We start from the raw sequence: 55,730 nt of genomic DNA on the forward strand, positions 1-55,730 counted from the left end.
CTATGACAAGACGATCGAGCTGGGCGGCCAGTATCGCGACGAATCGACCGCGAAGATCATGGGCGACATGGGCCGGATGCTGGCGCAGACGCTGACCGTCAGCGGGCTGCACAACATCCCCCGCCAGGGGCCGGCGCTGATCGTCGCCAACCACCCCACCGGCATCGCCGACGGGATCATCCTCTACCACGTGCTCGCCGGGATCAGGCCCGATCTCTACGTCTATGCCAATGGCGACATCCTGCGGGTCATGCCGCAGATGTCGGATTTCATCGTGCCGGTGGAATGGCGCAAGGAAAAGCGCAGCCACTCCAAGACCAAGCTGACGATGGATCTCACGCGTCAGGCCGTGGCGGAGGAACGTCTTGGCGTGATCTTCCCCGCCGGGCGGCTGGCCAAGCGCAAGGGCCTGCGCCTGTATGAGCGGCCCTGGATGCCTTCGGCGGCGATGCTGGCGCGCAAGTTCAAGCTGCCGGTGATCCCGGTGAACATCCGCGCCCGCAACTCGGTGCTGTTCTACCTCTTCGACCTGATGCACCCGACGCTGCGCGACATCACCCTGTTCCACGAGATGCTGAACAAGGCGCGCCAGCCCTTCGTCGTGACCGTGGGCGAAGAGATCAGCCCCGCCGCCCTTCCGGCCACCTCGGAAGAGGGGATCGAGATGCTGCGCCGTGCGACCCTGGCGCTCGGGGGCGAGGATGCGCCCACCGTCAGCCTCGTGCGGTCCACCCGCAAGCTGCTGCCCTTCTCCTGAGCGGGCGTCCTGTCCTGAGCGGGCGCCTTAGCGGCGCCCGCAGGCAAATTCAGTCCAGCGCCACCTTGTAGCTGTCGCCGAAGTCGGCGTCGCTGCCCGCGTAGCTCATGGTCGAGATGGTGACGTGGATCTCCGGCACGACATCGGCCGCGGCGAGGGCCAGATGGGCGGGCCGCTCCTGCGGACGGAGGGAGGCTTCGGGCGCGACATCTGCGCGACGATCCAGCCGGCAGTAATCCTGCTCGCGCGTCCAGGCCGAGACGGCCTCGCGCACGGAGCCGCGGGTCAGTGGGCCCCATTGCTGCGCCGCGCCCTGCCAGCGCCCCTCGTAGACTGCGACGGCATCGTCGCGCGGCACCGCCAGTTCGAGAATGCGCGCGGTGCAGGAGAGGTTGGCCAGCGGATCCTTGAGGCCGGCGCCCTGCCCCGCCCGGCAGCCGACGGCGCGGGCGGTATCGGGCAGGATCTGCATCAGGCCGTAATAGAGACCATTGCCGCCCACGACCTCGGGCTGATGCCGGCTTTCGTACCAGGAAACCGCGGAAACCAGACCGGCCCAGAAGGCGCGCCGCATTTCCGCCGTGTTGCGGCTGTAGGCGGGGCACCAGGTCTCGATATCCTGCGGCACGACGTCGTCCAGACGGGGTGCATTGGTCTCGAGCGCCGACATCAGGGTGCGGGTCCAGACCGCGCCCTCGGGCTCGTCCTCCCAGCGGGTGCTGGGGATGTAGAAATCGCGGGCCTGCGGACGCAGGGCGGCATGGACCCTGACGCTGCCATCCGGCGCCGCAACGGCGCGGGACCCTTCGACATTGGCTTGCGCCGGACCGAACGTGCAGGCGGCGGCAAGAGCGGCGGCCGCGATGCCGCGCGCAGCGGCGCCGGGGCGCCGGAATTTGAAACTGATCACTGAAAAACCTCTGTTACGAAAGCCGCCCCGAAAACACCCGGGGCGGCGGTAATGGCCGGTCAACCGCGCGTGGTGGCCTCCGGCTTGCAATAATCCTGTTGCGACACCCACTCGGCCATGCCGTTGCGGGCGGCGGAGCTGTGGAACGGGCCCCAGTCGGCGGCGAGGCCGCGGCGGCCCGAGGCGACGACGCCGTCGCGCAGGACCGTACGGGCGGCGATGCGCACCGCGCAGGACAGGTTGGCCGCGCCGTCCTTCAGCGCCTGCCCGGTGCTGGCGTTGCAGCCGTAGCCCCGCGCCGTGGCGGGCGAGATCTGCACCAGCCCGAACCACTGGCCGCCGCCGCCGACGGCTTCGGGGTTCCAGGTGCTCTCGTAACGCGCCAGGGCCGAGAACATGCCCGCCCAGAAGGCGGCCCGCTCATCGGCCGCGGCGGTGGTGTAACCGGGGCACCAGGCCGCGATGTCGCCGGGCACAAGGTTGACCAGCGGTGCGCCCACGCCGTCCAGCGCGGCAAGCGTCGTTTCGGTCCATTGATCGGCTTCGGGGCGATGGTCCCAGGCCATGACAGGCAGCGCCTGCACCACCGGCGCGGGCTCCGGCGCCGGCGTCTGAGCGCAGGCGGCAAGAACGGCGATCACCGGCAGGACCGCGAGCCGGGAAAGGCGGCGGACGGGTCCGAAGCTGAAGGAGCGAAACTGCATCGATCTGCGGGTCTTTTTTTCTGTGGCAACAACGTCACGCTCTGTCGCCGATCCCACGTAAACGAGTCGAGTCCGCGGGCGCGAGGACCCCGACTTCGGCGAAACCTCGCGCAAAATGCCCCACCGTCGCCCGAAAGGCGCCTATCGCGCGCCGCTTGATCGCGCCTGCCCAAGCGCCTAGGAAGCAGATCGTGCAGCAAGACGAGGAGATGGCGCCGATGCTGGATCTCAGCTACGAGGCCCCCGCCCCCAAGGTCATCCAGGGCGCCACAGGCGATTGGGAGCTTGTCATCGGCCTCGAGGTGCATGCCCAGGTCGCCAGCAAGGCCAAGGTCTTTTCCGGCGCCTCGACCCAGTTCGGCGCCGAGCCCAACAGCAACGTTTCCTTCGTCGATGCGGGCATGCCGGGGATGCTGCCGGTGATCAACGAGGGCTGCGTGGCGCAGACCGTGCGCACCGGGCTGGGGCTGAAGGCGGCGATCAACCTGCACAGCGCCTTCGACCGCAAGAACTACTTCTACCCGGACCAGCCCGCCGGCTACCAGATCAGCCAGCTCTACCACCCCCTCGTCGGCGAGGGCGAGGTGCTGGTCGAGCTTGGGAACGGCACGGCCCGCCGCGTCCGGATCGAGCGCATCCACCTCGAGCAGGATGCCGGCAAATCGATCCACGACATGGATCCCACCATGTCCTTCGTGGACCTCAACCGCGCCGGCGTCGCCCTGATGGAGATCGTCAGCCGGCCCGATATCCGCAGCCCCGAGGAGGCGGCGGCCTATATCCTCAAGCTGCGGCAGATCATGCGCTACCTCGGCACCTGCGACGGCGACATGCAGAACGGCAACCTGCGCGCCGACGTCAACGTCAGCGTCTGCCGGCCCGGCGATTACGAGAAATACGCCGAGAGCGGCGATTTCTCGCATCTCGGCACGCGCTGCGAGATCAAGAACATGAACTCGACCCGCTTCATCCAGGCGGCGATCGAGGTCGAGGCGCGGCGCCAGATCGCCATCCTCGAGGATGGCGGCCAGATCGTGCAGGAGACCCGCGGCTTCGACCCCGACAAAGGCGAGACGCGCAGCCAGCGCTCCAAGGAGGAGGCGCACGACTACCGCTACTTCCCCGATCCCGACCTGCTGCCTCTCGAGATCGAGCAGGCCTGGGTCGATGACATCGCCTCTGCCCTGCCCGAACTGCCGGATGCCAAGAAGGCCCGCCTGATGGAGGCCTTCGGCCTGTCGGACTACGACGCTGGTGTGCTGACCGCCGAAGTCGAGAATGCCGCCTATTTCGAGCAGGTGGTCTCGGGCGGCACGAAGCGCGACGGCAAGACCGCCGCGAACTGGGTCATCAACGAGCTCTTCGGACGGCTCAAGCGCGACGGCGACAAGGCGATCACCGAAAGCCCGGTCTCGCCGGACCAGCTGGGCGGCATCGTCGAGCTGATCGGCAAGGGCGACATCTCGGGCAAGATCGCGAAGGACCTGTTCGAGATTGTCTATACCGAGGGCGGCGATCCGGCGCAGATCGTGGAAGAGCGCGGGATGCGGCAGGTCACCGATACCGGCGCCATCGAGACCGCGGTGGACGAGGTGATCGCCGCCAACCCGGCGCAGGTCGAGAAGGCCAAGCAGAACCCCAAGCTGGCCGGCTGGTTCGTCGGCCAGGTGATGAAGGCGACGGGCGGCAAGGCGAACCCGGCGGCGGTCAACCAGATCGTCTCGGCCAAGCTGGGCCTCTGACCGGACCTTTGGCGCGCGCCCGGTGCCGGCAGAGTGCTGCCGCCCGGTCGCGCGAACCCTTGGCCCCGCGCGCCGCAACCGTTAGGCTCCGCCGGCACGAGATCAGCCGGAGCTTCCCATGCCCTACGAGTACAAGGTCGTCCCCGCCCCCAGCCGCGGGCTGAAGGGGGGCGGCAAGGGAGAGGACCGCTTCGCCCATGCGCTGGCCAGCGCGATGAACGAGCAGAGCGCCCTGGGCTGGGAATACCTGCGCGCCGAGGCCCTGCCCGCCGAGGAACGGCGCGGGCTCCTGCGGCGCGCCTCGGTCGAGACGCGCTACCTGCTGGTCTTCCGCCGCGCGCGCGATGCCGCCGCCCAGGCCCGCGGGCCCGAGCTGGCGCCGGTTGCGCCCGCCGCGCTGGACGCGCCGCGTCAGGAGCCGCCCGCGCCGCAGGCCGAGACCACCTCGCCCTCCGTGCGGCCGCCCTCCGCCGCCCTCGCGGCCGCGCAGCGCCAGGCCGCCGCGGCCCGCCGCAGCGAGCCGGCCACCGCGCATCCGGCCCCCAAGGTCGACCCCGAGGGCAGCGCCGTGCCGGCCGAGGCCCCCGCCGCGCGGCGCGATGACTAGCGTGCGGCGCGGGCCGGCTGGAAATTCTCGGCACGCCCCTTCCGATTTACGCTCATCGGTTTAGAGTACCGCGTCCGACTCGAAAGGAGAGGCAGAGCGCATGGCAAAATCCGACCCCTTCGGCTTCGACATCTCGGTCTCGGCCTCGAAGAAGAAGAACCCGCGCGGCCGCCGAGGCATGTCCGGCGCCTCCGAAACCTCGACCCGCATCTGCGACCATCCGGGCTGCCAGGAGGCGGGCAAGTACCGCGCCCCGAAAAGCCCCGATGTGCTCGATGACTTCTGGTGGTTCTGCAAGGACCACGTGCGCGAGTATAACCTGAAGTGGAACTTCTTCGACGGCACGACCGAGGCCGAGTTCAGCGACAAGGTCAATCAGGACCGCGTCTGGGAACGCCCGACGAAGCCTTTCACCAGCGAAGAGCAGCGCGCCTGGGCCCGGCTGGGCGTCGACGATCCGCACCAGGTCCTGGGCGGAAATGCGACGCGCAACCCCGGCCGCCGCAATGGCGGTGGGCGCCGCCTGCCCCCGACCGAGCGTCGCGCCGTCGAGATCCTCGAGCTGAAGGACACCGCCACCAAGACCGAGGTGCGCAAGGCCTACAAGGCGCTGATCAAGGTGCTGCACCCGGACATGAACGGCGGCGACCGCAGCCACGAGGAGCAGTTGGCCGAGGTCGTCTGGGCCTGGGACCAGCTCAAGACCAGCCGCAACTTCAAGGACGAGGGCTAGCGCCTTCGCCGCCCTGCCCGCCGGCCCTCTCGCCGATCCGGCGCGCTGGCCCTCTCTGGCCGGGGAGCGGGCGCTGGCCGCCCGCCTCGGGCAGGAGCGCGATCTGGCGCTCTGGCTGGCGGAGCAGGTCGCGCGGACGGAGGATCTCTCATTCGCGCGCCTCTTCTCCGATCACATCGATCTGCCGGGTATCGGGGTGCAGGACTACCTGCACCGCCACCTCCGCACCCCCTCGGGCAGCCTGATCGGCGGCATCCGGTTCTTCGGGCAGGACATCCGCCGCCCCTTCGTCGAGGTCGTGGCGCATGATTTCGACAACCTCGACACCCTGCGGGACGCGGTGCGCTTGGCCTGGGCGGGCTTCGCGCCGCATGCCCTGCAGCTTCGGGACCTGCCGGGGCTGATCCGCGCGCCGGACGCGCGCCTCGATCAGACGATCCACGCCGCGCGCCATGACGCGATGACGCCCGCCGACGGGCGCGTATGGCTTCGGCCCTTCGCCGACTCTGAGCCGGCCGAGGCGCTGCTGCGCCAGCGGTTTCGGCGCCTCGCCCAGGACGACCCCGCACTCGCCGCCGATATCCAGCCTGCCGCGCCGCGGGAGCTGCGGGTCTGGCACGCAGAGGGGATGCTGCGCGCCATCGTGCCGCGGGGGCGGCAGGAGCCCGCAGGGCTGATCGCGATCCGGCCGGATCGCTGCCGCTGGATTACTGGCGACGTGGTGCAGGAAGAGGCTGTCGCGGCACATCATGCGGGCCGTGGCTATGCCGCCGCGGCGCAGGCCGCATGGGCGGCAGAGGTCGCGCCCGACAGGAGCCGGCTGATGATCGGCACCATCGACGGGCGCAACGCGGCCTCGCGCATCAGCGCGCGGCGCGCCGGGCGCGAGGCGGTGCTGGAGGAGGTCTTCCTCCCCCTCGACCGGGGCCGGCGCGCTTAGCCCGCTTCTTCGGGCAGCGTGCCGCTTGCCAGAACCGCGCCCGTCGGCGCGCCGGTGGGCGAGCCGCCCGCGGGCTCGTCCGAGATGGCGAGCGTCGCGCCGGGCATCAGCGGCAGCAGGTCCGGCTCGAAGGGCAGCACGATTTCCGGCTGAACCTCGCTGATGACGGCGAGCGAGATCGGCTCTCCGCTCTCGGGGATCAGCCAAAGCTGGTGCGCGCGGCCCGCAGGCGGCCCCTCTGCGTCGATGGCGAGATCGAGCGCCGAGGCGGCGGCATCGATCCGGGCCTCGATCAGCACGGTGCCGTCGGCCGAGGCGATCTCGGTGCGCAGGCCCGGCAGCGCCTCGCGCTGCGGCGTGAGCAGCCCGGCCTCGGAGACCAGAAGCGCCACGAGCGCGGCCGCCAGCGCGCCGCCGAGAGCGGTCCCGACCCCGAGCCGCCGCCAGAGCGGGCGCGCGCCACCGCCGAAAAGCCGCTGCTGGATCCGGCGGCGAAGGCGCCGCGGCGCCTCCACCGGGGGGACCGCGGCGGCGACGCCGGCCATCCGCTCCGTCCAGTCGCGGTGCAGCGCCCGAAAGCCGCTGTCGGTCTGGAGGCGCCGATCCGCTTCGGCAGCCTCTTCCGCACCGAGCAGACCGAGCACATGCTCTGCCGCGAGAACGGAGTCGTGGTCCCTGTCTTCCGGTCCGGCCCCGCTCATCGGCTCATGCACTCCTTCAATCGCTGCAGGCTGCGCCGCAGCCATGTCCGCATCGTGTTCAGCGGAACCGCGTAGCGATCCGCAAGCTCGGCATAGGTGAAGCCGAACATATAGGCGCCCTGCACCGCCTCGGACCGCTCCGGCTCGAGCTCGCCCAGGCAGGCGCGCAGCAAGTCGCCGTCCGACCGGGCCAGGGTCAGGGCCTCGGGCCCCGGGCTGGCGTCGGGCTGCTCCATCGCCTCGGCGATGGGCGCCTGCCCGCTCCGCTCCGCCACGCGGCGGCGGCGCAGCAGATCGATCGCATGGTTGCGCGCGATGGTGATCAGCCAGGTCATCGGGCTGAGCCCCAGCACCTGATACCGGTCCGCGTTATGCCAGACCCGAACGTAGACTTCCTGCAGGGCGTCTTCCGCCTCTGCCCTGCTTCTCAAGATACGCAGGCAGATCCCGAACAGTTTCGCCTGGGTCCGCTCGTAAAGCTGACCGAAGGCCTTGCGGTCCTGCAGCGCCACCCGCGCGATGATGCGCTCAAGCTCGTCTCGATCGGTCATCCCGTCTCCGCTCAGGGGCCCGAGGGCAAGGCTCTTGCCCTGCCGTCAAGGGCGAAGGATGCTGCCCGCGGCAGCGAATTGCAACGGCACGAGGCATCGTGCGACCCCGGGTCAACCTGCGGCCTGCTTCAGGGCGCCGGTCCCGCCCCTCTCTTGAACCCGGATGGCATATGCTCCATTGCTGTGCCCGATATCCAGATCAGGCGCGGGAGGTCCGGCATGGCGGACGGCAGCATCGACATCGCGGCACGGCCGACGGAAGAGATCGACGTGCGCGAGGTCTTCGGCCTCGACACCGACATGCGCGTGAAGGGCTTTGCCGAGCGCACGGAGCGGGTGCCCGAGATCGACCCGACCTACAAGTTCGACCCCGACACCACCTTCGCGATCCTCGCGGGCTTCGCCTACAACAGGCGTGTGATGATCCAGGGCTACCACGGCACCGGCAAGTCCACCCATATCGAACAGGTCGCCGCGCGGCTGAACTGGCCCTGCGTGCGCGTGAACCTCGACAGCCACATCAGCCGGATCGACCTGATCGGCAAGGATGCGATCAAGCTGAAGGACGGCAAGCAGGTCACCGAATTCGCGGAAGGCATCCTGCCCTGGGCGCTGCGGCACCCCTGCGCCATCGTCTTCGACGAATACGATGCCGGCCGCGCCGACGTGATGTTCGTGATCCAGCGCGTGCTGGAGACGGACGGCAAGCTGACGCTGATGGACCAGAACCAGGTCCTGACGCCGCATCCGAACTTCCGCCTCTTCGCCACGGCCAACACCGTCGGCCTTGGCGACACGACGGGCCTCTATCACGGCGTCCAGCAGATCAACCAGGCGCAGATGGACCGCTGGTCCCTCGTGGCGACGCTGAACTACCTCAGCCACGACGCCGAGGCCGCGATCGTCCTGTCGAAGGCGCCGCATTACAACTCGGCCGAGGGGCGCAAGATCGTCAGCCAGATGGTCACCGTCGCCGACCTGACGCGCACCGCCTTCATGAACGGCGACCTGTCCACGGTGATGAGCCCGCGCACGGTCATCAACTGGGCCACCAATGCCGAGATCTTCCGCAACGTGGGCTATGCCTTCCGCCTGTCGTTCCTGAACAAGTGCGACGAGCTCGAGCGTCAGACGGTGGCAGAGTTCTACCAGCGCTGCTTCGACGAGGAGCTGCCCGAAAGCGCCGTCTCGGCGGCCCGCGGATGACGGTCGCGGCGGGCTGAGGATGCGGGGCGCGCTGATCCTGTCGCTTGCGCTGGCCCTGCCGCTTCCGGCAGCGGCGCAGGGGGCCATGGGCGCCTATTCCGCCGCCGATTGCGCCGCCTTCTGGAGCGCCTATGCCCGCCGCATGGGCGGCAGCGACATCGCCCGCCTCGCCGAAGGCTTCGGGCAGGCGGCGCAGCGGATCGAGGGGGCCGGCCCCACGCAGGCGCGGCGCGATGCGATGCTGGCCCTGATCCGGGCCTATATCGAAAACAACGACCGGCAGAGCCGCGACCTGTTCAACAGGCTCGCGCAGGCCTGCAGCAGCCTCGCCGCCGAGCTGCCCGAGACGCGCGGCATCCGGATGTGACGAAGGGCGCGCAGGGCGCGCCCTTCCCCGCCTCAGCCGCGCGCGGCTTTCAGCGCATTGGCCCACCAGACCAGATCGTCGAACATCGCGGTGGCCGAGGGGCGCAGCACCGCGTCGATCGCGCTCATCTCGGCATTCTCGCCCAGCGGGTGCACCTTCATGAATTCGCCGCCGCCGATGTGGGTGGCGAAGCGGATCGGCGCCATCTGCAGCTCGGAGGCGATGGTGCGCAGGTGCTCGACCGCGCGGGCGCCGCCGTTGCCGCCATAGGCCAGCGCCGTCATCGGCTTGCGGACCCAGGGGGTATAGGCTTGATCCAGCGCGTTCTTCAGCGCGCCGGTGATCGAGTGGTTGTACTCGGCCACCTGGAAGACGAAGCCGTCGTAGGGCTCCAGCGCCTCCTGCCAGCGCACGGCATTGGCGTCGCTGCTGGGCATCCACAGCTGCGAGGCGGGCTCGTTGAAGAAGGGCAGGTCGAAATCGCGGATATCCAGAATATCGAGCGTGAGGTCGTCGCGCTCTGCGGCGACGCCCTTCAGCCATGCGACGGGCTTCTCGGCGAAGCGGCTGTCGCGGGTGGAGCCGACGATAAGGGCGATGCGCGGGGTTTCGGCCATGATCTGTCCTTTCAGGAGGAATGACTGCGCTCTCTGCTTTGGCGATCCACCGGCGGCGCGCAAGCTGGGCCGGCCCTGCACCGGCGCACAGCCCCTGACCCCTGCCGCACGAAGCCGGCGCATCTTGCCGCGCCCCGGCCACAATGGTTAGGTGCCGCCCATGGCGCATTCCTCAGACAATCCTGCCGATCCCTTCAAGAAGGCCCTCGCCGAGGCGACCAAGGTCATCGCCGGCGACGGCGATCTGACGGTCAGCTATTCCGTCGACCCGCCGGGCCAAAGCGGCGAGGCGCTGCGCCTGCCGCAGGTCAGCCGCCGGATGACCGAGGAAGAGGTGCTGCTGGCCCGCGGCACCGCCGATTCGCTGGCGCTGCGTCACCGCTACCACGATGCCGCCATCGCGGCGCGCTACATGCCGCCCGGCGGCGTCGCGCGCGAGCTTTACGAGGCGATGGAGGGCGCGAGGGTCGAGGCCGTGGGCGCGCGCCACATGCCCGGCACCGCTAAGAACATCGACGCCCGCATCGGCCACGAGGCCGAGCGCAAGGGCTATGCCCAGATCCGCGACCGCGCCGATGCGCCGCTGTCCGTCGCCGCCGGCTACCTGATCCGCCACCTCGCCACCGGCCGCCCGCTGCCCGAAGGCGCGGGCAACGTCATGGAGCTGTGGCGCGACTTCATCGAGAGCCAGGCTGCGGACCGCCTCGGCGGCCTCGAAGAGGCGCTGGAGGATCAGCGCAGCTTCGCCCGCTTCGCCCGGGACCTGATCCGGGACCTCGGCTACGGCGACCAGCTGGGCGACGATCCGGACATGGAAGACCCCGAGGACGAGAGCCAGGCCGAGGAGGGCGACGAGGAGGAGCAGGAGCCCGACAGCACCGGCGAGGACGAGGATCAGGAGGCCGAGGACGAGGCCGCCCCCGACCGCAGCCAGGAGCAGCAGCAGGACGACAGCCAGGCCCAGGTCTCGATGGACGACGAGCCCGACAGCGAGATGTCCGAGGAAAGCGACAGCCCCGAGGGCGAGGCCCCGCAGGAGCCGCCGCAGCCGCAGCCGGTCTCGGAGGCCGATCCGAACTACAGTGTCTACGACGACACCCACGACGAGGAGATCGGCGCCGCCGATCTTGCCGAGCCGGCGGAGTTGGAGCGTCTGCGCGCCTACCTCGACCAGCAGCTCGAGCCGCTGAAGGCCGCCGTCGGGAGGCTGGCCAACAAGCTGCAGCGCCGTCTGCAGGCCAAGCAGAACCGCAGCTGGGAGTTTGATCTGGAAGAGGGCGTGCTCGACGCCGGGCGGCTGGCCCGCGTGGTGGCGAATCCCACGACGCCGCTCAGCTTCAAGGTCGAGAAGGACACCGAGTTCCGCGACACCGTCGTGACGCTGCTGCTCGACAACTCCGGCTCGATGCGGGGGCGGCCGATCTCGATCGCGGCGATCTGCGCCGACGTGCTCGCCCGCACGCTCGAACGCTGCGACGTCAAGGTCGAGATCCTCGGCTTCACCACCCGCGCCTGGAAGGGCGGGCAGAGCCGCGAGAACTGGCTGGCCGATGGCCGCCCCGCCGGCCCCGGCCGCCTGAACGACCTGCGCCACATCGTCTACAAATCCGCCGATGCGCCCTGGCGCCGGACCCGGCCCAACCTCGGGCTGATGATGAAGGAGGGCCTGCTGAAGGAGAACATCGACGGCGAGGCGCTGGAATGGGCGCACCGCCGGATGCAGGCCCGCCCCGAGCAGCGCAAGATCCTGATGGTGATCTCGGACGGCGCGCCGGTCGATGATTCCACCCTCTCGACCAACCCGGCGAACTACCTCGAGAAGCACTTGCGCGACGTGATTGCCATGGTCGAACGCCGCCGCGCGGTCGAGCTGATCGCCATCGGCATCGGCCATGACGTGACGCGCTACTACCAGCACGCGGTGACGATCACCGATGTCGAACAGCTGGCCGGCGCGATGACCGAGCAGCTTGCCGGCCTGTTCGACCGCGACCCGCGCAAGCGCGCGCGGGTGCTCGGCATGAACCGCGTCGGCCGCAAGACCCGCGCCGCCTGAGGCGCAGAAGGAAAGACCCCATGTTCCAGACATTCACCGCCAGCGCCCGCCCCGAACAGGGGCCGCCGCGCCTCGATGCCCTGCGCGCCGCGATGCGGGAGGCCGGCGTCGATGCCTGGCTCGTGCCGCGCGCCGATGCCCACCGCGGCGAGAACGTCCCCGAGGGAGAGGAGCGTCTGGCCTGGCTCACGGGCTTCACCGGCTCCGCCGGCTTCGCAGCGATCACGCAAGGCGCCGCGGGCGTCTTCATCGACGGGCGCTACAGGGTGCAGGTGAAAAGCCAGGTCGCCGATGTCTTCACCCCGGTGCCCTGGCCCGAGACCGGCCTCGCCGAGTGGCTGGCCGAGGCGCTGCCCTCGGGCGGGCGCCTCGGCTTCGACCCCTGGCTGCACACCCCGGCCGAGCTAGCCGAGCTGCGCGCCGCGCTCGAGCCGAAGGGGTTCGGCCTGATCCCGCTCGAGAACCTGATCGACGGCATCTGGACCGATCGTCCCGCCCGCTCCGATGCGCCCTTCTACCCCCACCCGCTTGAGGTCGCCGGCGAAAGCCACGCCGACAAGCGCGCCCGCATCGCGCGGACCCTGGCCGAGGCCGGCCACCGCAGCACGGTCCTCAGCCTGCCCGATTCCATCGCTTGGCTGCTGAACATCCGCGGCGCCGATATCGCGCGCACCCCCGTCCCGCTCAGCTTCGCGGTGCTCTACGACGACGGGCGGGCAGAGCTTTTCTGCCGCCCCGGCAAGGCCGAGGCCCTCGCCGATCACCTCGGCCCCGACGTGACCGTGCTCGACGAAGAGGCCTTCCTCGGCGCCCTCGGCCAGCTGCCGGGGCCGGTCCGCGTCGATCCCAAGTCGATCCCCGAGATCGTCGTCTCCACCCTCAAGGGCTGGGAGATCGAGATCGCCGAGGCGCCTGATCCGGTCGTCCTGCCCAAGGCGCAGAAGAACGAGACAGAGCTTGCCGGCATGCGCGAGGCGCATCTGCGCGACGGCGCCGCGGTCTGCAGCTTCCTCGCCTGGCTCGACGAAGAGGCGCCGAAGGGAGCCCTGACCGAGATCGCCGTGGCCCAGGCCCTCGAAGGCTTCCGGCGCGAGACGAATGCGCTGCGCGACATCAGCTTCGAGACCATCTCGGGCGCCGGTCCGCATGGCGCCGTGGTGCATTACCGCGTGACCGAAGAGACGGATCGCGCCGTGACGCCGGGCGATCTGCTGCTCGTGGACAGCGGCGGTCAGTACGACGACGGCACCACCGACATCACCCGCACCATCGCCGTGGGCGAGGCCGGCGCGGAAGAGGCACAGCGTTATACCCTGGTGCTGCGCGGCATGATCGCGATCAGCCGCGCCCGCTTCCCCAAGGGGCTCGCCGGGCGCGATCTCGACGCGCTGGCCCGCGCCCCGCTCTGGGCCGAGGGTCTGGATTACGACCATGGCACCGGGCACGGCGTCGGTGCCTATCTATCGGTGCACGAAGGCCCCGCCGGCCTGTCCCGCCGCAATACCGAGCCCCTGGCCGCCGGCATGGTGATCTCGAACGAGCCCGGCTACTACAAGGAGGGCGCCTACGGCATCAGGATCGAGAACCTGCTGGCGGTGACCCCGGCGCCCGATCTGCCCGGGGCCGACGACAGGCCGATGCTCTCCTTCGAGACGCTGACCTGGGTGCCGCTCGACCGGCGCCTGATCCTCGCGGATCGGCTGACACAAGCGGAACGGGACTGGATCGATCGCTACCACGCCGATACACTCCGGCTGATCGGCCCGCGCGTCAGCGGTCCGGTCGGGGATTGGCTGAAGGCGGCCTGCGCGCCGCTCTGACGGAAGGGTCCCTTGGGGCAAGACCGGGCCGCGTGCCCGGAGAAGGAAACATGACATGACGGATCGCATCACCATCCGGCCCTCGGGCCGCAGCTGGGTCGTCCGCGCCGACGGCGCCGTTCTGGGCGAGAGCACGACCGTGCTCGAACTTCTCGAAGAGGGGCACGAGCCGGTGATCTATTTCCCGCGCGAGGATATCGCGATGGCCTTCCTCGATGCCTCGGAGACCCGCACCACCTGCCCCTTCAAGGGCGAGGCGCGCTACTTCTCGATCATCGCGCAGACCGGCGCGATCAAGGACGCCGCCTGGTCCTACGAGGACCCGAAGGAGGCGGTGCGCCAGATCGCCGGCCACCTCGCCTTCGACCGCAGCAAGGTCGCGGTCGAAGCGATCTGAGCGCGCGCCCCTTCTTCTCTTTGCAAATATCCTCGGGGGGTGAAGCGGGCCACCGGCCCGCGAGGGGGGCAGACAGCCCCCCTCCCCCGCATGCCGCAAAGGCGCCGCGTCAGGAATGCTCCTCCGCCGCCTGCCGCGCCAGCGCGCGGTTCATCGCCCGCAGCGCATCGACCTGGAACAGCGTGCCCCAAAGCTGCGGCGGCGCATCGGCCGTCTCGCCGAAGCTGACGACGGGGATCCAGGGGGCGGCGGTCTTCTCGAACAGCGGCATCGCCTGCTCCAGCGTCGCGTCGCTCTCCAGGAACAGCCCCTCGCGCACCCGCGCCATGGCCTCCTCCTCGGGGGCGGCGCGCGGCGCGCCGGCGGCGCGCATGACGCTTTCGACCCGCAGCGTGCACAAAAGCCAGGCCTGCGGGCCGGCGGCAAGATGCACCCCGCGCCGCTCGAGCTGGGTCAGAAAATAGCTGCGATCCACGATGCGCGAGGCCAGCGCCGTCGAGATCGAGACCGCGACCATGACAGCCAGCCCGGTCTGCCAGTCACCCGTCAGCTCGAAGACGATCAGCGTGGTCGAGATCGGCGCCCCCAGCACCGCTGCCGCCACCGCTCCCATCCCGGCCAGCGCGTAGAGCGTCCCCTCGCCCGAGGCCTCGGGAAACAGCGAGGTCGCCACGGTGCCGAAGGCCAGCCCCGTCAGCGCCCCCACCATGAGCGAGGGCGAGAAAACGCCGCCCCCCATGCGCCCGCCGAGGGTGATCGCCGTCGCCAGCACCTTGACCGCGGCGAAGATCACCGCCGTCCCCAGCGCCAGCTCACCCACCAGCGCGCGCGAGGTCGTCTCGTAGCCGACGCCGATGATATGCGGGAACCATACTGCGATCCCGCCCAGCATCACCCCCGAGAGGGCGGGCCGGGCCCAGCGCGGCAGGCCGCTGCGCGCCTGCGCGCGCGCGGCCATGTCCTCGGCCAAGAAGATCGCGCGCATCAGCGCCACCGCGACGCAGCCGCAGACCAGCCCCAGCAGCACGAAGGCCGGAAGCTCCTGGTAGAAACCGAGCTGCCCCTTCACCGGCAGCACGAATTCGGTCACGTCGCCGAAGACGCTGCGGGCCAGGACCGTGGCGGCGGCGCTCGCGATGACGATGGGGGCGAAGGCATGGACCGCGAAATGCCGCAGCACCACCTCCAGCGCGAAGAGCGCCCCGGCAATGGGCGCATTGAAGCTGGCCGAGACGCCGGCGGCGACGGCGCAGCCCAGCATGTCGCGCCCGGTGCGCCCGTCGGCCCGCATCAGGCCCGAGGCATAGGTCGCCAGCACGCTCGACAGGTGCACCACCGGCCCCTCGCGCCCCGTCGAGCCGCCGGTCGAGAGGGTGATCATGCTCGCCAGCGTCGAGATCAGCCCCCGCCGCTTCTGCACCCGCCCCTCGGTCAGGGCCGCCCCCTCGATCACGTCGGCGACAGAGCGGACGCGCCCGTCCTCGGTGAAGCGGTCGAGAAGCAGCCCGACGGTCAGCCCGCCAAGCGCCGGGATCGCCACCAGCCAGTACCAGGGCAGAGAGGCGGCAAAGCTGTGCAGATGCGCCGGATCGTCGGTGCCGTAGATCCGCTCCTGCAGCAGGCCGACGCTCAGACGAAAGGCGATTGCGCCAAGGCCCGCCGCGCAGCCGAGAAAGAGGGCGATGAACCAGAACTGCAGCGCCGTCGGGCCGCGGCGGCGGATCAGGCCCCAGGCCTCGCCCCAGCGGCCGCGCAGCGCCCGGGCCGTGACCGCGCGGCGCCCGGCTTTCGCCGCCGGCTGTGACGGTGGTACTTCCTGTCCCGGGCCTGCCGATGCGGCGCCGCCTTTCGTCATCCGCCTCCCCTTTCAGCGCCCTTTTCCTTTGCCCGCTCGATCCCTACCCTGCGCCGGCACGGCAGGAGAGACGAGAATGACCATGGATGCGGCGCTCGATGCGATGGCCCAGCTTCTAGGGGATCGGCTGTCCCGATCAACCCCGGACCGCGATGCGCATGGCCAGTCCGAAAGCTGGTTCGCCCCCATGCCGCCCGATGCCGTGGCCTACCCTAAGACCACGGAAGAGGTCGCGGGCCTCGCCCGCATCGCCCATGCGCATGGCGTCCCGCTGGTCGGCTGGGGGGCCGGCACCTCTCTGGAAGGCCATGCGCTTGCGGCCAGGGGCGGGGTCTGCATCGACTTCTCGCGCATGGACAGGGTGCTGCAGATCAACGCCGAGGATATGGACGTGCGCGTGCAGCCCGGCGTCACCCGCACCCGCCTGAACGAGGAACTGCGCGCCACTGGCCTGTTCTTTCCCGTCGATCCCGGCGCCGATGCCTCGCTCGGCGGGATGGCGGCAACGCGGGCCAGTGGCACCACGGCGGTGCGCTACGGCACGATGCGCGACGCGGTCCTCGCGCTCGAGGTGGTGCTGGCCGACGGGCGGGTGATCCGCACCGGCAGCCGCGCGCGCAAGACCTCCGCCGGCTACGACCTGACGGCGCTGATGGTCGGTTCCGAGGGGACGCTGGGCCTGATCACCGAGCTGACGCTGCGCCTGCGCGGCCAGCCCGAGGCCGTCTCGGCCGCGAAGGTTGCCTTCGAGACCATCGAGGGCGCGGTCGATGCCGTGATGGAGGTGATCCAGTGCGGCGTGCCCATGGCGCGGATCGAATTCGTCGATGCCGCCACCGTCGAGGCTTTCAACAGCCAGCACGATGCCGGCATGCCGCTGCACCCGCATCTTCTGGTGGAATTCCACGGCTCTCCCACCGCCGTCGCCGAGCAGGCAGAGCTTTTCGGCGCGGTCGCCGAGGAGCATGGCGGCGAGGGCTTCCAATGGTCCGACAAGGCCGAGGACCGCAGCCGCCTGTGGGAGATGCGGCATCGCGCCTACTGGTCGATTCTCGCCAGCCGCCCCGGCACACAGGCGCTGATCACCGATGTCACGGTCCCGATCTCGCGCCTGGCCGAGGCGGTGCGCGAGACGCAGGCCGATATCGAGGCCAGCGGCATCGAGGGGCCGATCCTGGGGCATGTCGGCGACGGCAACTTCCACGCCATCCTGCTGCTCCGCGACGGCCAGGAGGAGGATGTCGCCGAGGCCAAGGCGCTGGCGCACCGCATGGCCGACCGCGCCCTGAGGCTGGGCGGCACGGTGACGGGGGAGCATGGCGTCGGCCTTGGCAAGCTGGGCTACATGGAGGCCGAACTTGGCGAGGGGTGGGAGGTGATGGGCCTGCTCAAGCAGGCGCTCGATCCCAAGGGCATCCTGAACCCCGGCAAGCTGCTGCGGCAGCCGGAGGCCTAGGCCCCGCCCCGGCAGGCCGGGCTGTTTCCGCCCGCACAGGCACTGTTACATGCTGTCGCAAAGAGTGAATTGTGACTCGAGCAAGGCGCCACTACCTCAAACTGTAACAGTTAATAAACGTTCGAGGTCTCACCGTGCAGACGACTCTTTCGCAAAAGACGAGCTTTGCCGGCACCGGGCTGCACAGTGGCCGCCCCGCTCGCGTGACCCTGCATCCCGCGCCCGCCGATCACGGCATCGTCTTCCGGCGCAGCGACTTCGCCCGGATCGACGGTGCCGCCGATCCGCTGATCCCGGCGCTCTGGGACCGTGTCATCGTCTCGCCGCTGAACACGCGGATCGAGAATGCCGAGGGCGTCAGCGTCTCGACCATCGAGCATCTGATGGCCGCACTCTCGGGCTGCGGCGTGCATAACGTGCTGGTCGAGATCGACGGACCCGAAGTGCCGATCCTCGATGGCAGCGCCGCCCTCTTTGCGCGCGGCATCCTCTCGGCCGGCCTCGCGGTGCTGGATGCGCCGCTAATGGCGATCGAGGTGCTGCGCCCCGTCAGCGTCACGCAGGGCGAGGCGACGGCCCGTCTCGAGCCGGCGCGCAAGCCCGGCCTGACCATCGACTTCGAGATCGACTTCGCCGATGCCGCCATCGGCCGCCAGATCCGCCAGATCGACATGGCGAACGGCGCCTTCCTGCGCGAGCTTTGCGACAGCCGCACCTTCTGCCGACTGCAGGACGTGACGGCGATGCAGAAGAACGGCCTCGCGCTTGGCGGGACTGTCAACAACGCGGTCGTCGTCGACGGCGCAACGGTGCTGACGCCCGGCGGGCTGCGCCACAAGGACGAGGCCGTGCGGCACAAGATGCTCGATTCGGTGGGCGACATGGCCACCGCCGGCGCGCCGATCCTTGGGCACTACAGCGGCCACCGTGCGGGCCATGCGCTGACCAACGCCCTGCTGCGCGCGCTTTTCGCAGAGGCCGGCAACTGGCGCCTGCGGCCCATCGACGCGGGCCTCGCGCGGCACCTGCCGGGCGCGGACCTGCGGCAAGAGGATCTGGCCGCCGTCGCCTGAGACAGGCGCGGCGCTGCTGGGCCGGCCCCCGCCGGTCCCGGCAAAAGGCATTTTGCCTCCCGATCTTCCATGCTAGACCCGCGGCCAATCGGGGCGGCAGCCCTTAGAACAGCCCAGGGGTCGCAGGATCCGAGGCGGCGAAGGAATCGGGTGGCAGGCGACGTGCGGACGACAGGGCGGCAAATGGGCTCCGGGTTGCGGCGGACGCTGGGGGCCGGCGGGTTTATCCTCATGCTGGGCCTCGCGGCCTGCGGGCCGGACACCGATCTTTCGCCGGGCGCGCTCGACGGCTATTCCGCCGAAGAGATCTACCAGCGCGGCGAATACGAGCTTGAGCGGAACCAGCCCGACGACGCCGCCCTCTACTTCGGCGAGATCGAGCGGCTTTACCCCTATTCCGACTGGGCCAAGCGCGGCCTGATCATGCAGGCCTTCGCCTATCACCGCGACCGCGACTACGAGAACAGCCGTGCCGCCGCGCAGCGCTACGTCGACTTCTACCCTGCCGACGAGGATGCCGCCTATGCGCAGTACCTGCTGGCGCTGTCCTACTACGACCAGATCGACGACGTCGGCCGCGATCAGGGCCTGACCTTCCAGGCGCTACAGGCGCTGCGGGTGGTGATCGAGCAGTATCCCGACACGGATTACGCGCAATCGGCCACGCTGAAGTTCGACCTCGCCTTCGATCACCTCGCCGCCAAGGAGATGGAGATCGGGCGCTACTACCTGCGCCGGGGCCATTACGCCGCCGCGGTGAACCGCTTCCGCACAGTGGTCGAGGATTTCCAGACCACCAGTCACACGCCAGAGGCGCTGCACCGGCTGGTCGAAAGCTACCTCTCGCTCGGTCTGACGGACGAGGCCTCGACCGCTGGCGCGATCCTCGGCTTCAACTACCGCTCGACCGAGTGGTACGAGGACAGCTACGCCCTGCTGACGGGCCAGGGCCTGCGGGCCGAGGTCTCGGGCGACAACTGGCTTGCCTCGATCTACCGGCAGGTGGTCCGGGGCGAGTGGATTTGAGGCGGCGCCCGATAGCGCCGAAGACCTGAGAGATGCTGCGCGCGCTCGACATCCGGGACATGCTGATCATCGACCGGCTGGAACTTAGCTTTCAGCCCGGCCTCAACGTGCTGACCGGCGAGACGGGCGCGGGCAAGTCGATCATGCTCGACGCCCTCGGCTTCGTGCTGGGCTGGCGCGGACGGGCCGAGCTTGTGCGCAGCGGCGCCGAGCAGGGCGAGGTCACCGCCGTCTTCGACCTGCCGCAGGGCCACCCTGCCCGCGCGGTGCTGGAGGAGGCCGGGATTGATGCCGACGAGGGCGAGCTGATCCTGCGCCGGATCAACACCGCCTCGGGCCGCAAGACCGCCTGGGTCAACGACCGCCGCGCCTCGGGCGAGGTGCTGCGCCAGCTGTCGGACACGCTGGTCGAACTGCATGGCCAGCAGGATGACCGCGGCCTTCTGAACCCGCGCGGCCACCGCAGCCTGCTCGACGATTACGCCGCCGCTGAGAGTGCCCTGGCCGAGGTGCGCGGCGCTTGGCGCGCCCGCCGCGAGGCGCGCTCCGCGCTCGAGGCGGCGCAGGCCCAGCTCGAGGCGCTGAAGGCCGAAGAGGAATACCTGCGTCACGCTGTCGGAGAGCTGGATACCCTGAACCCGCAGCCCGGTGAGGAAGCGGAACTGGATATCAGCCGCCGCCGCATGCAGGGCGGCGAGCGTGTGCGGCAGGACATCGCCCGCGCCCACCAGATCATCGGCGGCGAAGGTGCCGAGGGCGCCGTGGCCGAGGCCATGCGCTGGCTCGACGGCGCCACCGAGGGGGCCGAGGGCAGCCTCGACGCCCCGCTCGAGGCGCTGGCCCGCGCGCTCGACGCGCTGGGCGAGGCCGAGGGCGGCGTGGCGGCGGCGCTGGAGGCGCTGGACTTCGATCCCAACGCCCTAGAGGCCACCGAAGAGCGGCTCTTCGCGATCCGCGGCCTCGCGCGCAAGCACGAGGTGCAGCCCGACGACCTCGCCGGTTTCGCCGAGGATTTGCGGGTCCGTCTCGCCGCGCTCGACGCCTCCGAAGGCGACATGGCCGAGCGTGAGGCCGCGGTTGCCCGCGCCGACGCGGCTTATGACCAAGCCGCCGCCGCGCTGACCGCGCTGCGGCAAGAGGCTGGCACCCGCCTCGCCCAGGCCATGGCGCAGGAGCTGGCGCCCCTGAAGATGGAGCGCGCGGTCTTCGACGTCCGGGTCGAGCCGGCGGAGCCGGGGCCCGAGGGGCGCGATGCCGTGACCTTCGAGGTGGCGACCAACCCCGGCGCCCCCTCAGGCCCCTTGAACCGCATCGCCTCTGGCGGAGAGCTGTCGCGCTTTCTGCTGGCGCTGAAGGTCTGCCTGACCGGCGGGCGCGCCGGCCTGACGATGATCTTCGACGAGATCGACCGCGGCGTCGGCGGCGCCACTGCCGATGCCGTCGGGCGCCGGCTCGCCGCGCTGGCGGGCGCGGCGCAGGTCCTCGTCGTCACCCACAGCCCGCAGGTCGCGGCGCAGGGGGCGCATCACTGGCGGGTGGAGAAGGCCGTCTCGGATGGCGTGACCACCAGCCGCGTCGTGCCGCTGAACGAAGGCGAGCGGGTGGACGAGATTGCCCGCATGCTGGCGGGCGATGCGATCACCGACGCCGCGCGCGGCGCCGCGAGGGCACTGCTCGGCACGGACTGACCGGCCCCCCTACCCCGCCTGCTGAAACGCAAACGGCCGCCCCGATCTCTCGGGGCGGCCGTTTCGCTGTGTCGGATGTCTGGCTCAGTTCGCCTGGCGACGCAGGAAGGCCGGGATCTCGCTCTGGTCCTGCTCGTCGTCCTGCGCCTCTTCGGTGCGCTCGCGCGGGGCGGCATTGCCCTTGGGCGGCTGCGGACGCAGGCGGCCTGCGGGCGGATGGGCCGGCTGGCTGCGCTGCTGCGCGGGCTGCTGCTCGCCCTGATGGCCGGTCATCCGGTTGATCAGGGAGTTGATGCCGAAGCGCGGACGCTCGCCCTCCTGGCCCTGGGCGCGCTGGGCGGTCGCCGCGGGACGCTGGGCCGGCTGATGCTGCAGCGGTTCGCGCTGCTGCGGACCGCGGTTCTGGGCGGCGGCGCGCAAGCGCGCCAGCGCCTCGGGCGAGGCACCGTTTCCGCCACCGGCACCGGCCGCGGGGGCCTGCGGGCGCGGCGCAACGAAGGCCTCGGGCTGCGACGACATCGGCGGCTCGGCGCGGGGACGGTAGGCGGGCGGCGGCACGTCGCCCTCTTCCTCGGCCTCGTTGCCCCAGGCAGCGTCAGAGCTGAAGGCGTTGCTCTCCTCGTCGAAGAGGCTCGGCTCTTCTTCTTCGTAGGCCTGCTGCGGCGGCTGGGCGGCGCGCTGCGGCTGCGCGGGGGCGGCGGCACGCGGGGCCGGCTCGGGCGCGGGTTGTTGCGCGGCGGGCTGCTGGCGCGGCGCCTCGCGCTGGAAGGCCGGCTCGGGGGCCTGACGCACGTCCTCGGCCGAGACGCTTTCACGCAGCGGCTGGCTCATCTTGCGGCGCGGCACGGGCATCTCTTCGCTCTTGTCCGCGGCGTCGATGCCGGTCGCGACGACGGAGACGCGCATCTTGCCGCCCATCTCGGTGTCGAGGGTGGAGCCGACGATGATGTTCGCCTCGGGGTCGACCTTCTCGCGGATCTTGTTCGCGGCCTCGTCCAGCTCGAACAGGGTCAGGTCGTAGCCGCCGGTGATGTTGATCAGAACGCCCTTGGCGCCTTCGAGGCTGATCTCGTCCAGCAGCGGGTTGGCGATGGCCTTCTCGGCGGCCTGAACGGCGCGGTCCTCGCCCTCGGCCTCGCCGGTGCCCATCATCGCCTTGCCCATCTCGTCCATCACGGCGCGGACGTCGGCGAAGTCGAGGTTGATCAGGCCGGGCCGGACCATCAGGTCGGTCACGCCCTTGACGCCCTGATAGAGGACGTCGTCGGCCAGCGCGAAGGCCTCGGTGAAGGTGGTGTTCTCGTTCGCCAGCCGGAAGAGGTTCTGGTTGGGAATGATGATGAGGGTATCGACGACCTTCTGCAGCGCATCGACGCCGGCCTCGGCCTGCTTCATCCGCTTGCCGCCCTCGAACTGGAAGGGCTTGGTCACGACGCCGACGGTCAGCACGCCCAGCTCGCGCGCGGCCTGCGCGATGATCGGCGCGGCGCCGGTGCCGGTGCCGCCGCCCATGCCGGCGGTGATGAAGCACATATGCGCCCCGGCGAGGTGATCGACGATCTGCTCGATGCTCTCCTCGGCGGCGGCGGCGCCGACCGCGGCGCGGGCGCCGGCGCCCAGCCCCTCGGTCACCTTGACGCCCATCTGAATCTTGGCGACCGCCTGGCTTTGCTGCAGGGCCTGCGCGTCGGTATTCGCGACGACGAACTCGACCCCGTCCAGCTGCTTCTCGATCATGTTGTTGACAGCATTGCCGCCGGCACCGCCCACGCCGAACACGGTGATCCGGGGCTTCAGGTCGTCCTCCTGCCCGGGCAGGGAAAGATTCAGAGTCATCGCTGTCCGCCTGTCGTTTCTGGGCCCGTGTCCCCGGGCAAATTGGCCTGATTTGAAATTATTCTACGCCACTGTGTCCTGAACGTCACGGGAAAAACATCGGGCAGGCACGAAATCTACGGCTAGTTTGCGCCGGAAACCGCCGTATATCGCGCATTCGGCGAAATCTTGCGTATCACCAGTTTTCCTTGAACCAGCGGAAGGCGCGGCGCAGCGAACGGTTGGAATATCCCTCGGCCGGAATTTCGAAATCCCACCATTCGTCCTGCGGATGCGCGGCGAAAAGCGTGAGGCCGACGGCACCGGCAAAGGCCGGGCCGGTGGCGGCCTGCGGCAGGCCCTGAACGCGCAGCGGACGGCCCAGGCGCACCTGCTGGCCGAGGATGCGGCTCGCCAGCCCGTCGAGGCCGGGGATCTGGCTGCCGCCGCCGGTCAGCACGATCTGCTGGCTGGGCAGGCATTCGAAGTTCGCCGCATCCAGACGGGCGCGCACCTCTTCGAGGATCTCCTCGACGCGGGGGCGCATGATGCCGATCAGCTCTGCCCGGCTGACGGTGCGGCGGTCCTTTTCCCAATCGCCCGAGTCGCCGCCGATCTCGATCATCTCGCGGTCGTCCATGCCCGTGGCGTGGACCCCGCCGTAGAAGGTCTTGATCCGTTCGGCGGTGGCATTGGGGACCTGCAGGCCCATGGCGATATCGCCGGTCACATGCTCTCCGCCCATGCGGACGCTGTCGGCGTAGATCATGTGCTTGCGGATGAAGATCGAGATGCCAGTCGAGCCGCCGCCCATGTCGATGCAGGCGGCGCCCAGCTCCTGCTCGTCCTCGACGAGGCTGGAGATACCCGAGACATAGGCGCTGGAGGCGAGGCCCGCGAGCTCCAGATCGCAGCGCTTGATGCAGAACAGCAGGTTCTCGATGGAGGTGGCATCGACGCTGAGGACATGCATGTCGGTGGCCAGCGTCTGGCCGATCTGGCCGCGCGGATCGGCAAGGCCCGAACGATGGTCGAGCGTGAAGTTCACCGGCTGGGCATGCAGCACCTCGCGCCCGTCGCCGTAGTCCGGCATCTCGCAGGCGGCCAGCACGCGGCCGATATCGGCGCCCGTCACCTGCCCGGCCTCGACCTCCACCTCGCCGGCGAGGCCGTAGCTGCGCGGGCGCGCGCCCGAGAGGGTGGCGATGACGTGATCGACGCGCACGCCGGCCATCTTCTGCGCGGCCTGCACGGCGGTGCGGATCGCGCGCTCGGTCTCGGCCATGGCGGCGACCTCGCCGAAGCGCACCCCGCGCGAGCGGGTGGTTGCCGCGCCGATCACCCGGAAGGCGCTTTGCCCGGCCATCGAGCCGACGCCATCGGCCACCGGGCGCAGGTCGGCATCGAAGCGCAGGACCAGGCAGGCGATCTTCGACGTGCCGACGTCGAGGATGGCGATCACGCCGCGCTGCATCGCGGCCTGTCGCATGTTCCGCATCGCCCGCTGCGTCTGGTAAAGTTGCGCCATTCCCGCCTGCCCCCTAGTTCGTTTCATCCTGCGCGCGCCGCACCCTGACGAGGGCAGGCTCGCTCATCCGCACAGTCGGGCGATGCCCGTTGCGCATGTCCACGGCCACGATATCGCGGCTCAGAACCTCTTCGGCCTGGTTCAGCGCCAGCACCCGGTCGAGCGCGGCGACAGGCTGCTCGGTCGGCAGCAGGATGCGCAGCCCGCCGTCCAGCACCATGTCCCAGCGCCGCTCACCCATGCGGACGAGGCCGCGCACCCGGGCCGAGATCGGCTCTGCCGCGGCAAAAAGGGCCAGCGCCTCGTCGATATGCTCGCGCGCGCCGTCGCCGGCGATCAGCGGCAGGTCGGCGCGGTCCGAGCGGCCGCGGATCATTCCGGTCATCACGCCGCTGCCGTCGACCAGCCGCAGCCCGTCGACATTGCGCCAGACCGCCACCGGCGTGCGCGGCGTGACATGCACCGCCAGCGTGCCGCCCGGCCGCACCCGCAGGACCACGTCCTCGACGGCCGTCAGCTCACGGATGCCGGCGCGCAGCTCGACGAGGTCGAGATCCCATGAGCTGACCGGCAGCTCCTGCGGCAGGTAGCCCCGGATCGCACTGTCCAGCGCCGGCTCGGCGCCGTCGATCTCGAGCGTCGTGACCATGAACTCGGGGCGCTGCTGGATCGTGCGCTTGGCGTGTTCGATCCCGTCGAGCACGGCCTGCCGGTTGCCGTCCACGGACAGCCAGGCCGCCGTCACGCTGGCCGAGATCACCATCGGCAAACCGATCCGCAGCGCCAGCCGGAAGGCCGGCGTCAGCATCAGCCGCTGCAGCCGGTAGCGCCAGCGCGAGGGGGCGGGATCGCGCGGCACGCCGAAATCGGGCTGACGGCCGAAGGAGAGGCGCGGGATCAGCGATCGCAAGACGCGTCCTCCACCATCCAGCGGCAGAGATCGGGAAAGGCGATGCCGCAGGCCGCGGCCTGCTCGTTCGCCAGAGAGGTCGGCGTCATGCCGGGCTGGGTATTCGTCTCGAGCAGGATCAGCCCTTCGAGGCCGCGCGTCTCGTCCCAGCGGATGTCCGTCCGGCTGAGGCCGCGGCATCCCAGCGCGCGATGCGCCCGCAGCGCGTAGTCGAGGCAGGCCTCGGTGATCTCGTGCGGCAGATCGGCGGGCGTCACGTGGCGGCTGCCGCCGGGCGCATACTTGGCCGTGTAATCGTACCAGCCATCGGTGACGATGTCGGTCACCTGCAGCGCGCGGTCGCCCATCACCGCGACCGACAACTCGCGCCCCGGCACGAAGGTCTCGACCATCAGCGTCTGCGGCATCTCGGGCGCCAGCTTCGGCGGGCTGTTCGCCCCGTCGCGCACCAGCACGACGCCGACGCTGGAGCCTTCGTTGTAGGGCTTCACGACGTAGGGCGGCGCGAGGACGTGGCTCGCCTCGATCTCGGCCTTGTCCGCCAGGCGGCTTTCGGCGACGGGCAGGCCGGCGGCGCGGAAGGCGGCCTTGGCACGCATCTTGTCCATGGCGAGGGCCGAGGCCAGCACGCCCGAATGGGTATAGGGGATGCGCAGCCATTCCAGCAGGCCCTGCGCGCAGCCATCCTCGCCCCAGCGGCCATGCAGCGCGTTGAAGACGACATCGGGGCGCATCTCGGCCAGCCGCGCCGGAAGATCGGCTTCGGCCACGACTTCGCGGACGGAGTATCCCGCCTCGCGCAGCGCCTTTGCGCATTCGCGTCCCGTCGACAGGGAAACCTCGCGCTCGGCCGAGGGTCCGCCCATCAATACGACGACTTCGGGGAGTGCCTGCTCGCCCATTGTCTACTGCCCATTGCGGCGCGCGTCTTTGGCGCGCCTGCCTCGTTCGCGGGCCGTTGATCGGCCCGTCTGACGTATCGTTGTTGTCCTGAGCGGCCTTTGCGCCGCCGGAGCCGGGGTATTGTTCTGTCTGCGGATCGCGGCCCCGTCCCGATCCGACTTCACTCTACCGTGCAGGAGGTTTTCGCGGCAACCCCTAAGGCGCCCTGATCGCTACTGCATCTGCCGCGACAGCCACCGCCCCAGAAACAGCAGCGGCCAGCGCAGGACGCTCGCCCCCGCCGCCAGCAGCGCCAGACCGATGAGCGGCCCGTGCTGCCATGTGACAAGGCCCAGCAGCGGCACGCCCACCGCGATCAGGCAGACCGCCCGCAAGCGGTGTCCGTCCTGCGACGGCAGGATCGCCAGCACATTGGCGGCGATCAGCCAGAGAAGGGCAAGGATCAGCGGCGCGCTCATCCGGCGCGGCCCCGCGGACGGGCGCGCAAGTCAGGCGCCCAGCCGGGCGGGCAGGCCATTGGCCCAGGTGCTGATCGTGCCCGCGCCAAGGCAGACGACGATGTCGCCCGGCCGCGCCTGCTCGCGCACCAGCCGCTCGAGATCCTCTTCGTCGCGCACGGAGCGCGCGTGCCGATGGCCGTGGCGGATCAGCCCGGCGACGAGGTCGTCGCGGCTCGCGCCCTCGATGGGCTGTTCACCGGCGGCATAGACCTCGGCGATGCCGACGACATCGGCCTCGTTGAAGCAGGTGCAGAAATCCTCGAAGAGGCTGTGCAGGCGCGAGTAGCGGTGCGGCTGGTGCACAGCGATCACCCGCCCCTCGCTGGCCTGACGCGCGGCCTTGAGCACGGCGGCGATCTCGACCGGGTGGTGGCCGTAATCGTCGATGATCGTCACGCCATCGACCTCGCCCACGCGGGTGAAGCGGCGGTTGACCCCGCCGAAGGCGGCGAGCGCGGCGCGGATCTCCTCGCGCTTCATGCCGAGGTGCCGGGCCACGGCGACGGCGGCCAGCGCGTTCGAGACGTTGTGATCGCCGGGCATCGGCAGGGTGCAGCCCTCGATCACCGCGTCCTCGAAGTTCAAGCGAATGTCGAAATGCGCGACGCCGCCCTTGTAGGTCAGGTTCACCGCCCGCACGTCGGCCTGCGCGTTGAAGCCGAAGGTACGCACGCGCCGGTCGGCGACGCGGCCCACGAGGCTTTGCACCTCGGGGTGGTCGGTGCAGCAGACGGCGAGCCCGTAGAAGGGGATGTTCGAGACGAAGTCGTAAAAGCCCTGGCGCAGGTTCTCGATCGAGCCCCAGTGCTCCATGTGCTCGGGATCGATGTTGGTGACGATGGCGATGGTGGCGGGCAGGCGGTTGAAGGTGCCGTCGCTCTCGTCGGCCTCGACTACCATCCACTCGCCCTGCCCCATCCGGGCGTTCGAGCCATAGGCATGGATGATCCCGCCGTTGACGACCGTCGGATCGAAGTTCCCGGCGTCCAGAAGCTGGGCGACCATGGTGGTCGTCGTCGTCTTGCCATGGGTGCCGCCCACGGCGACGTTCGAGCGCAGGCGCATCAGCTCTGCCAGCATCTCGGCGCGGCGCACGATCGGCAGGCCGCGGCGGCGCGCCTCGTCAAGCTCGGCATTGCCCGGCTTGATCGCGGAGGAGATCACGACGACCTCGGCCCCTTCGAGGTTCTCGGCCCGCTGCCCCTCGTAGACGAGGGCGCCGAGGCCCTTCAGCCGCTCGGTGATCTTGGAGCCCTTCAGGTCGCTGCCCTGAACGACGTAGCCCATGTTCAGCAGCACCTCGGCGATGCCGGACATGCCGATGCCGCCGATGCCGACGAAATGGATCGGCCCGACGTCGAGGGGGAGTTTGGTGGCAGCCGCCATATGGGGATTTCCGTCCATCATGCCTGTGGCTCCTTCTGTCGCTGCGCCAGCCGCTCTACAAGACCCGTCAGCCGTTCCGCCGCATCGGGCGTGCCCGCTGCGGCCGCGGCCCGGGCCATGGCGCTGGCCCGGCCCGGATCGCCGAAGACGGAGGCGAGGCGCGCGCTCAGGGCAGCGGGGGTGAAATCGGCCTCGGCCATCGCCTCGGCTGCGCCGGCCTCGACCAGCATGCGCGCATTGGCGCTCTGGTGATCGGCGGCGGCGGCGGCATAGGGCACGAGGATCGCGGGCCGGCCGATCACCGACAGATCCGCGATGGTCGAGGCGCCGGCCCGGCTGACGACGAGCTGCGCCTCGGCCATCCGCGCCGGCACATCGGCGAAGAAGGTGCGCACATCGGCGTCGATCCCCGCCTCGCGGTAGCTGGCGCTCACGCGGTCCAGATCCTCCTGGCGGGCCTGGTGGCTGACACGGATGTGCCGGCGCAGCGCGCCCGGCAGATCGGAAAGGGCCACAGGGACGACCTCCGACAGGATGCGCGCGCCCTGGCTGCCGCCGATCACCAGCAGCGACATCGGGTAATCGCCCGGCGGGATGTAGCTGGCGCCCGCGCGTTCGGCCACGGCGGCGCGCACCGGATTGCCGGTATGGATGCCCTCGACCCCCTCGGGCAGCGCGGTCGGCCATGTGCCGCAGGCGACGGCATCGACGCGCGGCGCGAAAAGGCGGTTCACCCGGCCCAGGACGCCGTTCTGTTCGTGGATGATCCGCGGCAGGCGCAGCGCGGTGGCCGCCGACAGCGCCGGGATCGAGGGGTAGCCGCCGAAGCCGACGACGATGCGCGGGCGATCGCGCAGCATCCGCGCCATGGCCGCGGCAGTGCCGGCGCCGATGCGCAGCGGCACGGCGGCCTTTGCCGCCAGCCCGCCGCGGGCGAAGGTGGCCGCGCCCACGCGCTCGATCTCGACCTCTTTCGGGAAGCCGCCGCTGTAGCGCGCGCCGCGCGCGTCGGTCGAAAGCTTGACCCGCCACCCGCGCGCCAGCAGCGCCTCGGCCAGGCTTTGCGCCGGAAACATGTGCCCGCCGGTGCCCCCGGCGGCGATCACCGCAAGGGGCGCGTCCTGCACAGCCGCCGCCACCTCAACGACCCCGCCGCAGCAGCAGATCGCCGATCTCGCCCTGCGGGCGCTGGCGGGTAAAGGCGAGGAGCATGCCCACGGCGATGCCGCTGGCGATGACCGAGCTGCCGCCGTAGCTGACGAAGGGCAGCGTCATGCCCTTGGCGGGCAGAAGGCGCACGGCGACGCCCATGTTGATCATCGCCTGAACGGCAAAGGAGCAGGCCAGTCCGCAGCCGGCGAGGCGAATGAAGGGATCGCGCTCCTTCGTCAGCCGCGCGAGCGAGCGGACGACCACGGCGCAATAGAGGATCAGGATCAGCGCGACGCAGATCAGCCCGTATTCCTCGGCCGCGACGGCGATGATGAAGTCGGTATGGGCATCGGGCAGCGACCATTTCACCTGCCCCTCGCCGACGCCGACGCCGAAGAGGCCGCCCTCGCGGATGGCGCTGGTGGCGTAGCCGATCTGGGTGGTGGGATCGAGGTCCGGGTTCAGGAAGCCGTCGATCCGCCGCGCGAAGTGCTCGGAGCTGTTGTAGGCCGCGGTACCGGCCAGCGCGACCATGCCGCCCAGGATAACCAGCAGCAGCATCGGCGCCCCGGCGACGAAATACATCACGCCCCACGAAAAGAGGACCAGCGCCGCCTGCCCGAAGTCGGGCTGCAGCGCCAGGAACATCACGATGGTCACCGCCATGACGAAGGAGATCGACTTGCCCGGGGGGCCGCCGACCTCCTGCCCCGCGGCCATGACCCAGGCGGCGGCGACGACGAAGCCGGGCTTGAGGAACTCGGAGGGCTGCACCGAGGCGAAGCCAAAGGAGTACCAGCGCACCGCGCCCTTGCCAAAATCGGTGCCGAAGATCGGCAGCAGCACCAGCGACAGGAAGCCCAGGCCGAAGCCGAGGACAGCGAAGCGCCGCACCATCTGCGGCGACATCATCGAGATGCCGAACATCACGATCAGCGCGACGCAGCCGAAGAAGGCCTGCCGCTGCACGTAGTAGAAGGGATCGAGCCCGTTGCGCGAGGCCAGCGGCGGCGAGGCGGCGAGGCCCAGCAGCAGGCCGATCGCGAACAGCAACAGCACGCAGGACATGGTCCAGCGGTCGATCGTGCGCCACCAGCGTGGAAGAATCGGGTCGCCCGCGGATACGGGAACCGCGCCATGGACCATCTCTGTCATGGTTGGCCTTGCCTGCTCTGCTCTGCCCGTTTTCCGGGTCTGCAGGCAGGCTACAGGCATCGCGGCCCGGATGCCACCAAAATGACGGCTGCTCACCCGGCCCTGCATCGGACGGGGGCCGGCGTTGGGGGGCTCTGCCCCCGCCCGCGCTGACGCGCGGTCTCCCCCGGGATATTTCGAAAGAGAAGATGGGGGGCGTCAGCCGAGGCGGAGGCGCACCTCGGCCATGAAATCCTCTCCCCGGCGCTCGAAGCTGTCGTATTGGTCGAAGCTGGCGGCGGCGGGGGCGAGAAGCACCGTCTCGCCCGGCTGGGCTTCGGCCATGGCGCGGTCGACCGCGCGCTCCATGGTGGTGCAGACCTCGACCTCGACGCCGGTCAGCTGCAGGGCGAAATGCTCGGCCTCGCGGCCGATGACATAGGCCTTGGCGACACGGCCCAGATGCGGGGCCAGCGCCTCGAGGCCGCCCTCCTTCTCGAGCCCGCCGCAGATCCAGCGGATGCGGTCGAAGGCGGCCAGCGCCTTGGCGGCGCTGTCGACATTGGTGGCCTTGGAATCGTTGACATAGGCGACGCCGCCTTCCTCGGCGATGCGCTGGGAGCGGTGCGGCAGGCCGGGGTAGCTGTGCAGCGCCGCCTCGATCTGGCGCGGGCCGAGGCCGAGGGCACGGGCGGCAGCCCAGGCCGCGCAGGCGTTCTGGTGGTTATGCGCGCCGGGCAGACCGGCGACGCCGCGCAGGTCGGCGGAGGCGACTTGCCGGCCCTTGCGGTATTCCGCCAGGTGCCCCTTCTTGGCGAAGACATTCCACCCCTCGCCCGCGAGCTTCGTGCCGGAAGAGACGCGGATCACCCGGTCGTCCGCCGGCCCGACGGACAGCTGGTTCGCGAGGGATCGCCCCTCGACTTCGTCGACGCCGATCACCGCCCGGTCCGGCCCGCCCTCGGCGAAGAGGCGGCGCTTGGCGGCGTAGTAGCCGCCGGGGCCGCCATGCCGGTCGAGGTGATCAGGCGAGAGGTTGGTGAAGACGGCGACATCGGGGGTCAGGGCGCGGGCCAGCTCTGTCTGGTAGCTCGAGAGCTCCAGCACCACGACCTCGCCGTCGCTGGCGGGATCGAGGTCGAGCACGCCGCGGCCGATATTGCCGGCCAGCTGCGCCGGGCGCCCGGCCTCGGTCAGGATGTGGTGCAGCAGCGCCGAGGTGGTGGACTTGCCGTTCGATCCGGTGATCGCCACGACCCGCGGCGCGGCAGAGAAAAGGCCCCAATCCTCGGTCGCGTAGCTGCGGAAGAACAGGCCGATGTCGTTGTCGACTGGCACGCCAGCGGCATAGGCGGCGGCGATGGCCGGATGCGGCGCCGGGTAGAGATGCGGGATGCCGGGCGAGGTCACCAGCAGCGCCACGCCATCAAGCGCGCCGGGGCGCGCCAGATCGCGCAGCGCGAACCCCTCGGCCTCGGCCGCCTCGCGGCCGCGCTGGCCGTCGTCCCAGACCACGGGCTGCGCCCCGCCGGCGCGCAGGGCGCGCGCGGTGGACAGGCCGGAGCGGCCGAGGCCGAGCACAGCGATCGTCTGGCCTTCGTGGCCCTGTACCGGGATCATGGGTCGCCTCTCCTTCGGACCTTGCGCGGCGCAGGGTGCGCATGGGGCGCGCGCCGGATCAAGGGGTGCGCCGCAGGTGCCGCAGCGCCAGAACCGCGAGAGCCAGCGCGGCAAAGACCGCCAGCGCCACGAGCAGGTGGTGCGGCAGCGCCAGATGGCCGAAGACCCGGCCGATCGAGGCGCCAACGAGGTAGCCCGCCCAGGCAACCAGGTGCCCCCAGAGGAGCGAGGCCGCGGCGTTGACGAGGGCGTAGCGCCCCCAGGGGATGCTCGAGGCGCCGAGCAGCCCCTGCCCCACCATGCGCCCCCCGTAGACGAAGCGGGCGGCAAAGGTGAAGCGGTCGGGATGCCGCTCCAGCGCGGCGCGCATGCGCGGCGCCGGGCCGCCCGCGGGCATGCGGGCGAGGAGGCGCGCGAAAAACGGCCTGCGGGTGCCGAACCGACTGGCAAGGAACAGGAGATTGTCCGAGAGCGCGGCCCCCAGCGCCGCGGCCAGGGCGACGCCCTCGAGCGGGAGCAGGCCGCGATGCGCTAGAACGCCGCCGAAGAAGGTCACGATCTCGCCCTCGAGGGCCGCGCCAAGCACGACGCCGGGCAGGCCGAGGGTGGTCACGAGGGTATCCAGACTCATCGCCGGCCTCCGCCCCGGTTGCGGCTTTGACAGATCAGGGGCGCCCTAGTTCAGCAGGGCGCTGAGGACCACGACAAGGACGATCAGCACATAGGCGATGGCGGCGAAGACGGGCACCATCCAGACCGCCGGCAGAGTCTTTCGCCATTCGGCATAGAACGGCAGGCAGGACAGCACGGCGACGAGGAAGGCGCAGTAGGCCGTCAGCCCGCGCCCGCCGAGGGCCCAGAACGGCCCGCTTGCCACACCGGCGGCACGCAGCAGGATGACGATGCCGAGGACGGCAGCGATAACGCCGCCCGCCGCGGAAAGCCGGGCGGCGTTGCGGCGGAGGCTCCGCAGGTGCTCGTGATCGTCGTACATCTACCGGACCTTCAGCGTGGCGAGGCCGATCATGGCGAGGATCAGGCTGATGATCCAGAAGCGGATCACGATCTGCGGCTCGGCCCAGCCCTTCTTCTCGTAGTGGTGATGGATCGGCGCCATCAGGAAGACCCGGCGCCCGGTGCGCTTGTAGAAGAAGACCTGGATGATGACCGAGAGCGCCTCGACCACGAAGAGGCCGCCGACGATGGCGAGGACGATCTCGTGTTTGGTCGCCACGGCGATGGCGCCCAGCGCCCCGCCCAGCGCGAGGCTGCCGGTATCACCCATGAAGACGGCCGCGGGGGGCGCGTTGTACCACAGGAACCCCAGCCCCGCGCCGATCAGCGCGGCGGTGAAGACCAGCAGCTCGCCCGTGTCGGGAACATAGTGTACGCCGAGGTATTCGGAGAAGTCGGTGCGTCCGACGGCATAGGCGATCACGCCGAACGCGCCCGCCGCGATCATCACCGGCATGATAGCCAGCCCGTCGAGCCCGTCCGTGAGGTTCACCGCATTGGCCGCCCCGACGATCACAAGCATCGAGAAGGGCACGAAGAGCAGGCCGAGGTTCAGCAGAAGCTCGTTGAACACCGGGAAGGCCAGCTGCCCGGTCAGGTCCGCAGGGTGGTACCAGGCCGCCCAGGTTCCGGCCACGGCGGCGATCATGAAGCCAAGGCCCAGACGCACCTTGCCCGAGACGCCGGCGGTGTTCTGCTTCTTCACCTTGGCCCAGTCGTCGGCAAAGCCGATCAGCGCGAAGCCGAGCGTCACGAAAAGCACCATCAGCACGAAGGCATTGTCGAGCCGCGCCCAGAGCAGGGTCGACACGACCAGCCCGCCGACGATCAGCAGCCCGCCCATCGTGGGGGTGCCGGCCTTGACGAAATGGCCCTGCGGCCCGTCAAGGCGGATCGGCTGGCCCTTGCCCTGCGTACGGCGCAGGACGTTGATCAGGGGCGGCCCGAAGAGGAACCCGAAGATCAGCGCCGTGAAGAAGGCCCCGCCCGCCCGGAAGGTGATGTAGCGGAACAGGTTGAAGACGTCGCCGCCTTCGGACAGCAGGGTCAGCAGATAAAGCAAGCCTCAGACCTCCGTCTCACGGGCCGCGCTGCGTTGCCCCAGTTTGCGGATGGCGTCAACGACGCGCGACACATGGCTGGACTTCGATCCCTTGACCAGCACGACATCGCCGGTGTCCACGAGGCGAGAGACCTCGGGCAGCAGCGCCTCGACCGTATCGACGCGGCGCCCGCGCTTGGCCTCGGGCAGCGCCTCCCAGAGGTGGGCCATCAGCGGGCCGACGCAATGCACCGTGGCAACCTTTGCCATGGCCGGGGCCTGCGCCACATCGGCATGCAGCTGCGCCTCGCCAGCGCCCAGTTCCAGCATGTCGCCGAGGATCGCGATGCGGCGCCCGCGCTTGAACCGGCCTACCCCGTCAAAGGGCTCTGCCGCGGCCAGCACCTCGAGCGCGGCGGCAAGGCTGGCGGGATTGGCGTTGAAGGCGTCGTCGAGCAATTCGATGCTCTCGTCGTCGCGGGCGGGGTCGATTACCACCGTCTCGCGCGCGCCGCGCCCCGAGGGCGGCGACCAGGCCGCCAGCGCGCAGAGCGCGCGGGCCCGGTCCGCCTCGAGCGCCCGTGCGGCGGCCAGCACGGCCAGCGCGTTGACGGCAAAGTGTCGGCCCTCGGCGCTGACCTTCAGCATGACGCGGGTGCGCCAGAGTCGCGCCTCGCCCACCGTGGCGCCCTGCCCGACCCGCGCCTCGAGGAGGCGGTGATGGTTCATCGCCTTCTCGCCGAAGCTGATGATGCGGGCGCCGTGGCGCCGCGCGGTTTCGCGCAGCAGGGGCGAGACGGCGAGATCGCCGTTGATGACGGCAGTGCCGCCCGGCTCAAGCCCCTCGAAGATCGCGGCCTTCTCGCGGGCGATGCCCTCAATGTTCTCGAACGCCTCGAGATGCGCGGGGGCGACGGTGGTGATCAGCGCGACATGCGGCCGGGCCATCCGCGCGAGGGGCGCGATCTCTCCGGGGTGGTTCATGCCGATCTCGATCACCGCGAAATCGGTGTCCCGCGGCATCCGCGCCAGCGTCAGCGGCACGCCCCAGTGGTTGTTGTAGCTGGCCTCGGCGGCATGGGTGCGCCCCTCGCCCGCCAGCACGGCGCGCATCATCTCCTTGGTCGAGGTCTTGCCGACCGAGCCGGTGATCGCCACGACCCGCGCCTTGGTGCGGGCGCGCGCGGCGCGGCCCAACGCCTCGAGCGCGGTCTGCACGTCATCGACCAGCAGCAGCGGCGCCCCCTCGGGCACCCCCTCGGGGATGCGACTCACAAGGGCGGCGGCGGCGCCCCGCTCGAGCGCCTGGGCGACGAAGTCATGCCCGTCGCGCGCCACCGTTAGGGCCACGAAAAGATCGCCCTGCGCCAACGTGCGGGTGTCGATGGACACGCCACTCGCGGTCCAGTCGCCCCGCGCCTGCCCGCCCGTCGCCTCTGCCGCCTCGGCGGCGGTCCAGAGCGCGGTCATGCCCGCCCCTCGAGCGCGGCGACGGCGACGCTGGCCTGCTCGGCATCGTCGAAGGGCAGCACCGCCCCGGCGACGACCTGCCCGGTCTCGTGGCCCTTGCCGCAGACCAGCAGCGCATCGCCCGGCCCCAGCGCATCGACGCCGCGCAGGATCGCTTCGGCGCGGTCGCCGACCTCGGTCACCGCCTCGGTGCCGCCGGCCTCGCGCGCGCCCTGCAGGACGGCGGCGCGGATCGCGCTGGGCTCTTCGCTGCGGGGGTTGTCGTCGGTGACGATGACGGCATCGGCATGGGCCGCCGCGGCGGCGCCCATCAACGGGCGCTTGCCCCTGTCGCGATCACCGCCCGCGCCGACGACGGCGACGATCCGGCCCATGACATGCGGGCGCAGCGCTTTCAGCGCGGTCTCGATGGCGCCGGGCGTATGGGCGTAATCGACGAAGACGGCGGCGCCGTTCTGCCGCTGCGCCGCAAGCTGCATCCGCCCGCGCACGCCGCGCAGTTCCGGCAGGGTGGCGAAGACATCGGCCGGGTCCTCGCCCGCGGCGATCACCAGACCGGCGGCCATCAACACGTTCTCGGCCTGGAAGCCGCCGACAAGGTCGAGCCGCGTCATCTGCGGATGCCCCTGCCAGGAGAATCGCAGCTCCTGCCCCGTCGAATCGAAGCGCTGCGCCTCGAGGCGCAGGCGCGCCCCCTCGGCGCGGCCGACGCCGATCACCTCCTGCCCGCGGGCCTCGGCCATGGCCAGGACCTCAGCCCCGCGCGGATCATCGAGGTTGACGACGGCCACCCCCTCCTCGGGCAGGACCCGCCCGAAAAGCTGCGCCTTGGCGGCGAAATAGGCGTCGAGGCTGTCGTGGTAGTCGAGATGGTCCTGCGTGAGGTTGGTGAAGCCCGCCGCCGAGAGCCAGACGCCGTCCAGCCGGTGCTGGTCGAGGCCGTGCGAGCTGGCCTCCATCGCGGCATGGGTGACGCCCGCGCGCGCCGCCTCGGCCAGCACGCGGTGCAGGGTGACGGGCTCTGGCGTGGTGTGGGCAAGCGGATGGGTCCAGGCGCCCTCGACCCCGGTGGTGCCGAGGTTGACGGCCATCCGGCCCAGATGCTCCCAGATCTGGCGGGCGAAGGTCGCGACGGAGGTCTTGCCGTTGGTGCCGGTCACCGCGACCATCGTCGCCGGCTGCGGCCCGGACCAGAGCGCTGCGGCATGGGCCAGCGCCTCGCGCGGGGCCTCGGCCAGCACCAGCGCGGCCTCGCCCCTCTCCAGCGCCTGGGCGGCGATCCGCGCGCCCTCGGCATCCGTCAGAATGGCCACGGCCCCACGCTCAAGCGCGGCCTCGATGTAGCTGGCGCCATGGGCCTGCACGCCCGGCAGCGCGGCGAAGAGATGGCCTTCGCGCACGTCGCGGCTGTCGACCGAGAGGCCGGTGATCCGCGCGTCGCGGCCGCCCTGCGCGGTCAGCCCGAGCTCGGCCAGTGAGACCCGCTTCGCATTCATTGCCTGCTCTCCGCTATTGCGAGGCGAGCACTACACCCGCATCGCCGCCGTCATCAACCAGCGGCCTCATGCCCAGAAGCGGCGCGGTGCGGCGGATCACCTCGGCGGCGACGGGCACCGCCGTCCAGCCGGCGGTGCGGCGCGGCTGGCTTCCGGTCGTCTCGACCGGCTCGTCCAGCGTGATGACGATCACGTAGCGCGGGTCCGAGGCCGGGAACATGCCCGCGAAGGTGCCGATGGTGCGGTCGTTGTAGTAGCCGCCGCCGTTTTCCTTCGGCTTGTCGGCACTCCCGGTCTTGCCACCCACCTCGTAACCCTCGACCTCGGCGAGGCTGGCGGTGCCCTGCGTCACCACCTGCCGCAGCATCGACCGGGCCTGTGCCGCGGTCTCTTCGCTCATCACGCGGGTGCCTTCGGGATGGGTGGCGCTGTGCTGCAGCGTCGGCGTGACCCGGCGGCCGCCGTTCGCGATAGTCGCATAGGCCGCGGCAAGGTGCAGCGGCGAGACCGAGAGGCCATGCCCGTAGGAGATCGTCATGGTCGAGATCTCGGACCAGTTCGCCGGCAGCAGCGGGCGGCCGGTCGGCGCCTCGATCATCTCGACGCCGGTCGGCTCAAGGAGGCCCAGCTGGTCGAGGAATTGCCGCTGCCGCTCGCCGCCCAGCATCATCGCGATGCGGCTGGTCCCGACGTTCGAGGATTCGACGATCACGTCCGAGACGGTCATCTCGGGCGGCATGTGGTGCATGTCGCGGATGCGGAAGCGGCCCCAGGTCAGCGGACCCTGCGTCTCGATCATCGTCTGCGGGTTCACGAGGCCCAGCTCCAGCGCCTGGGCGACGGCGAAGATCTTGAAGACCGAGCCCAGCTCGTAGACGCCCTGAACCGAGCGGTTGAAGAGCGGGCTGTCGCCGGGATGGCCCTGCGTCAGCGGGCGCGGGCGATTGTTGGGATCGAAGTCCGGCAGGCTCGCCATGGCGACGATCTCGCCGCTATGGGCATCCATCAGGATGCCCGCCGCGCCGCGCGCGTTCATGAAATCCATGCCGTTCGAGAGCACGTCCTCGAGCGCCGCCTGCACCGAGAGATCCAGCGACAGCTCGAGCGGCGCGCCCTCGTTCGCGGGATCGCGCAGGTACTGGTCGAACTGCCGCTCGACCCCCGCGACGCCGATCACCTCGGCCGAGGAGACGCCCTCGCGCCCGTAGCTGGCGCCGCCAAGGATATGCGCGGCAATGGGGCCGTTGGGGTAAAGGCGCATCTCGCGCGGGCCGAAGAGAAGGCCCGGATCGCCGATATCGAAGACCGCCTGCCGCTGCTCGGGCGAGAGGGTGCGGCGAATCCACAGGAACCGGCGCGGGCCGGTGAAATCGGCCAGCAGCTCTTCCTCGTCGAGCTCGGGAAAGATCCGCGCCAGCTCGCGCGCGGAATGCTCGGGGTCGATCATCTGCGGCGGCTGCGCGTAAAGCGCGTAGGTGTCGATGTTCGTCGCCAGCAGCCGCCCCTCGCGGTCGGTGATATCGGCGCGCTGGCTGATGATCGGGCTGCCGGCGGCGGCGGCCTGCGGCTCTTCCGCGGGGGAGGAGGCCATGGTCGCCATGCGCCCGCCGATGGTCACGAAGGCGCAGAAGAACAGCAGGCCCAGCACCAGCAGACGCCCCTCGGCCCGCAGGCGGGCCTTGTCGCGCATCTGCTCGTGCCGCTGGCGCAGGTTCTCGCGCTCGATCGCGGCGGTGTTCTCGCCGCGCATCCGGGCGGGCAGGATGCGGGCCAGCGGACGCAGGGGGCGGCGGATCATAGCGGCTCCTCGTCGGGGTTCAGCGGCGCCGAAACGGCGATGGAGCCGGTCAGCGGCAGAAGCGGCGGCGGCGGCTCGGGGATATCCGAGACCCGGCCGAAGGCATCCGGCATCAGCGGCAGCAGCTCCAGCCGGTCGTAGTTCAGATCGGCGAGGTCGCGCAGCCGGTCGGGCCGGTTGAGATAGGCCCATTCCGCGTTCAGCATCTTGATGCGGGCATGGGCGCCGCCGATCTGGCTATAGAGGCGCCGCACGTCGCGCAGGCTTTGCTGCGTGGCGTAGTTCTCCTGGTAGGCCCAGAAGCCGAGCGCCACGACGGCCAGCGCCGACATCACGTAAAGCAGACCCCTCATCGCCGTCCTCCCGTATCGCGCCGCAGCGGCAGCCCCAGTGCCTTCGCCTCTGTCCGCCCGGCGGGCGCATCGGTGCGCCGCGCCACCCGCAGCCGGGCCGAGCGTGCGCGCGGGTTGCGCGCGGTCTCTTCGTCCGTCGGGTTCACCGCCTTGCGCGTCACCTGCTCCCAGGCCGGGGGCGGGACATGCTCGACGGGGGCGTGGCGGCTGCCGCCGGCCTGCACCTTGCTGCGCAGCTGGATGAAGCGCTTGGCGATGCGGTCCTCGACGGAATGGAAGGTCACGACGGCCAGCAGCCCGCCGGGGCGCAGCGCCCGCTCGGCGGCGGCGAGGCCCTCGTAAAGCTCGTCGTATTCCTCGTTCACCGCGATTCGCAGCGCCTGGAAGCTGCGCGTCGCCGGGTGGCTTTGCCCCGGCTTGGGACGCGGCAGGCAGCGGCTGACGATCTCGGCCAGTTCCAGCGTCGTCTCGATCGGGCGCGCGGCGACGATGGCGCGGGCGATGCGGCGCGAGGCGCGCTCCTCGCCGTAGAGATAGAGGATCTCGGCCAGATCGGCCTCGTCGGCGGTGTTGACGATATCGGCGGCGGTCGGCCCCTCGGCGCCCATGCGCATGTCCAGCGGCCCCTCGCGGGTGAAGGAGAACCCCCGCTCCGCCTGGTCGAGCTGCATCGAGGACACGCCCAGATCCAGCACGACGCCGTCGAGCGGCGCCACCCCGGCGGCCTCGGCGATCTCATCCATCCGGCTGAACCGCCCCTCGCGCAGCAGCAGGGCCTCGCCGTGGTCCCCGGCCCAGCCCTTTGCCATGGCGAAGACGCTGGGATCGCGGTCGACGCCGATCACCCGGTCCGCCCCCGCGGCCAGAAGCGCGCGGGCGTAGCCGCCTGCGCCAAAGGTCCCGTCGAGCCAAGTGCCGCGGACCGGGCCCACGGCCTCGATCAGCGGCTCGATCAGCACCGGGATATGCGGCGCGTCCGTCATATCAGAGATCCAGCGGATCGCCGGAGGCGTCGTCGTCGGGGAAGATCTCGGTGACGGGATCGAAATCGCCGTCCTGCCCCTCGATCCACTCCATCTGCGGGGCGTGAACCGTCTCGTTGAAGACGTCCTCGCGCCAGATCTCGAAGTAGTCGCCGACACCGGTCAGGAACACGCTGCCGCCGTCGGGCAGGCCCAGCATGTCGCGCATCCGCTTGGGGATCACGACGCGCCCGTCCTTGGGATCGACCTCGAGGTCCATCGACTGCGACAGGTACATGCGCGAGGCGCGGCGCTGCTGGTCCGAGCCCTTCTTCATCGCGCGGATGCCCTGCGCGATCTCGGCGAATTTCTCGACCGAATAGATGCGCAGATGATTCTTAAGAAAGCTGCCGTAATGCAGGTAAAGCGTCGCGCCCCGCTCCGAGGAGGTGCCGCCGGGATAGGCCGGATCCTCGGCCTCCAGCACGCCGCGCAGCTTGGCCGGCACGAGCAGACGCCCCTTGGCGTCGATCTTCTGCTCGAATTCTCCGGTGAAGCCGAGATTCACGGCGTGGCCCGTCCCTTTCGTCCCCCGCCTGGTTCCCGTGGCCCGCGAATGAAAACGGCGGATCGAGCTGCTGCCACTGCTCGATCCGCCGCCCTTCGTCCCTCGCGGGGCGTCCAGCTACGCGTTCACCTGGGGGATGGTGCTGCTCGCACCGCGCGCCGGATCTCATTGTCGTCGAAAGAAGCGGGCTTGCCTGTATGCTCCTGCGTCAGGTTGCGGGGGTCTTGGCGCCCTCTGAACCGTCTTCTCTGAGCCCGTCTCTTTCTGCAGACAGGATTGCCATGGGATAATGTGGGAAGCAAGCACCTTCGGTCACGTCGTCTGCCGATATGAGGCTTCGCGGGCACCCCTGTTGCTACAGTTAGTGCCGCCTTACAGAGCAAAGACACATGATCTGGTATGGTCACGCTGGCGTGAGCCCCATATGAGGGCGCCCCTTGGATGTGGCCCAAAGGTCCCACCATGTCCCAACAAATTTAGAGACTCGGAGGGGCTGGCAGCCCCTCACGGGATCGCGAGGCGATTCTCTCAAGCCTGACGGTCGGGAATCGGCCTGCGTCCCATGGGACTCGGGCGTTGAACCGCGCGATTGCCGGGAGAATCGCCGAGGGGCCTAGTGAACGGACCTCCGGCGCCCTGCCCAGAGGTCCGAATCGTCACCCCGTGGCCTCCCGATCCCGGCAATTCCCAGATGCGGGCCACGACGCGGGCCGTGTCCCGGAAAATCCCGGAGATCACCCGAGGCCCGCGCCCTGCGGCCTCAGGCGATCCCGCCGGAGACGAGGCCGCGCGCGATGCGGCGCCAGGCTTCGGAGATCGGGCCTTCCTTGGCCGCCACCGGCACGCCTTCGTCCCCCGACAGCCGGGTCTCGAGGTCGATCGGCAGGGCGCCCAGAAGCGGCGCGCCGATCTTCTCGGCCTCGGCGCGCACGCCGCCATGGCCGAAGATATGCGCCTCGTGCCCGCACTCGGGACAGATGAAGAGAGACATGTTCTCGATCATCCCCAGGACGGGCGTCTTGAGGGTGGCGAACATGTCGATGGCCTTGCGCGCATCCAGAAGCGCCACGTCCTGCGGGGTCGAGACGACGATGGCGCCGGTCAGGGCGGTGCGCTGGCACAGGGTCAGCTGCACGTCGCCGGTGCCCGGCGGCAGATCGACGATCAGCACGTCGAGCTCGCCCCAGGCCACCTGCCCCAGCATCTGCTGCAGCGCGCCCATCAGCATCGGGCCGCGCCAGACCACCGCCTTGTCGGGATCGACCATCAGCCCGATCGACATGACGGTGACGCCATGGGCGTGAAGCGGCTGGATGGTCTTGCCGTCCGGCGCGCTGACCGGCCCTTCGACCCCCATCATGCGCGGGATCGACGGGCCGTAGATATCGGCATCGAGCAGGCCGACCTTCCTCCCCTCGCGCGCGAGGGCGACGGCGAGGTTGGTCGAGACGGTGGATTTGCCGACGCCGCCCTTGCCGCTCGCCACGGCGAGGATGCGCTGCACGCCGGCGACGCGCTGCGGGCCCTGCTGCGGCGTCGGGTGGCGGCCGATCTTCAGGTTCGGCGGCTCCTGCCCCCCGCTCTGCTGTCCCGCGTCCTGCTGCGGCGCGGGCTTTTGCTGGGCCGGGCCATGCGCCGTCAGGATGACGCTGACACTCTCCACCCCCGGCAGGGAGGCCACGGCTCGCTCGGCCACGGCGCGCAGCGGCTCCATCCGGCCGGCGGCCTCGGCATCGGGCGCCTCGATGACGAAGCGGACGCGCCCCTCATCGAGGCTGAGCGCCCGCACCATATCGCTCGCGACCAGATCGCCGCCGCCGGGCAGCTCGATCCGCCGCAGCACCGCAAGCACCTCTTCCCTCGTCGCCATAGCCATCACCCGTTCGCATTTCGCCTCGTTTGGCGGCAACCATCCCCCGCCCGCGCCCAAGCTGCAAGCGGCCGGACTGATCGACGCTAACAGCCACGAATATGCCTTATTTTCCTATGTCTTTTACCATGCAGTCGCTGCATAGCAGCATTGCCGAACGGAGGGATTGTGCACTCGCAGCACATGGGCCAAATACCTCTCAACGGCGCCGGGAACGACCCAGCGCCTCACGACGAAGGGTCCCAATCCGGGGACCCCGAACAGATGGAAGGGTACTAACATGGCCTACGCAACCGACACCCGCACCCTGGGCACCCCCACCTTCGGCCAGCGCGTCTCGGCGGTCCGTGCGACCCTTGCCGACCGTGCCGCGAAGAACAAGGTGTACCGCACCACCATGGTCGAGCTGGGCGCCCTGAGCGACCGTGACCTCGCCGACCTCGGCATCGCGCGGTCGATGATCAAGGGCATCGCCTACGAGGCGGCCTACAAATAAGGTTTCGAGTTTCGATACGGATCCTCCTCCTCCCTGATCCGTTTCGATACCGGCGCCGCGCTTCACCTCCTCCCGAGGCGCAGTGTCACAAGGCGGCGACCCCCTCCTCCTCCCTGGGGTCGCCGCTTTAAGAAATACCGGGATACGTCGGCCCCTCCTCCTCCCTGGGCTGACGGTACCTCGGCGGCGCTCCCCTCCTCCTCCCTAGGAGTGCCGCCAACGGAATACCGAAGCGGCCCCTCCTCCTCCCTGGGCCGCCTAGGGTCGGCGGCAGCTCCCTCCTCCTCCCTGGAGCTGCCGCCCCACGTTATCCGCAACGGCCCCTCCTCCTCCCTGGGTCGTTGAGGTCTGGCGGCGGCCCCCTCCTCCTCCCTGGGGTCGCTTCCACCATACGCTTCGGCCCCTCCTCCTCCCTGGGCCGGATGCGCAGAAAGAGACGGCGGCGCCCCTCCTCCTCCCTGGGCGTCGTCGTTTTTTTTCGTCCAGCGGGCAGGATTTCAGGCGCGGCTGTCCTTGGCACTTCCAAGGACGATATGACTGGTGATCGAGCGGACCTCGCGGATCGTGCCGAGCACGTCGTCGTGGAAGGCCTTGTAGCTGCGCATGTCCGAGGTCTCGACCCGCAGCAGGTATTCGAAGGCGCCGGCGATGTTGTGGCATTCCACCACTTCCGGCACCGGGGCCAGCGCCGCCTCGAAGGCGCGCTGCGCGGCGCGCGAATGGGATGAGAGGCCGACGGCGACACAGACGATGAAGCCGCGGCCCGCCGTTTCGGCATCGAGGCGGGCGCGGTAGCCGCGGATTACCCCGCTGCGCTCGAGCTCCTGCACCCGGCGCAGGCAGGCCGAGGGCGACAGGCCGACCGCCTGTGCCAGCGCCTGGTTGCTGATCCGCCCATCCTCGGAAAGGATCTGCAGGATCTTGTGCGTTATCGAGTCATGTTGCATCCTGATTGCAGAGATTAGCGGGGCTCTCCGCATCTTTGCAATTTCATTCGGCCCGGCACGACAGAGGATGACGGCATGACATCCCTGATCCCCGCCCTTGCCGGCTTTGCCGTAGTCGCCCTCTTCACGCCCGGACCCAACAACCTGATGCTCATGGCCTCGGGCGCGACATTCGGCTTTCGCCGGACGCTGCCGCATATGGCGGGAATCGTCCTCGGCTTTTCGCTGATGATCGCGCTGGTGGGGCTGGGGCTGGCCGGGCTCTTTGCCGCGCTGCCCTGGCTGACGCTGGTGCTGAAGGCGCTGGCGATCCTGTTCCTGGGCTGGATGGCCTACCGGATCGCCACGGCCGCCCCGCGCGAGCCGGGCGAGGCGGCGCCGGACCGGCATCCGCTGAGCCTTCTGCAGGCGGCGGCTTTCCAATGGGTCAATCCCAAGGCCTGGGCGCTGGCGCTGACGGCGACTACCGTCTACCTGCCGCAGCGCGATCTGGCGGGCATCCTTCTGGCCTCGGGGGTCTTCTTCGGCGTGGGCCTCTTCTCGACCACGACCTGGGCGGCCCTGGGCGAGGCGATGGGTCGGCTGCTGACCGACCCGCGGCGGGCGCGGGCCTTCAACATCGCGATGGCCCTGCTGCTGATCGCGACTCTCTGGCCGATTCTCAGGCACTGAACGCGCGAAGGGGGGCTGCCGCCCCCCTCGCCCCTCGCGGGGCTCACCCCCCGCGAGTATTTTCGGGAAACATGAAGGAGGCTCAGCTCTCCTCGAACTGCTGCATCACCTCGTCCGAGGCCTCGAAATTGGTGGTGACGGTCTGCACGTCGTCGTCGTCCTCGAGCGTCTCGACCAGCTTCATCAGCTTCTGCACGCCGTCGAGGTCGAGATCGGTGCGGGTCTGGGGGCGCCAGATCAGCTTCGTGCTCTCGCTTTCGCCGAGCTGCTCCTCGAGCTTGGCGGCGACTTCGGCGAGATCGGTGTCGGCGCAGACGATCCAGTGGTTCTCATCGTCCGATTCGACATCCTCGGCGCCGGCCTCGATGGCGGCGAGCATCACGGTATCGGCGTCGCCCACGCTGGCGGGATAGGTGATCTGGCCCTTGCGGTCGAACATGAAGCCGACGGAGCCGGTCTCGCCGAGGTTGCCGCCGTTCTTGCCGAAGGTGGAGCGGACGTTGGAGGCGGTGCGGTTGCGGTTGTCGGTCAGCGCCTCGACGATGACGGCCACGCCCGAGGGGCCGTAGCCCTCGTAGCGGATCGCCTCGTAGGTATCGGCGTCACCGCCCTGCGACTTCTTGATCGCGCGGTCGATCACGTCCTTGGGCATGGACTGGCCGCGCGCTTCCTTGACCGCCATGCGCAGGCGCGGGTTCTTCTCGGGATCGGGGTCGCCCATCTTGGCGGCGACGGTGATCTCCTTGGACAGCTTCGAGAACAGCTTGGACCGCGCGGCATCCTGGCGGCCCTTGCGGTGCTGGATGTTGGCCCATTTGGAATGGCCGGCCATGGGCGAACCTCCTTGATGACGGTTGAACGGCGCCTGCTTTATCCCATCGCCCCCGGTCTCGGCAAGGCGGCTCGCGCGCGGGGAAGGAGGGGCGCGGTCAGAGCGGGAAGAGGAGCGGGATCACCACCGCCGCCGTCGCCGCGGTCAGCAGGTTCAGCGGCACGCCGATGCGCAGGAAGTCGGCGAAGCGGTAGCCCCCGGGCCCGTAGACCAGCGTGTTGGTCTGGTAGCCGATCGGGGTCGCGAAGCTGGCCGAGGCGCCGAGCATGACCGCCACCACCAGCGGGTGGTATTCAACCTGCAACGCCGTCGCGAGGCCCAGCGCCACCGGCGTCAGGATCACCGCCACGGCGTTGTTGGACACCACCTCCGTCAGGGTCGAGGCGATGAGGTAGACCACGAGGACCAGCGCCCAGGGCGGCAGCGTGCCCAGATGCGGCGTCAGCCAGCCCACCGCCAGCTCGACCGCGCCGGAATGGTCGAGGCCGGCCCCCACCGCCAGCATCGCGAAGATCAGCGCCAGGAGCCGCCCGTCGATGAAGCCGAAGGCCTCGTCGGCATCGATGCAGCCGGTCAGCAGCACGATCGCGACGCCGATATAGGCCAGCGGCGCGATGGGCGCGAGTTCCAGCGCCGAAAGCCCGACGATCCCCAGCAGCACGGCGAGGACGATCGGCGCATGGCTGCGGCGAAAGGCGCGCACCGTCGGCTGCGCGACATTGACGAGGTTCTGCTCGGCCGCGAGGCGCTGGATGTCGGCGGGCGCCCCCTCGAGGAGGAGGGTATCGCCGACGCGCACCACGAGATCGTCGATCTGCCGGCCGATGTTCCTGTCGCGGCGGTGCACCGCCAGCGGGTAGACGCCGTAGCGCCGGCGCAGCGCGAGGCTGCCGAGGCGGCGCCCGACCATGCCGCAGTCGGGGCTGATCAGCACCTCCACGGTCGTCGTCTCGACCGCCGAGATCTGGTCCACCCGCTTGAGCGACTTGTTCGCCTGCAGGGACAGCAGCTCGGTCATCTGGGTGCGCAGAACGACGCGGTCGCCGACCTGCAGCGTCACCGCCGTGAGATCGCGGCGCAGCGACTGCTCGCCGCGGATCACGTCGATCAGCCGCACGCCCGGACGCTTGAACAGCTGCACGTCCAGCACCTCGCGTCCGACGAGGTTCGATTCGGGCGGAATCACCGCCTCGGTGAAGAAGCGCATCTTGGACCGGTCGGTCAGCATGCCCGCCATCGACTCGCGGTTGGGCAGCAGGTGCCGGCCCACCAGCGCGAGGTAGGCGACGGCGACGACGGCCAGGGCGCTGCCGGCCAGCGTGATCTCGAAGATGCCGAAGGGCGGCAGACCCGAGGCCTGGACCACCCCGTCGACAAGCAGGTTCGTCGAGGTGCCGATCAGCGTCAGCATGCCGCCGAAGATCGCGAAATAGCTGAGCGGAATTAGCAGCTTGGAGGGCTGGGAGCCCATCTCCGAGGCGAGGCGGACGAAGATCGGGATCATCACCACGACGATCGGCGTGTTGTTCACGAAGGCCGAGAGCGCCAGCACCGTCAGCGTCAGAACCGCGAGCGTCCGCTTCGGCCTGCTGCGCACGTGCCGCGCCGCCTGCGCCGAAAGCCAGTCGAGCCCGCCGGTGCGAACCATGGCGCCGACGATCACGAAGAGCGCCGCGATGGTCCAGGGCGCGGGATTGGCGAAGACCGCCTGCGCATCCGCCAGCGGCAGGATGCCCAGAAGCAGCATCGCGATGGCGCCGGTGATCGCCACCACCTCGACGGGATAGGCCTCGCGCAGGAAGGCGATGAACATGGCCGCGACGATGACGAGGGCGGCGATGGGCGCGACGGAGGCAGGGAGAACGGCGCCGAACATCAGGGGATCGCTCCTTCGCTGGGCCGCACATCGGGCTCCGGCTCCCGCGGTCGCACGAGGGCCACGCCCGACAGCATGAGCGCCAGCGCCGCCCAGATCCACAGCGAATAGCGCTCGCCCAGCAGGGCCATCGACCACAGGACGCCGCCGCCGGTGACGAAATAGCTGATCTGCGCGGCGAAGACGGCGCCGGCGCGGCCCACCAGCCAGACGTAGCCCGCGTAGATCAGCGCGCTCGAGACGGCGAGGATCGGCAGCGCGACATGGCCGGCGTCCCAGGGCGGCGCCACGCTCATCCCCTGCCCCGTGCCCAGCGCCAGCGGCCAGGTGATCAGCGCGCTGATCGTCGAGGCGCCCGCCAGCGCCTGCACGGCGTCGAGGCCCTGCATGCCCCAGCGGGCGATCACGTTCCCCTCGACCGCGTAAAGGAGGGGCGCCAGGAGGGCGAGCGGGATGAAAAGCGCCTCCGACCCCGCCGGCAGCGCGGCCTCGGGCAGCGCGATCAGCACCACGCCGCCGATCCCGAAAAGCACGCCCAGCGCCCGCGCCGCGCTCAGCCTGTCATTGCCCAGCGCCAGAGCCATCGGCAGCGCGAAAAGCGGGACCGAGGCGATGACGATGGCCACGACCCCCGCCGGCAGATGCCCGACGGCGACGTAGCTGGCCGCATTGGGCAGCACCGATCCGCTGAGCGAGAGGAAGAGCCACAGCCAGAGCCGCCGGCGCGTGATGCGCGGCATCCGGCCCCGCAGCACGCAGATGCCCCAGAGAAGGCCAGCCGAGATAAGGTTCTGCCAGGCCATGATGCCCAGCACTGCATGGCCTTCGCTGCGCAGGATCTTCGACAGCGGCTGCGACAGCCCCCAGGCCAGCCCCATCGCCACCAGCGCCAGCACGAGGGCCAGCGCGCCGCGGCGGGTGGCGGCCGGCGGCAGCGCGGTCATGCCGCCTGCGGGCCCGAGGGCTGCAGCCGCCCGCCCTGCCGCACCGGGCAGACAAGCGTGGCGGCGCCGGTGCGGTCGTCGGTCTCGACGTAGACCCCGCAAAGCGTGACGCTGTCCATCGCGGGCTCGAAGCGGCCCTTGGACATGCCGGTGACGAAGCGGCGCATCGGCTCCTCCTTCTGCATGCCGATGACGCTGTCGTAATCGCCGCACATGCCGGCATCGGTCAGGTAGGCGGTACCGCCCGGCAGGATCATCGCGTCGGAGGTGGGCACATGGGTATGGGTGCCGACGGCGCAGCTGACGCGGCCGGCGCACCAATGGCCCATGCCCATCTTCTCGCTCGTCGCCTCGCAGTGGATGTCGATCAGGCTGGCCTGCACCATGCCGCCGCGCGGATGCGCCTTCAGCACCGGATCGAGCGCCGAGAAGGGATCGTCGTAGGGCCGCGACATGAAGACCTGCCCCAGCGCCTGCGCCACCAGCACCTTGCGGCCCCGGCTCGCCTCGAAGACGCCGTGCCCGCGGCCCGGCGCAACCTTGGAGAAGTTCAGCGGGCGGATGATGCGCGGCTCGGTCTCGATGTAGCTCAGCATGTCCTTCTGGTCGAAGGCATGGTCGCCCAGCGTGATGACATCGGCGCCGGCGGCGAGGATGCCCTTGGCATGCTCCGCGTTCAGCCCGCGCCCGCCGGTCGCGTTCTCGCCGTTGACGACGACGAAATCCAGCTTCCAGGCCTCCCGCAGGCCGGGGAGCATCTGCGCGACGGCCTCGCGGCCACCGCGCCCCATCACGTCACCAAGGAACAACAGTCTCATGTGCCGGCCCTAGCGAGACGCGGTGTCTGCGACAAGCCTGCATCCCGCGCCCGGTCCCTCTCGTGGCGGCGCCGCTACAGCGCCCCCTTCTTCTCTTTCAAAATATCCCGCGGGGGTCCGGGGGCGCGAAGCCCCCGGTTCCTTGGCCGCAGCTCGGCGCCATCGCCGCAAATCAGGCCGCGGCGGCCATGCCGGGCTTCAGGACCACCTTGGTCCATTCGTCCTGCTTGTCCTTGAAGTTGCGGTAGCCGGTCGGCGCGTCCTCAAGGGACAGGCGGTGCGAGATCAGGAAGGTCGTGTCGATCTGCCCCTCCTGGATCCGGCGCAGCAGGTCGTGGGTGTACTTCTGCACATGGGTTTGCCCCGTGCGCAGCTGCAGCCCCTTCTGCATCAGCGCGCCCAGCGGGAACTTGTCCGCGAAGCCGCCGTAGACGCCGGGCATGGAGACACGCCCGCCCTTGCGGCAGGCCATGATCGCCATGCGCAGTGCATGCGGCGCGTCCGCGCCAAGGCCGACGGTCTGCTTGGCGCTGTCGAGGATGGAATCGGGCGCGAAGCCGTGGCTTTCCATGCCCACCGCGTCGATGACCGCGTCGGGGCCGATGCCGCCCGTCATCTCGCGCAGCGCCTCGAGGACGTGGGTGCGGCTGTAGTCGATCACCTCGGCGCCCATCTGCCGCGCCAGCTCCAGCCGGCGGGGGTGGTGGTCGATGGCGATGACCCTTTCGGCGCCCATGATGCGCGCCGATTGCACAGCAAACAGACCAACGGGCCCGGCGCCCCAGACGGCGACGGTATCGCCCGGCTCGATCTCGGCATTCTCGGCCGCCATCCAGCCGGTCGGCAGGATGTCCGACAGGAACAGGACCTCGTCGTCCTCCATCCCCTCGGGGATCACGATGGGGCCGACGTCGGAATAGGGCACGCGCACGTATTCCGCCTGCCCGCCCGGATAGCCCCCCGCGAGGTGCGAGAAGCCGAAGAGGCCCGAGAGGGCATGACCAAATAGCGGCTCGGTCAGGTCCTGCTTCTCGGCGGGGTTGGAGTTGTCGCAGGCCGAGAACTGCTGCTTGAGGCAGTGGAAGCACTGCCCGCAGGAGATGGTGAAGGGCACGACGACGCGCTGCCCCTTCTTGAGGGTGCTGCCGGGGCCGGTCTCGACCACCCGGCCCATGAATTCGTGGCCCAGGATGTCGCCGCCCATCAGGCCCGGGATCACCCCGTCGTAAAGGTGGAGGTCCGAGCCACAGATCGCGGTCGAGGTGATCTCGAGGATCGCGTCGCGGGGGTTCACGATCTCGGGGTCGGGCACCGTATCGACGCGGACGTCGTGGGCCCCATGGTAGGTCAATGCTCGCATGACTGTCTCCTCAGGCCGCTTTGCGGTTGCTGTTGGTGGGAATCTCGCCGGTCTCCATCAGCGCCTTGAGACGCTTGAGGTCGCGCCTCGCCTGCACCTCGGGCGCAAGCTGGAAGAGGCCGGCGGCCAGCCGTCCGATCGCGCCGCCCGGCGGGGTATAGGCGATCACCGCCTCGACATGGGTGCCGCGGCCGCCCGGCGCCTCGCGAAAGCGGACACGGCCGCGCGTCTCGATGTCGCTTTGGGCGGTCGAAGCCCAAGCAATGACCTCGCCGGGCCGATCCTCGGTGACCCGGCTCAGGATGGTGACGCTGCGCCCGAGCGGCGCCGCCACCGTCCAGCTGGTCACCTCGCCCACGGTCGATACGGCTTCGATATTCTCCATGAAGCGGGCGAGATTGCCGAAATCGCGCCAGAAGTCGTAGACCTCCCGCGGCGTCTTGTTGATGGTGACAGAGCGGCCGACGACCGCCTGCCCCCTCGCGCGGCGGCTGTCGCGCGCGCCGCGTGCCGTGCGGCGCGGGGCGTCGTCGATATACACGGCGGGCGCCGGCTCGCTGCGGCGGCTGCCCTTGTAGCCAAGGTACAGCCCGGCGGCGGCCAGCGCGACCAGCCCCAGCGCGCCCGAGGCGCCGGTCCTGCTGCGTGGATAGGTGATGGTGCGGGACATCGTCCCCTCCTGTGGTTCGGATCGCGGTGGGGCGCGCTGCGCCCGGGCCGCCATGCGAGGGGTCAACGGACCTGGCGCCCATAGGTTGCGCGCGCCCCTGCGTCGCTCACCCGCTGGTGCGGGATCGGACGCTTCAGCGCAGCGCGATCACCTCGCGCTCCGTCACGATCAGGTCGAGTGGCTGGTCCGTCGCCTCCTGCGGCAGCGCCTCCGCCTCCTGCGCGGCATAGGTAAAGCCGATGGCGATAACCGGCCCCGCCGCGCGCAGAACCGCCAGCGTGCGGTCGTAGAAGCCGCCGCCGTAGCCCAGCCGCCCGCCCGCCCGGTCAAAGGCGACGAGCGGCACGATCAGCACCTCCGGCACGATCCAGTCGCCCGCCTCGGGCACCATGGCGCCGAAGCGGCCCGGGACCATGGCGCATCCCGGCGCCCAGCGCCGGAACAGCAGCGGCCGCGCCGGCGCCTCGATCACCGGAACGGCGACGGGGCCGCGGCCCGCGGCCTGCGCCATGGCGGGCAAAGGGTCGATCTCTGTGCGGATCGGCATGTAGCCGGCGATGGCGCGGCCCGGGTGGCTGGCCAGCACCTCGCCCAGCAGATCCGCGCTACCCTCCGCCGCCTCATGCGCCGCCGCGCGCCGGCCCAGCGCCGCCGCCCGCGCCGCCGCCTTGCGCGCGGCGAGGGCGGCGTCTTCGGTCACAGCAGGACGACCGAGGCCAGGCCGAGGAAGGCGAAGAAGCCGACGACATCCGTCACCGTGGTCACGAAGGTGCCGGAGGCCAGCGCCGGATCGGCGCCCAACCGGTCCAGCACCACCGGCACCAGCACGCCCGAGAGGCCGGCGATCACGAGGTTGATGACCATGGCAACGGCGATCACCGTCCCCAGCATCGGCGAGCCGAACCAGAACAGCCCCACGAGGCCCATGACCACAGCGAAGACCGCGCCGTTGATCAGCCCCACAGCCGCCTCGCGCCGGATCACCCGCCAGAGGTTCTTGGTGGTCAGGTCGCGCGTGGCGATGGCGCGCACCGCGACGGTCAGCGACTGGGTGCCGGCATTGCCGCCCATCGAGGCGACGATGGGCATCAGCACCGCAAGCGCCACCAGCGCACCGATGGTCTCTTCGAAGAGGGCGATGACGCCGCTGGCGATGATCGCGGTGGCGAGGTTCACCGCCAGCCAGGGCAGGCGCTGGCGCGTCGTCTCGCGCACCGAGTCGGACATCACCGCCTCGCCCGCGACGCCGCCGAGGCGCATCATGTCCTCGCCCAGTTCCTCGCCCAGCACGTTCATCGCGTCGTCGATGGTGATCACCCCGACGAGGCGGTCCTCGTCGTCGACGACGGGCGCGCTGATCAGGTGGTACTGGTTGAAGGCATAGGCGACCGCGCCCTCCTCGTCCTCGACGTGGAAGGTGCGGAAGCTGTCCTCGGTCAGGTCCTGCAGCCGCACCTGGCGCCCCGACGACAGGATCCGCCCGAGGCCGACGTAGCCGACGGGATGCATGCGCGGATCGACGAGGATCACGTGGTAGAACTGGTCCGGCAGCCCCTCGCCATGGCGCAGGAAGTCGATCGCCTCGCCGACGCTCCAGTGCTGCGGGGCGCGCACCACCTCGACCTGCATGAGACGACCGGCGGAGTAATCGGGATAGGCCAGCGCCTTTTCGACGGCGGCGCGCTCATGCGCGGGCAACGCGCCCAGCAGCGCCTCCTGCCGGTCCTGATCGAGATCCTCGACGAGGTCGACCACGTCGTCCGATTCCAGCTCGCGCACCGCGCGGGCCAGCTGCTCGGGCGGCAGGGTGCGCAGCAGCTCCTCGCGCAGGTTGTCGTCAAGCTCCGACAGAACCTCGCCGTTCAGCGCATCGGACCAGAGGTCCAGCAGCGCGCGGCGATCGCGCATCTCGATCTGTTCGAGAAGGTCGGCGATATCGGCGGCGTGCAACGGCTCCAGCAGCGCCTCGAGCGCGGCGCGGTCGCCGGCTTCCACGGCATCGAGCACATCGTCGAAGAGGCGCGGCGGCAGGCCGAAGTCATCTTCGTCGTCCTGATCCGGGGCGGTGTCGATCTGATCGGTCATCGCGGCTCTCCCCTTGGCTGGCGGACGTCCGGCGCCCTGGCTGGCGCGGACCATACGCGAATGGCTTGCCCCGGCAAGCATGGGCGATTTACCAAGCCGATGACAGCACGTAAGCGGGACCCATGCAGAGACTCCACCTCGGACAGACCCTTCATTTCGAGAGCCGCGGCTACCCGCAGGGCCCCGAGGCCGCGCGCCACTCCAGCCGCGGCGGCGTGCTGGTCGAAGACGGGGTCATCGCGGCCACCGGCGAGGCCGACGAGCTGCGCCGCGCCCACCCGCAGGCCGAGGTCACCGATCACGGCGCGGGGCTGATCCTGCCCGGCTTCGTCGATGCCCATATGCATTACCCGCAGACCGGCATCATCGCGAGCTGGGGCAAGCGGCTGATCGACTGGCTGAACGATTACACCTTCCCCGAGGAGATGCGCTTCGCCGATCCGGCCTATGCCGAGCGGATGGCCGGGCTGACGCTGGATCTGGCGCTGCAGAACGGCACCACCACGGTCGCCAGCTACTGCACCATCCACCCGCAGAGCGTGGACGCGATCTTCGAGGCGGCCGAGGCGCGCGGCATGCGCATCGTGGCCGGCAAGACCTGCATGGACCGCGATACCGCCCCCGAGGGTCTGCGCGACACCGCGCAATCGGCCCATGACGACAGCGCCGCGCTGATCGCGCGCTGGCACGGGCGCGGGCGGGCCAGCTACGCGATCACGCCCCGCTTCTCGCCGACCTCGACGCCAGAGCAGCTCGAGGCGCTGGGATCGCTCTGGGCGGCAAACCCCGATTGCCTGATGCAGACCCACCTCTCCGAGCAGCCCGACGAGGTGGAATGGGTGAAGGGGATGTACCCCGAGGCGCGCGATTACCTCGACACCTACGAGCGCTACGGATTGCTGGGGGCACGGGCGGTCTTCGGCCATGTCATCCACCTCGAGCCGCGAGAGCGGGCGCGGCTGGCGGAGGTCGGCGCCGGGCTGGTGCATTGCCCGACCTCGAACACCTTCATCGGCTCGGGCCTGTGCGATGTCGCGGGGCTGGCGGCCGAGGGGCAGCGGCTGGGTCTGGCGACCGATACGGGGGGCGGGTCGTCCTTCTCGATGCTGCGCTGCATGGCCGCGGCCTACGAGATCGGCCAGCTGCGCGGCGCCCCGCCGCATCCGGCGCAGCTTCTGTGGATGGCGACCGAAGGCTCGGCCGAGGTGCTGCACCAGGGGGGACGGATCGGCCGGCTGGCGCCGGGCTATGAGGCGGACATGGTGGTGCTGGATCTGGCCTCCACCCCCGTCATTGCGCAACGGGCGGCGCGCGCGAGCGACATCTGGGAGGCGCTCTTCGCGACGATGATGATGGGCGACGACCGCGCCGTGGCCGCGACCTACCTGGCGGGCGAGAGGGTCTGACAGCGGCGCCGGCCCCGGCGGAAGGAGGGGGGCCAGCCCCCCGCTCGGCTGCGCCTCGCACCCCCCGGAGTATTTGCCGGAAACACGAAGGAGCGGGCCTCAGGCCCCGGAAAGCAGCGCCAGCGCCTCGGCGTGGATCGCTGGATTGGCGGCGGCGAGGATGCGGCCGCCCCCATGCGCCGGGCCGCCCTGCCAGTCGGTCACCACGCCGCCCGCGGCCTGAACCACGGCAATGGGGGCGGCGACGTCGTAGGGCTGAAGCCCGGCCTCGATGACAAGATCCACCTGCCCCGCCGCGACCAGCGCATAGGCGTAGCAATCCATGCCGTAGCGAGTGAGGCGCGCCTGCGCTGAGACGGCCTCGAAGGCGCGCCTTTCGGCCTCGATTCCGACCTCGGGGAAGGTGGTCATGACCAGCGCCTCGCTCAGCGGGCGCGGCGGGCGGCAGCGCAGCGCCGTCTCGCCCAGCGGCCCGGAAAGCTGTGCGCGGCCGAAGCCGCCCTCGAAGCGTTCGCGAGTGTAGGGTTGGTCTATGATCCCGTAGAGCGGCCCTGTCTCGTCCGAGAGGGCAATGAGCACGCCCCAGGTGGGCGTGCCGGCGATGTAGCCGCGGGTGCCGTCGATGGGGTCGAGCACCCAGGTCAGGCCGCTGGTGCCGGGCGTGTTGCCGAATTCCTCGCCCAGGATCGCATCCTGCGGGCGCAGCCGGGCGAGAATGTCGCGCATCGCCTTTTCGGCGGCACGGTCGGCCTCGGTGACGGGATCGAAACCGCCCGCGGCCTTGTTCGCTGCGCCGGCCTCTAGCGCGGCGGCCTGCCGGAACAGGCGCAGCGTCTCTGGCCGGGCGGCATCGGCCAACGCATGGGCGCAGCGGATGATCCCGTCGCTCTCGTTGGC

The 55,730-nt window shown here is 70.2% G+C and carries 52 protein-coding genes (2 of these 52 cut by a window edge); 17 read left to right on the plus strand and 35 right to left on the minus strand.

What is annotated here, in order from left to right; all coding sequences use genetic code 11:
- Window positions 1–757: the 3' portion of a lysophospholipid acyltransferase family protein gene (locus DFP88_RS13195; RefSeq protein WP_110815158.1), read on the plus strand. Its footprint begins 104 nt before the window's first position; 757 of the gene's 861 nt are visible here — the last part of the coding sequence; its start codon lies beyond the left edge, outside the window; the stop codon is at window positions 755–757.
- A gap of 49 nt (window positions 758–806) precedes the next feature.
- Here the strand turns inward: DFP88_RS13195 and DFP88_RS13200 are convergent, their stop codons facing one another.
- Together DFP88_RS13200 and DFP88_RS13205 are read right to left on the minus strand one after the other, a co-directional pair.
- Window positions 807–1,667, minus strand: coding sequence for a transglycosylase SLT domain-containing protein (locus DFP88_RS13200; RefSeq protein ID WP_110815159.1), 861 nt, complete (start codon window positions 1,665–1,667; stop codon window positions 807–809).
- Between the two features lie 59 nt (window positions 1,668–1,726).
- Entirely contained in the window at window positions 1,727–2,371 is a 645-nt protein-coding gene (locus DFP88_RS13205) for a transglycosylase SLT domain-containing protein (protein ID WP_110815160.1), read from the minus strand.
- A gap of 218 nt (window positions 2,372–2,589) precedes the next feature.
- Here DFP88_RS13205 and gatB point away from each other — a divergent pair, with 218 nt between their 5' ends.
- The 4 genes from gatB to DFP88_RS13225 all read left to right on the plus strand — a co-directional run bounded on the left by gatB (window position 2,590) and on the right by DFP88_RS13225 (window position 6,393).
- Window positions 2,590–4,113, plus strand: a complete 1,524-nt coding sequence (gene gatB, locus DFP88_RS13210) for an Asp-tRNA(Asn)/Glu-tRNA(Gln) amidotransferase subunit GatB (protein WP_110815254.1) — start codon at window positions 2,590–2,592, stop codon at window positions 4,111–4,113.
- A 118-nt stretch (window positions 4,114–4,231) separates the two neighbouring features.
- On the plus strand, window positions 4,232–4,720 hold the full coding sequence (locus DFP88_RS17235; protein WP_220032336.1) for a DUF4177 domain-containing protein: 489 nt from the start codon (window positions 4,232–4,234) through the stop codon (window positions 4,718–4,720).
- 100 nt (window positions 4,721–4,820) lie between these two features.
- On the plus strand, window positions 4,821–5,453 hold the full coding sequence (locus DFP88_RS13220; RefSeq protein WP_110815161.1) for a J domain-containing protein: 633 nt from the start codon (window positions 4,821–4,823) through the stop codon (window positions 5,451–5,453).
- Window positions 5,454–5,649: 196 nt separating this feature from the next.
- Window positions 5,650–6,393: a hypothetical protein gene (locus DFP88_RS13225; RefSeq protein ID WP_110815162.1), complete on the plus strand. Its 744-nt coding sequence runs from the start codon at window positions 5,650–5,652 to the stop codon at window positions 6,391–6,393.
- Here DFP88_RS13225 and DFP88_RS13230 read toward each other — a convergent pair.
- Entirely contained in the window at window positions 6,390–7,094 is a 705-nt protein-coding gene (locus DFP88_RS13230) for an anti-sigma factor (RefSeq protein WP_181418643.1), read from the minus strand. The genes DFP88_RS13225 and DFP88_RS13230 overlap by 4 nt on opposite strands.
- A complete protein-coding gene (locus DFP88_RS13235) occupies window positions 7,091–7,645 on the minus strand; it encodes a sigma-70 family RNA polymerase sigma factor (protein ID WP_110815164.1) in 555 nt (184 codons plus the stop codon). The genes DFP88_RS13230 and DFP88_RS13235 overlap by 4 nt, the downstream gene beginning before the upstream one ends.
- A gap of 219 nt (window positions 7,646–7,864) precedes the next feature.
- Between DFP88_RS13235 and cobS the strand changes: the two genes are divergently transcribed.
- On the plus strand, window positions 7,865–8,851 hold the full coding sequence (gene cobS / locus DFP88_RS13240) for a cobaltochelatase subunit CobS (RefSeq protein WP_110815165.1): 987 nt from the start codon (window positions 7,865–7,867) through the stop codon (window positions 8,849–8,851).
- Between the two features lie 19 nt (window positions 8,852–8,870).
- Window positions 8,871–9,218, plus strand: a complete 348-nt coding sequence (locus tag DFP88_RS13245; RefSeq protein WP_110815166.1) for a hypothetical protein — start codon at window positions 8,871–8,873, stop codon at window positions 9,216–9,218.
- Window positions 9,219–9,250: 32 nt separating this feature from the next.
- Here DFP88_RS13245 and DFP88_RS13250 read toward each other — a convergent pair whose 3' ends face one another.
- Window positions 9,251–9,835, minus strand: coding sequence for an NADPH-dependent FMN reductase (locus DFP88_RS13250; RefSeq protein ID WP_110815167.1), 585 nt, complete (start codon window positions 9,833–9,835; stop codon window positions 9,251–9,253).
- A 160-nt stretch (window positions 9,836–9,995) separates the two neighbouring features.
- Here DFP88_RS13250 and cobT point away from each other — a divergent pair, with 160 nt between their 5' ends.
- Genes cobT through DFP88_RS13265 form a run of 3 tightly spaced genes read left to right on the plus strand, consistent with a single transcriptional unit; the run spans window position 9,996 to window position 14,108 of the window.
- A complete protein-coding gene (cobT, locus tag DFP88_RS13255; protein WP_110815168.1) occupies window positions 9,996–11,891 on the plus strand; it encodes a cobaltochelatase subunit CobT in 1,896 nt (631 codons plus the stop codon).
- A 20-nt stretch (window positions 11,892–11,911) separates the two neighbouring features.
- The gene (locus tag DFP88_RS13260) at window positions 11,912–13,711 is read left to right on the plus strand and encodes an aminopeptidase P family protein (RefSeq protein ID WP_110815169.1); all 1,800 of its coding nucleotides are present in this window, start codon (window positions 11,912–11,914) and stop codon (window positions 13,709–13,711) included.
- A 55-nt stretch (window positions 13,712–13,766) separates the two neighbouring features.
- Window positions 13,767–14,108: a DUF427 domain-containing protein gene (locus DFP88_RS13265; protein WP_110815170.1), complete on the plus strand. Its 342-nt coding sequence runs from the start codon at window positions 13,767–13,769 to the stop codon at window positions 14,106–14,108.
- A 109-nt stretch (window positions 14,109–14,217) separates the two neighbouring features.
- Here the strand turns inward: DFP88_RS13265 and DFP88_RS13270 are convergent, their stop codons facing one another.
- Window positions 14,218–15,963 (minus strand): chloride channel protein, encoded by a 1,746-nt coding sequence (locus tag DFP88_RS13270; protein ID WP_110815171.1) that lies wholly within the window; start codon window positions 15,961–15,963, stop codon window positions 14,218–14,220.
- Between the two features lie 76 nt (window positions 15,964–16,039).
- Between DFP88_RS13270 and DFP88_RS13275 the strand changes: the two genes are divergently transcribed.
- From DFP88_RS13275 to recN, 4 genes are all read left to right on the plus strand, one after another.
- Window positions 16,040–17,419, plus strand: coding sequence for an FAD-binding oxidoreductase (locus DFP88_RS13275; protein ID WP_110815172.1), 1,380 nt, complete (start codon window positions 16,040–16,042; stop codon window positions 17,417–17,419).
- 134 nt (window positions 17,420–17,553) lie between these two features.
- The gene (gene lpxC, locus DFP88_RS13280; protein ID WP_110815173.1) at window positions 17,554–18,492 is read left to right on the plus strand and encodes a UDP-3-O-acyl-N-acetylglucosamine deacetylase; all 939 of its coding nucleotides are present in this window, start codon (window positions 17,554–17,556) and stop codon (window positions 18,490–18,492) included.
- A 183-nt stretch (window positions 18,493–18,675) separates the two neighbouring features.
- The gene (locus DFP88_RS13285) at window positions 18,676–19,518 is read left to right on the plus strand and encodes an outer membrane protein assembly factor BamD (protein ID WP_110815174.1); all 843 of its coding nucleotides are present in this window, start codon (window positions 18,676–18,678) and stop codon (window positions 19,516–19,518) included.
- A 32-nt stretch (window positions 19,519–19,550) separates the two neighbouring features.
- Window positions 19,551–21,206: a DNA repair protein RecN gene (gene recN / locus DFP88_RS13290; protein ID WP_110815175.1), complete on the plus strand. Its 1,656-nt coding sequence runs from the start codon at window positions 19,551–19,553 to the stop codon at window positions 21,204–21,206.
- A gap of 84 nt (window positions 21,207–21,290) precedes the next feature.
- On the opposite strand, the gene ftsZ is transcribed toward recN, so the two are convergent.
- The 19 genes from ftsZ to DFP88_RS13385 all read right to left on the minus strand — a co-directional run bounded on the left by ftsZ (window position 21,291) and on the right by DFP88_RS13385 (window position 42,733).
- Entirely contained in the window at window positions 21,291–23,042 is a 1,752-nt protein-coding gene (gene ftsZ, locus DFP88_RS13295; protein WP_110815176.1) for a cell division protein FtsZ, read from the minus strand.
- A 175-nt stretch (window positions 23,043–23,217) separates the two neighbouring features.
- Window positions 23,218–24,549: a cell division protein FtsA gene (gene ftsA / locus DFP88_RS13300; protein WP_110815177.1), complete on the minus strand. Its 1,332-nt coding sequence runs from the start codon at window positions 24,547–24,549 to the stop codon at window positions 23,218–23,220.
- Between the two features lie 13 nt (window positions 24,550–24,562).
- A complete protein-coding gene (locus DFP88_RS13305) occupies window positions 24,563–25,459 on the minus strand; it encodes a cell division protein FtsQ/DivIB (RefSeq protein WP_245904815.1) in 897 nt (298 codons plus the stop codon).
- On the minus strand, window positions 25,447–26,361 hold the full coding sequence (locus tag DFP88_RS13310; RefSeq protein ID WP_110815178.1) for a D-alanine--D-alanine ligase: 915 nt from the start codon (window positions 26,359–26,361) through the stop codon (window positions 25,447–25,449). Before DFP88_RS13310 ends, DFP88_RS13305 begins: the two co-directional genes overlap by 13 nt.
- Window positions 26,362–26,574: 213 nt before the next feature.
- Window positions 26,575–26,820, minus strand: coding sequence for a DUF2484 family protein (locus DFP88_RS13315; protein WP_110815179.1), 246 nt, complete (start codon window positions 26,818–26,820; stop codon window positions 26,575–26,577).
- A gap of 30 nt (window positions 26,821–26,850) precedes the next feature.
- Complete coding sequence (gene murC, locus DFP88_RS13320; RefSeq protein ID WP_110815256.1) at window positions 26,851–28,266, minus strand: UDP-N-acetylmuramate--L-alanine ligase; 1,416 nt, start codon at window positions 28,264–28,266, stop codon at window positions 26,851–26,853.
- The gene (locus DFP88_RS13325) at window positions 28,266–29,324 is read right to left on the minus strand and encodes a UDP-N-acetylglucosamine--N-acetylmuramyl-(pentapeptide) pyrophosphoryl-undecaprenol N-acetylglucosamine transferase (RefSeq protein ID WP_110815257.1); all 1,059 of its coding nucleotides are present in this window, start codon (window positions 29,322–29,324) and stop codon (window positions 28,266–28,268) included. The genes murC and DFP88_RS13325 overlap by 1 nt, the downstream gene beginning before the upstream one ends.
- A 64-nt stretch (window positions 29,325–29,388) precedes the next feature.
- Complete coding sequence (ftsW, locus tag DFP88_RS13330; protein WP_110815180.1) at window positions 29,389–30,555, minus strand: putative lipid II flippase FtsW; 1,167 nt, start codon at window positions 30,553–30,555, stop codon at window positions 29,389–29,391.
- Window positions 30,556–30,753: 198 nt separating this feature from the next.
- Window positions 30,754–32,154, minus strand: a complete 1,401-nt coding sequence (gene murD / locus DFP88_RS13335) for a UDP-N-acetylmuramoyl-L-alanine--D-glutamate ligase (protein WP_110815181.1) — start codon at window positions 32,152–32,154, stop codon at window positions 30,754–30,756.
- A 58-nt stretch (window positions 32,155–32,212) separates the two neighbouring features.
- Window positions 32,213–32,785, minus strand: a complete 573-nt coding sequence (locus tag DFP88_RS13340; protein WP_110815182.1) for a DedA family protein — start codon at window positions 32,783–32,785, stop codon at window positions 32,213–32,215.
- Window positions 32,786–32,830: 45 nt separating this feature from the next.
- Window positions 32,831–33,148, minus strand: a complete 318-nt coding sequence (locus DFP88_RS13345; protein ID WP_110815183.1) for a hypothetical protein — start codon at window positions 33,146–33,148, stop codon at window positions 32,831–32,833.
- On the minus strand, window positions 33,149–34,231 hold the full coding sequence (mraY, locus tag DFP88_RS13350; RefSeq protein ID WP_110815184.1) for a phospho-N-acetylmuramoyl-pentapeptide-transferase: 1,083 nt from the start codon (window positions 34,229–34,231) through the stop codon (window positions 33,149–33,151).
- A gap of 3 nt (window positions 34,232–34,234) precedes the next feature.
- The gene (locus DFP88_RS13355) at window positions 34,235–35,680 is read right to left on the minus strand and encodes a UDP-N-acetylmuramoyl-tripeptide--D-alanyl-D-alanine ligase (RefSeq protein WP_110815185.1); all 1,446 of its coding nucleotides are present in this window, start codon (window positions 35,678–35,680) and stop codon (window positions 34,235–34,237) included.
- Complete coding sequence (locus tag DFP88_RS13360) at window positions 35,677–37,176, minus strand: UDP-N-acetylmuramoyl-L-alanyl-D-glutamate--2,6-diaminopimelate ligase (RefSeq protein ID WP_110815186.1); 1,500 nt, start codon at window positions 37,174–37,176, stop codon at window positions 35,677–35,679. Before DFP88_RS13360 ends, DFP88_RS13355 begins: the two co-directional genes overlap by 4 nt.
- 13 nt (window positions 37,177–37,189) lie before the next feature.
- On the minus strand, window positions 37,190–38,974 hold the full coding sequence (locus DFP88_RS13365) for a peptidoglycan D,D-transpeptidase FtsI family protein (RefSeq protein ID WP_110815187.1): 1,785 nt from the start codon (window positions 38,972–38,974) through the stop codon (window positions 37,190–37,192).
- The gene (gene ftsL / locus DFP88_RS13370; RefSeq protein ID WP_110815188.1) at window positions 38,971–39,327 is read right to left on the minus strand and encodes a cell division protein FtsL; all 357 of its coding nucleotides are present in this window, start codon (window positions 39,325–39,327) and stop codon (window positions 38,971–38,973) included. The genes DFP88_RS13365 and ftsL overlap by 4 nt, the downstream gene beginning before the upstream one ends.
- Window positions 39,324–40,310 (minus strand): 16S rRNA (cytosine(1402)-N(4))-methyltransferase RsmH, encoded by a 987-nt coding sequence (gene rsmH, locus DFP88_RS13375; protein WP_110815189.1) that lies wholly within the window; start codon window positions 40,308–40,310, stop codon window positions 39,324–39,326. The genes ftsL and rsmH overlap by 4 nt, the downstream gene beginning before the upstream one ends.
- A 1-nt stretch (window position 40,311) precedes the next feature.
- On the minus strand, window positions 40,312–40,857 hold the full coding sequence (locus DFP88_RS13380) for a division/cell wall cluster transcriptional repressor MraZ (protein WP_110815190.1): 546 nt from the start codon (window positions 40,855–40,857) through the stop codon (window positions 40,312–40,314).
- 760 nt (window positions 40,858–41,617) lie between these two features.
- Window positions 41,618–42,733, minus strand: coding sequence for an Mrp/NBP35 family ATP-binding protein (locus tag DFP88_RS13385; RefSeq protein ID WP_110815191.1), 1,116 nt, complete (start codon window positions 42,731–42,733; stop codon window positions 41,618–41,620).
- Window positions 42,734–43,007: 274 nt separating this feature from the next.
- Here DFP88_RS13385 and DFP88_RS13390 point away from each other — a divergent pair, with 274 nt between their 5' ends.
- Window positions 43,008–43,223, plus strand: a complete 216-nt coding sequence (locus DFP88_RS13390) for a DUF1127 domain-containing protein (RefSeq protein WP_110815192.1) — start codon at window positions 43,008–43,010, stop codon at window positions 43,221–43,223.
- Window positions 43,224–43,720: 497 nt separating this feature from the next.
- On the opposite strand, the gene DFP88_RS13395 is transcribed toward DFP88_RS13390, so the two are convergent.
- A complete protein-coding gene (locus DFP88_RS13395) occupies window positions 43,721–44,170 on the minus strand; it encodes an Lrp/AsnC family transcriptional regulator (RefSeq protein ID WP_110815193.1) in 450 nt (149 codons plus the stop codon).
- A gap of 75 nt (window positions 44,171–44,245) precedes the next feature.
- On the opposite strand from DFP88_RS13395, the gene DFP88_RS13400 reads away from it, so the two are divergent.
- Window positions 44,246–44,842 carry a LysE family translocator gene (locus tag DFP88_RS13400; RefSeq protein WP_110815194.1) on the plus strand — a complete coding sequence of 199 codons (597 nt, stop codon included), beginning with the start codon at window positions 44,246–44,248 and terminating at the stop codon, window positions 44,840–44,842.
- An 82-nt stretch (window positions 44,843–44,924) separates the two neighbouring features.
- Here DFP88_RS13400 and DFP88_RS13405 read toward each other — a convergent pair whose 3' ends face one another.
- From DFP88_RS13405 to mgtE, 8 genes are all read right to left on the minus strand, one after another.
- Complete coding sequence (locus DFP88_RS13405; protein ID WP_110815195.1) at window positions 44,925–45,674, minus strand: YebC/PmpR family DNA-binding transcriptional regulator; 750 nt, start codon at window positions 45,672–45,674, stop codon at window positions 44,925–44,927.
- A gap of 97 nt (window positions 45,675–45,771) precedes the next feature.
- Window positions 45,772–47,550 (minus strand): SLC13 family permease, encoded by a 1,779-nt coding sequence (locus tag DFP88_RS13410; protein WP_110815196.1) that lies wholly within the window; start codon window positions 47,548–47,550, stop codon window positions 45,772–45,774.
- Window positions 47,550–48,494 (minus strand): DMT family transporter, encoded by a 945-nt coding sequence (locus tag DFP88_RS13415; protein WP_110815197.1) that lies wholly within the window; start codon window positions 48,492–48,494, stop codon window positions 47,550–47,552. The genes DFP88_RS13410 and DFP88_RS13415 overlap by 1 nt, the downstream gene beginning before the upstream one ends.
- Window positions 48,491–49,312: a TIGR00282 family metallophosphoesterase gene (locus DFP88_RS13420; RefSeq protein WP_110815198.1), complete on the minus strand. Its 822-nt coding sequence runs from the start codon at window positions 49,310–49,312 to the stop codon at window positions 48,491–48,493. Before DFP88_RS13420 ends, DFP88_RS13415 begins: the two co-directional genes overlap by 4 nt.
- 172 nt (window positions 49,313–49,484) lie before the next feature.
- On the minus strand, window positions 49,485–50,672 hold the full coding sequence (locus DFP88_RS13425; RefSeq protein WP_110815199.1) for a zinc-dependent alcohol dehydrogenase: 1,188 nt from the start codon (window positions 50,670–50,672) through the stop codon (window positions 49,485–49,487).
- A gap of 10 nt (window positions 50,673–50,682) precedes the next feature.
- Window positions 50,683–51,342 (minus strand): SRPBCC family protein, encoded by a 660-nt coding sequence (locus tag DFP88_RS13430; protein WP_110815200.1) that lies wholly within the window; start codon window positions 51,340–51,342, stop codon window positions 50,683–50,685.
- Window positions 51,343–51,475: 133 nt separating this feature from the next.
- Complete coding sequence (locus DFP88_RS13435) at window positions 51,476–52,042, minus strand: 5-formyltetrahydrofolate cyclo-ligase (protein ID WP_110815201.1); 567 nt, start codon at window positions 52,040–52,042, stop codon at window positions 51,476–51,478.
- Window positions 52,039–53,427 (minus strand): magnesium transporter, encoded by a 1,389-nt coding sequence (gene mgtE / locus DFP88_RS13440; protein WP_110815202.1) that lies wholly within the window; start codon window positions 53,425–53,427, stop codon window positions 52,039–52,041. The genes DFP88_RS13435 and mgtE overlap by 4 nt, the downstream gene beginning before the upstream one ends.
- A gap of 122 nt (window positions 53,428–53,549) precedes the next feature.
- Here mgtE and guaD point away from each other — a divergent pair, with 122 nt between their 5' ends.
- Window positions 53,550–54,833: a guanine deaminase gene (gene guaD, locus DFP88_RS13445; RefSeq protein WP_110815203.1), complete on the plus strand. Its 1,284-nt coding sequence runs from the start codon at window positions 53,550–53,552 to the stop codon at window positions 54,831–54,833.
- Window positions 54,834–54,932: 99 nt separating this feature from the next.
- Here the strand turns inward: guaD and DFP88_RS13450 are convergent, their stop codons facing one another.
- Window positions 54,933–55,730 carry the 3' portion of an inositol monophosphatase family protein gene (locus DFP88_RS13450; protein ID WP_110815204.1) on the minus strand. 6 nt of this gene lie beyond the right edge of the window, so the window shows 798 of its 804 coding nt (coding positions 7–804); the start codon falls outside the window, past its right edge; the stop codon is at window positions 54,933–54,935.

This window comes from Pseudoroseicyclus aestuarii, from assembly GCF_003217255.1.
Lineage (GTDB): Bacteria > Pseudomonadota > Alphaproteobacteria > Rhodobacterales > Rhodobacteraceae > Pseudoroseicyclus > Pseudoroseicyclus aestuarii.

What these genes read in the sequence shown, in the direction of transcription:
- DFP88_RS13420 (WP_110815198.1), bottom strand. Translation starts at nt 49,312, where the DNA reads ATGAGACTGTTGTTCCTTGGTGACGTGATGGGGCGCGGTGGCCGCGAG.
- DFP88_RS13410 (WP_110815196.1), bottom strand. Translation starts at nt 47,550, where the DNA reads ATGTTCGGCGCCGTTCTCCCTGCCTCCGTCGCGCCCATCGCCGCCCTC.
- DFP88_RS13310 (WP_110815178.1), bottom strand. Translation starts at nt 26,361, where the DNA reads ATGGGCGAGCAGGCACTCCCCGAAGTCGTCGTATTGATGGGCGGACCC.
- ftsA (WP_110815177.1), bottom strand. Translation starts at nt 24,549, where the DNA reads ATGGCGCAACTTTACCAGACGCAGCGGGCGATGCGGAACATGCGACAG.
- DFP88_RS13220 (WP_110815161.1), top strand. Translation starts at nt 4,821, where the DNA reads ATGGCAAAATCCGACCCCTTCGGCTTCGACATCTCGGTCTCGGCCTCG.
- DFP88_RS13390 (WP_110815192.1), top strand. Translation starts at nt 43,008, where the DNA reads ATGGCCTACGCAACCGACACCCGCACCCTGGGCACCCCCACCTTCGGC.
- DFP88_RS13235 (WP_110815164.1), bottom strand. Translation starts at nt 7,645, where the DNA reads ATGACCGATCGAGACGAGCTTGAGCGCATCATCGCGCGGGTGGCGCTG.
- DFP88_RS13385 (WP_110815191.1), bottom strand. Translation starts at nt 42,733, where the DNA reads ATGGCTATGGCGACGAGGGAAGAGGTGCTTGCGGTGCTGCGGCGGATC.
- DFP88_RS13395 (WP_110815193.1), bottom strand. Translation starts at nt 44,170, where the DNA reads ATGCAACATGACTCGATAACGCACAAGATCCTGCAGATCCTTTCCGAG.
- DFP88_RS13250 (WP_110815167.1), bottom strand. Translation starts at nt 9,835, where the DNA reads ATGGCCGAAACCCCGCGCATCGCCCTTATCGTCGGCTCCACCCGCGAC.
- DFP88_RS13270 (WP_110815171.1), bottom strand. Translation starts at nt 15,963, where the DNA reads ATGACGAAAGGCGGCGCCGCATCGGCAGGCCCGGGACAGGAAGTACCA.
- cobT (WP_110815168.1), top strand. Translation starts at nt 9,996, where the DNA reads ATGGCGCATTCCTCAGACAATCCTGCCGATCCCTTCAAGAAGGCCCTC.
- DFP88_RS13360 (WP_110815186.1), bottom strand. Translation starts at nt 37,176, where the DNA reads ATGAATGCGAAGCGGGTCTCACTGGCCGAGCTCGGGCTGACCGCGCAG.
- DFP88_RS13430 (WP_110815200.1), bottom strand. Translation starts at nt 51,342, where the DNA reads ATGTCCCGCACCATCACCTATCCACGCAGCAGGACCGGCGCCTCGGGC.
- murC (WP_110815256.1), bottom strand. Translation starts at nt 28,266, where the DNA reads ATGGACGGAAATCCCCATATGGCGGCTGCCACCAAACTCCCCCTCGAC.
- DFP88_RS13275 (WP_110815172.1), top strand. Translation starts at nt 16,040, where the DNA reads ATGACCATGGATGCGGCGCTCGATGCGATGGCCCAGCTTCTAGGGGAT.
- cobS (WP_110815165.1), top strand. Translation starts at nt 7,865, where the DNA reads ATGGCGGACGGCAGCATCGACATCGCGGCACGGCCGACGGAAGAGATC.
- DFP88_RS13230 (WP_181418643.1), bottom strand. Translation starts at nt 7,094, where the DNA reads ATGAGCGGGGCCGGACCGGAAGACAGGGACCACGACTCCGTTCTCGCG.
- DFP88_RS13405 (WP_110815195.1), bottom strand. Translation starts at nt 45,674, where the DNA reads ATGGCCGGCCATTCCAAATGGGCCAACATCCAGCACCGCAAGGGCCGC.
- DFP88_RS13285 (WP_110815174.1), top strand. Translation starts at nt 18,676, where the DNA reads ATGGGCTCCGGGTTGCGGCGGACGCTGGGGGCCGGCGGGTTTATCCTC.
- DFP88_RS13245 (WP_110815166.1), top strand. Translation starts at nt 8,871, where the DNA reads ATGCGGGGCGCGCTGATCCTGTCGCTTGCGCTGGCCCTGCCGCTTCCG.
- DFP88_RS13415 (WP_110815197.1), bottom strand. Translation starts at nt 48,494, where the DNA reads ATGACCGCGCTGCCGCCGGCCGCCACCCGCCGCGGCGCGCTGGCCCTC.
- guaD (WP_110815203.1), top strand. Translation starts at nt 53,550, where the DNA reads ATGCAGAGACTCCACCTCGGACAGACCCTTCATTTCGAGAGCCGCGGC.
- ftsW (WP_110815180.1), bottom strand. Translation starts at nt 30,555, where the DNA reads ATGACAGAGATGGTCCATGGCGCGGTTCCCGTATCCGCGGGCGACCCG.
- mgtE (WP_110815202.1), bottom strand. Translation starts at nt 53,427, where the DNA reads ATGACCGATCAGATCGACACCGCCCCGGATCAGGACGACGAAGATGAC.
- DFP88_RS13325 (WP_110815257.1), bottom strand. Translation starts at nt 29,324, where the DNA reads ATGTTTCCGGCGCAAAGCCTGGCCGAGGCGCTGCTGGCGCGCGGGTGG.
- gatB (WP_110815254.1), top strand. Translation starts at nt 2,590, where the DNA reads ATGCTGGATCTCAGCTACGAGGCCCCCGCCCCCAAGGTCATCCAGGGC.
- DFP88_RS13355 (WP_110815185.1), bottom strand. Translation starts at nt 35,680, where the DNA reads ATGACCGCGCTCTGGACCGCCGCCGAGGCGGCAGAGGCGACGGGCGGG.
- recN (WP_110815175.1), top strand. Translation starts at nt 19,551, where the DNA reads ATGCTGCGCGCGCTCGACATCCGGGACATGCTGATCATCGACCGGCTG.
- DFP88_RS13205 (WP_110815160.1), bottom strand. Translation starts at nt 2,371, where the DNA reads ATGCAGTTTCGCTCCTTCAGCTTCGGACCCGTCCGCCGCCTTTCCCGG.
- DFP88_RS13365 (WP_110815187.1), bottom strand. Translation starts at nt 38,974, where the DNA reads ATGATCCGCCGCCCCCTGCGTCCGCTGGCCCGCATCCTGCCCGCCCGG.
- murD (WP_110815181.1), bottom strand. Translation starts at nt 32,154, where the DNA reads ATGATCCCGGTACAGGGCCACGAAGGCCAGACGATCGCTGTGCTCGGC.
- DFP88_RS13345 (WP_110815183.1), bottom strand. Translation starts at nt 33,148, where the DNA reads ATGTACGACGATCACGAGCACCTGCGGAGCCTCCGCCGCAACGCCGCC.
- rsmH (WP_110815189.1), bottom strand. Translation starts at nt 40,310, where the DNA reads ATGACGGACGCGCCGCATATCCCGGTGCTGATCGAGCCGCTGATCGAG.
- DFP88_RS13315 (WP_110815179.1), bottom strand. Translation starts at nt 26,820, where the DNA reads ATGAGCGCGCCGCTGATCCTTGCCCTTCTCTGGCTGATCGCCGCCAAT.
- DFP88_RS17235 (WP_220032336.1), top strand. Translation starts at nt 4,232, where the DNA reads ATGCCCTACGAGTACAAGGTCGTCCCCGCCCCCAGCCGCGGGCTGAAG.
- DFP88_RS13260 (WP_110815169.1), top strand. Translation starts at nt 11,912, where the DNA reads ATGTTCCAGACATTCACCGCCAGCGCCCGCCCCGAACAGGGGCCGCCG.
- DFP88_RS13425 (WP_110815199.1), bottom strand. Translation starts at nt 50,672, where the DNA reads ATGCGAGCATTGACCTACCATGGGGCCCACGACGTCCGCGTCGATACG.
- ftsZ (WP_110815176.1), bottom strand. Translation starts at nt 23,042, where the DNA reads ATGACTCTGAATCTTTCCCTGCCCGGGCAGGAGGACGACCTGAAGCCC.
- DFP88_RS13340 (WP_110815182.1), bottom strand. Translation starts at nt 32,785, where the DNA reads ATGAGTCTGGATACCCTCGTGACCACCCTCGGCCTGCCCGGCGTCGTG.
- ftsL (WP_110815188.1), bottom strand. Translation starts at nt 39,327, where the DNA reads ATGAGGGGTCTGCTTTACGTGATGTCGGCGCTGGCCGTCGTGGCGCTC.
- DFP88_RS13400 (WP_110815194.1), top strand. Translation starts at nt 44,246, where the DNA reads ATGACATCCCTGATCCCCGCCCTTGCCGGCTTTGCCGTAGTCGCCCTC.
- DFP88_RS13265 (WP_110815170.1), top strand. Translation starts at nt 13,767, where the DNA reads ATGACGGATCGCATCACCATCCGGCCCTCGGGCCGCAGCTGGGTCGTC.